Annotated in this window: 50 protein-coding genes and 1 pseudogene (2 of these 51 only partly in view); 31 read left to right on the top strand and 20 right to left on the bottom strand. The window is 53.7% G+C overall.

The genetic code is table 11. From position 1 onward, the window contains the following. Positions 1–1,106 carry the 3' portion of a sodium-translocating pyrophosphatase gene (locus BN3911_RS06460; RefSeq protein ID WP_066862985.1) on the top strand. The gene continues 1,012 nt to the left of window position 1, outside the view, so 1,106 of the gene's 2,118 nt are visible here — the last part of the coding sequence; the start codon falls outside the window, past its left edge; it ends in the stop codon at positions 1,104–1,106. An 80-nt stretch (positions 1,107–1,186) separates the two neighbouring features. On the opposite strand, the gene BN3911_RS06455 is transcribed toward BN3911_RS06460, so the two are convergent. The 4 genes from BN3911_RS06455 to BN3911_RS06440 all read right to left on the bottom strand — a co-directional run bounded on the left by BN3911_RS06455 (position 1,187) and on the right by BN3911_RS06440 (position 5,365). Then, on the bottom strand, positions 1,187–2,725 hold the full coding sequence (locus tag BN3911_RS06455; protein ID WP_066862982.1) for an ABC transporter substrate-binding protein: 1,539 nt from the start codon (positions 2,723–2,725) through the stop codon (positions 1,187–1,189). A gap of 67 nt (positions 2,726–2,792) precedes the next feature. Further along, complete coding sequence (locus BN3911_RS06450; protein WP_066862979.1) at positions 2,793–3,770, bottom strand: amidohydrolase family protein; 978 nt, start codon at positions 3,768–3,770, stop codon at positions 2,793–2,795. Further along, positions 3,760–4,617, bottom strand: a complete 858-nt coding sequence (locus tag BN3911_RS06445) for an alpha/beta hydrolase (protein WP_066862976.1) — start codon at positions 4,615–4,617, stop codon at positions 3,760–3,762. Before BN3911_RS06445 ends, BN3911_RS06450 begins: the two co-directional genes overlap by 11 nt. A gap of 1 nt (position 4,618) precedes the next feature. Further along, positions 4,619–5,365 (bottom strand): alpha/beta hydrolase, encoded by a 747-nt coding sequence (locus BN3911_RS06440; RefSeq protein WP_066862973.1) that lies wholly within the window; start codon positions 5,363–5,365, stop codon positions 4,619–4,621. Positions 5,366–5,496: 131 nt separating this feature from the next. Here BN3911_RS06440 and BN3911_RS06435 point away from each other — a divergent pair, with 131 nt between their 5' ends. Then, positions 5,497–6,366 (top strand): LysR family transcriptional regulator, encoded by an 870-nt coding sequence (locus BN3911_RS06435; RefSeq protein ID WP_066862971.1) that lies wholly within the window; start codon positions 5,497–5,499, stop codon positions 6,364–6,366. A 93-nt stretch (positions 6,367–6,459) separates the two neighbouring features. Here the strand turns inward: BN3911_RS06435 and BN3911_RS06430 are convergent, their stop codons facing one another. From BN3911_RS06430 to BN3911_RS06405, 6 genes are all read right to left on the bottom strand, one after another. Further along, positions 6,460–7,086: a hypothetical protein gene (locus BN3911_RS06430; protein ID WP_066862968.1), complete on the bottom strand. Its 627-nt coding sequence runs from the start codon at positions 7,084–7,086 to the stop codon at positions 6,460–6,462. After that, positions 7,034–8,323 carry a hypothetical protein gene (locus BN3911_RS06425; protein ID WP_066862965.1) on the bottom strand — a complete coding sequence of 430 codons (1,290 nt, stop codon included), beginning with the start codon at positions 8,321–8,323 and terminating at the stop codon, positions 7,034–7,036. Before BN3911_RS06425 ends, BN3911_RS06430 begins: the two co-directional genes overlap by 53 nt. Before the next feature lie 2 nt (positions 8,324–8,325). Beyond that, positions 8,326–9,054 (bottom strand): ATP-binding cassette domain-containing protein, encoded by a 729-nt coding sequence (locus tag BN3911_RS06420; protein WP_082942195.1) that lies wholly within the window; start codon positions 9,052–9,054, stop codon positions 8,326–8,328. Positions 9,055–9,197: 143 nt separating this feature from the next. Continuing rightward, complete coding sequence (locus tag BN3911_RS06415; RefSeq protein ID WP_066862959.1) at positions 9,198–10,529, bottom strand: sensor histidine kinase; 1,332 nt, start codon at positions 10,527–10,529, stop codon at positions 9,198–9,200. After that, positions 10,517–11,191 carry a response regulator transcription factor gene (locus BN3911_RS06410; protein ID WP_074039119.1) on the bottom strand — a complete coding sequence of 225 codons (675 nt, stop codon included), beginning with the start codon at positions 11,189–11,191 and terminating at the stop codon, positions 10,517–10,519. The genes BN3911_RS06415 and BN3911_RS06410 overlap by 13 nt, the downstream gene beginning before the upstream one ends. An 88-nt stretch (positions 11,192–11,279) precedes the next feature. Then, the gene (locus tag BN3911_RS06405) at positions 11,280–12,125 is read right to left on the bottom strand and encodes a putative manganese transporter (RefSeq protein ID WP_066862955.1); all 846 of its coding nucleotides are present in this window, start codon (positions 12,123–12,125) and stop codon (positions 11,280–11,282) included. A 298-nt stretch (positions 12,126–12,423) separates the two neighbouring features. On the opposite strand from BN3911_RS06405, the gene spoIIR reads away from it, so the two are divergent. The 24 genes and pseudogenes from spoIIR to leuS all read left to right on the top strand — a co-directional run bounded on the left by spoIIR (position 12,424) and on the right by leuS (position 43,578). Beyond that, on the top strand, positions 12,424–13,041 hold the full coding sequence (gene spoIIR, locus BN3911_RS06400) for a stage II sporulation protein R (RefSeq protein WP_066862952.1): 618 nt from the start codon (positions 12,424–12,426) through the stop codon (positions 13,039–13,041). A 229-nt stretch (positions 13,042–13,270) separates the two neighbouring features. Next, positions 13,271–16,636, top strand: a complete 3,366-nt coding sequence (locus BN3911_RS06395) for a PD-(D/E)XK nuclease family protein (protein ID WP_066862949.1) — start codon at positions 13,271–13,273, stop codon at positions 16,634–16,636. Then, entirely contained in the window at positions 16,617–20,135 is a 3,519-nt protein-coding gene (addA, locus tag BN3911_RS06390) for a helicase-exonuclease AddAB subunit AddA (RefSeq protein WP_066862946.1), read from the top strand. The genes BN3911_RS06395 and addA overlap by 20 nt, the downstream gene beginning before the upstream one ends. A 197-nt stretch (positions 20,136–20,332) precedes the next feature. Further along, positions 20,333–22,762: a beta-mannosidase gene (locus BN3911_RS06385; RefSeq protein ID WP_066862942.1), complete on the top strand. Its 2,430-nt coding sequence runs from the start codon at positions 20,333–20,335 to the stop codon at positions 22,760–22,762. Between the two features lie 40 nt (positions 22,763–22,802). Beyond that, positions 22,803–23,285: an NUDIX domain-containing protein gene (locus BN3911_RS06380; protein WP_187127694.1), complete on the top strand. Its 483-nt coding sequence runs from the start codon at positions 22,803–22,805 to the stop codon at positions 23,283–23,285. Between the two features lie 333 nt (positions 23,286–23,618). After that, positions 23,619–24,083 (top strand): translation initiation factor IF-3, encoded by a 465-nt coding sequence (gene infC / locus BN3911_RS06375; RefSeq protein ID WP_242871085.1) that lies wholly within the window; start codon positions 23,619–23,621, stop codon positions 24,081–24,083. 27 nt (positions 24,084–24,110) lie between these two features. After that, positions 24,111–24,314 (top strand): 50S ribosomal protein L35, encoded by a 204-nt coding sequence (gene rpmI / locus BN3911_RS06370; RefSeq protein WP_066862935.1) that lies wholly within the window; start codon positions 24,111–24,113, stop codon positions 24,312–24,314. Positions 24,315–24,370: 56 nt separating this feature from the next. Next, a complete protein-coding gene (rplT, locus tag BN3911_RS06365) occupies positions 24,371–24,724 on the top strand; it encodes a 50S ribosomal protein L20 (protein ID WP_066862932.1) in 354 nt (117 codons plus the stop codon). Positions 24,725–24,797: 73 nt separating this feature from the next. Next, on the top strand, positions 24,798–25,604 hold the full coding sequence (locus BN3911_RS06360; RefSeq protein WP_066862929.1) for a TrmH family RNA methyltransferase: 807 nt from the start codon (positions 24,798–24,800) through the stop codon (positions 25,602–25,604). Between the two features lie 94 nt (positions 25,605–25,698). Beyond that, complete coding sequence (gene dprA, locus BN3911_RS06355; RefSeq protein ID WP_066862926.1) at positions 25,699–26,874, top strand: DNA-processing protein DprA; 1,176 nt, start codon at positions 25,699–25,701, stop codon at positions 26,872–26,874. Positions 26,875–27,023: 149 nt separating this feature from the next. Continuing rightward, a complete protein-coding gene (topA, locus tag BN3911_RS06350; protein WP_066862924.1) occupies positions 27,024–29,117 on the top strand; it encodes a type I DNA topoisomerase in 2,094 nt (697 codons plus the stop codon). Positions 29,118–29,179: 62 nt separating this feature from the next. Next, positions 29,180–30,517, top strand: a complete 1,338-nt coding sequence (gene trmFO, locus BN3911_RS06345) for a methylenetetrahydrofolate--tRNA-(uracil(54)-C(5))-methyltransferase (FADH(2)-oxidizing) TrmFO (RefSeq protein WP_066864232.1) — start codon at positions 29,180–29,182, stop codon at positions 30,515–30,517. A 42-nt stretch (positions 30,518–30,559) separates the two neighbouring features. Continuing rightward, a complete protein-coding gene (gene plsX, locus BN3911_RS06340) occupies positions 30,560–31,570 on the top strand; it encodes a phosphate acyltransferase PlsX (protein ID WP_066862922.1) in 1,011 nt (336 codons plus the stop codon). Then, on the top strand, positions 31,567–32,247 hold the full coding sequence (rnc, locus tag BN3911_RS06335) for a ribonuclease III (RefSeq protein ID WP_066862919.1): 681 nt from the start codon (positions 31,567–31,569) through the stop codon (positions 32,245–32,247). Before plsX ends, rnc begins: the two co-directional genes overlap by 4 nt. Beyond that, a complete protein-coding gene (locus BN3911_RS06330; protein ID WP_066862916.1) occupies positions 32,243–33,247 on the top strand; it encodes an elongator complex protein 3 in 1,005 nt (334 codons plus the stop codon). Before rnc ends, BN3911_RS06330 begins: the two co-directional genes overlap by 5 nt. 64 nt (positions 33,248–33,311) lie before the next feature. Next, positions 33,312–36,875, top strand: a complete 3,564-nt coding sequence (gene smc / locus BN3911_RS06325; RefSeq protein WP_066862913.1) for a chromosome segregation protein SMC — start codon at positions 33,312–33,314, stop codon at positions 36,873–36,875. Between the two features lie 44 nt (positions 36,876–36,919). Then, positions 36,920–37,822, top strand: a pseudogene (gene ftsY / locus BN3911_RS06320) (signal recognition particle-docking protein FtsY); the annotation flags it as partial. A gap of 263 nt (positions 37,823–38,085) precedes the next feature. Beyond that, a complete protein-coding gene (gene rdgB, locus BN3911_RS06315) occupies positions 38,086–38,670 on the top strand; it encodes an RdgB/HAM1 family non-canonical purine NTP pyrophosphatase (protein ID WP_066862910.1) in 585 nt (194 codons plus the stop codon). Next, positions 38,667–39,140, top strand: a complete 474-nt coding sequence (locus tag BN3911_RS06310) for a GNAT family N-acetyltransferase (RefSeq protein ID WP_066862907.1) — start codon at positions 38,667–38,669, stop codon at positions 39,138–39,140. Before rdgB ends, BN3911_RS06310 begins: the two co-directional genes overlap by 4 nt. A gap of 70 nt (positions 39,141–39,210) precedes the next feature. Beyond that, on the top strand, positions 39,211–39,507 hold the full coding sequence (locus BN3911_RS06305) for a YhbY family RNA-binding protein (protein ID WP_066862904.1): 297 nt from the start codon (positions 39,211–39,213) through the stop codon (positions 39,505–39,507). A gap of 18 nt (positions 39,508–39,525) precedes the next feature. Beyond that, on the top strand, positions 39,526–40,149 hold the full coding sequence (gene nadD, locus BN3911_RS06300) for a nicotinate (nicotinamide) nucleotide adenylyltransferase (RefSeq protein WP_066862900.1): 624 nt from the start codon (positions 39,526–39,528) through the stop codon (positions 40,147–40,149). After that, complete coding sequence (yqeK, locus tag BN3911_RS06295) at positions 40,146–40,724, top strand: bis(5'-nucleosyl)-tetraphosphatase (symmetrical) YqeK (RefSeq protein WP_066862897.1); 579 nt, start codon at positions 40,146–40,148, stop codon at positions 40,722–40,724. Before nadD ends, yqeK begins: the two co-directional genes overlap by 4 nt. Positions 40,725–40,726: 2 nt before the next feature. Continuing rightward, entirely contained in the window at positions 40,727–41,077 is a 351-nt protein-coding gene (gene rsfS, locus BN3911_RS06290) for a ribosome silencing factor (RefSeq protein ID WP_066862895.1), read from the top strand. Between the two features lie 92 nt (positions 41,078–41,169). Further along, entirely contained in the window at positions 41,170–43,578 is a 2,409-nt protein-coding gene (gene leuS / locus BN3911_RS06285; RefSeq protein WP_066862892.1) for a leucine--tRNA ligase, read from the top strand. 146 nt (positions 43,579–43,724) lie between these two features. Here leuS and BN3911_RS06280 read toward each other — a convergent pair whose 3' ends face one another. The 4 genes from BN3911_RS06280 to BN3911_RS06265 all read right to left on the bottom strand — a co-directional run bounded on the left by BN3911_RS06280 (position 43,725) and on the right by BN3911_RS06265 (position 46,433). After that, positions 43,725–44,441: an ABC transporter permease gene (locus tag BN3911_RS06280; RefSeq protein WP_066862889.1), complete on the bottom strand. Its 717-nt coding sequence runs from the start codon at positions 44,439–44,441 to the stop codon at positions 43,725–43,727. Next, positions 44,438–45,253: an ABC transporter ATP-binding protein gene (locus BN3911_RS06275; RefSeq protein WP_066862886.1), complete on the bottom strand. Its 816-nt coding sequence runs from the start codon at positions 45,251–45,253 to the stop codon at positions 44,438–44,440. The genes BN3911_RS06280 and BN3911_RS06275 overlap by 4 nt, the downstream gene beginning before the upstream one ends. Then, positions 45,250–46,050, bottom strand: coding sequence for a MerR family transcriptional regulator (locus BN3911_RS06270; protein ID WP_066862884.1), 801 nt, complete (start codon positions 46,048–46,050; stop codon positions 45,250–45,252). The genes BN3911_RS06275 and BN3911_RS06270 overlap by 4 nt, the downstream gene beginning before the upstream one ends. A 134-nt stretch (positions 46,051–46,184) precedes the next feature. After that, entirely contained in the window at positions 46,185–46,433 is a 249-nt protein-coding gene (locus BN3911_RS06265; RefSeq protein ID WP_066862881.1) for a helix-turn-helix domain-containing protein, read from the bottom strand. A gap of 167 nt (positions 46,434–46,600) precedes the next feature. Here BN3911_RS06265 and BN3911_RS06260 point away from each other — a divergent pair, with 167 nt between their 5' ends. Continuing rightward, positions 46,601–46,975: a hypothetical protein gene (locus tag BN3911_RS06260; protein ID WP_066862878.1), complete on the top strand. Its 375-nt coding sequence runs from the start codon at positions 46,601–46,603 to the stop codon at positions 46,973–46,975. Positions 46,976–47,032: 57 nt separating this feature from the next. On the opposite strand, the gene BN3911_RS06255 is transcribed toward BN3911_RS06260, so the two are convergent. From BN3911_RS06255 to BN3911_RS06245, 3 genes are read right to left on the bottom strand one after another with little or no spacing between them, the layout of a single operon-like run. After that, positions 47,033–47,308 carry a hypothetical protein gene (locus tag BN3911_RS06255; RefSeq protein WP_147578538.1) on the bottom strand — a complete coding sequence of 92 codons (276 nt, stop codon included), beginning with the start codon at positions 47,306–47,308 and terminating at the stop codon, positions 47,033–47,035. A 60-nt stretch (positions 47,309–47,368) separates the two neighbouring features. Continuing rightward, positions 47,369–49,381: an ABC transporter permease gene (locus tag BN3911_RS06250; protein ID WP_066862872.1), complete on the bottom strand. Its 2,013-nt coding sequence runs from the start codon at positions 49,379–49,381 to the stop codon at positions 47,369–47,371. After that, positions 49,374–50,156 carry an ABC transporter ATP-binding protein gene (locus BN3911_RS06245; RefSeq protein ID WP_066862870.1) on the bottom strand — a complete coding sequence of 261 codons (783 nt, stop codon included), beginning with the start codon at positions 50,154–50,156 and terminating at the stop codon, positions 49,374–49,376. The genes BN3911_RS06250 and BN3911_RS06245 overlap by 8 nt, the downstream gene beginning before the upstream one ends. Before the next feature lie 287 nt (positions 50,157–50,443). Between BN3911_RS06245 and BN3911_RS06240 the strand changes: the two genes are divergently transcribed. The 4 genes from BN3911_RS06240 (at position 50,444) to BN3911_RS06225 (ending at position 55,428) form a co-directional block, all read left to right on the top strand. Next, on the top strand, positions 50,444–51,730 hold the full coding sequence (locus BN3911_RS06240) for a hypothetical protein (RefSeq protein ID WP_066862867.1): 1,287 nt from the start codon (positions 50,444–50,446) through the stop codon (positions 51,728–51,730). A 13-nt stretch (positions 51,731–51,743) separates the two neighbouring features. Beyond that, positions 51,744–52,412 carry a hypothetical protein gene (locus BN3911_RS06235; protein WP_066862865.1) on the top strand — a complete coding sequence of 223 codons (669 nt, stop codon included), beginning with the start codon at positions 51,744–51,746 and terminating at the stop codon, positions 52,410–52,412. A 45-nt stretch (positions 52,413–52,457) separates the two neighbouring features. Beyond that, positions 52,458–54,908 (top strand): transglutaminase domain-containing protein, encoded by a 2,451-nt coding sequence (locus BN3911_RS06230; RefSeq protein ID WP_066862860.1) that lies wholly within the window; start codon positions 52,458–52,460, stop codon positions 54,906–54,908. 73 nt (positions 54,909–54,981) lie between these two features. After that, positions 54,982–55,428 (top strand): DUF4190 domain-containing protein, encoded by a 447-nt coding sequence (locus BN3911_RS06225; protein ID WP_147578537.1) that lies wholly within the window; start codon positions 54,982–54,984, stop codon positions 55,426–55,428. Positions 55,429–55,473: 45 nt separating this feature from the next. On the opposite strand, the gene BN3911_RS06220 is transcribed toward BN3911_RS06225, so the two are convergent. The 3 genes from BN3911_RS06220 to BN3911_RS06210 all read right to left on the bottom strand — a co-directional run. After that, a complete protein-coding gene (locus BN3911_RS06220; RefSeq protein WP_066862854.1) occupies positions 55,474–55,959 on the bottom strand; it encodes an RNA polymerase sigma factor in 486 nt (161 codons plus the stop codon). A gap of 80 nt (positions 55,960–56,039) precedes the next feature. Continuing rightward, complete coding sequence (locus BN3911_RS06215; RefSeq protein ID WP_066862851.1) at positions 56,040–57,032, bottom strand: sensor histidine kinase; 993 nt, start codon at positions 57,030–57,032, stop codon at positions 56,040–56,042. A 12-nt stretch (positions 57,033–57,044) separates the two neighbouring features. Then, a protein-coding gene (locus BN3911_RS06210; RefSeq protein WP_066862848.1) for a response regulator transcription factor crosses the window boundary here: on the bottom strand, positions 57,045–57,671 show its 3' portion. The gene runs 45 nt beyond the window's last position; the window shows 627 of its 672 coding nt (coding positions 46–672); its start codon lies beyond the right edge, outside the window; the stop codon is at positions 57,045–57,047.

Below are 57,671 nucleotides of genomic sequence, written 5' to 3'. Positions count from 1 at the left end.
TGGGGTTCTACTTTGCCGTACTCTCTGGTCTGCTGGCAGGTATTCTAATCGGATTTTTTACCGAGTACTACACTTCCGCCTCCTACCGTCCCACCAAAAATCTGGCTGGGTCTTCAGAGACGGGGGCCGGCACCGTTATCATCAGCGGGCTCTCCCTGGGTATGCTTTCCACAGTGCTGCCGGTGGTGATTGTGGGCGTTTCCGTATTGGTGAGTTACTTCGTGTCGGGCGGCGCTCAATCCTTTGATGAAGGGCTATATGGAGTGGGGATATCAGCAGTGGGCATGCTTTCCACTTTGGGTATCACCCTGGCAACAGATGCTTACGGCCCGGTGGCGGATAATGCCGGCGGAATTGCGGAGATGGCCGGTCTGGGCGAGGAAGTGCGTGAGCGCACCGACGCGTTGGACTCCCTGGGAAATACCACAGCCGCCACGGGAAAAGGGTTCGCCATTGCCTCAGCAGCCTTGACGGCTCTGGCGCTGATTGCTTCCTTTATCGTGCAGGTGAAATTTATCGCGCCGGACTTTGCTTTCAATCTGGATATCACAAATCCTCCTGTGCTGGTAGGCCTGTTTCTCGGCGGAGTGCTGCCGTTCCTGTTTGCGGCGATGACTATGAGCGCGGTGGGACGTTCCGCCCAAAGCATTGTACAAGAGGTCCGCCGGCAGTTCCGGGAAATCACGGGCCTGATGGACGGCAGGGCAGAGCCTGACTATGAAACTTGTGTGGATATCTGTACGCGCTCCGCCCAGAAAGAAATGCTGCCTCCTGCTGTTATCGCTGTGGCGGCCCCTATCCTGGTGGGAATTGTGCTGGGAGTCAACGGCGTGGCCGGCATGCTGGCCGGAGCCACCGTCAGCGGCTTTATCCTGGCGGTCATGATGGCAAATGCCGGCGGGGCCTGGGACAACGCCAAGAAGTATATCGAGGGCGGCGAACACGGCGGAAAAGGAAGCGATCAGCACAAGGCCGCCGTGGTGGGCGACACGGTTGGGGATCCCTTCAAGGATACGTCCGGTCCCTCGATCAACATCCTGATCAAACTGCTCTCTATGGTGGCAATAGTCTTTGCAGCAGTGATCGTGCGGTTTTCTATGTTATAACGGTCAGGTAGTTAAGATGAAAAGAACCGAAGCAGCATATAAAAATTGCTTCGGTTCTTTTCTTGTATTTTTTATTTTAGTTAGTTGTTTTCAGCCAACCAAGCATCCAGCTGCTGTTGTTTTTCTTCTATCACAGTCTGCAACCCGGCTGCGTACAGAGCTTCGTTGAAGTCTTTCAGGGCTTCGTCAGTTTCAACAGCCCCGAAAGCGAGATCCTTCTTATACTGATCTTCCACAGAATTGAGCTGTGCCTCCTCTGTGGCTACAGGCGTGGAATTAAAGGTGAATCCATAGGCCTTTGAGACCATCAGACCGGAGTTGTATTGCTGATATTGTTTCCAGATGTCAGGAGGATTCCCCTGCCAGGCGTGCCCTGCAAACTGGTTGGGATAGACGAATCCAAAATCGTTGTGGTAGCCTACGCTGGAAGCGGTTACGCCTTCAGGATAAGCTGCCATCCCGTCTTCTGTTTCAATCCAGTCTTCCCCTTTGATCCCCCAATTGATCAAATCGTTGAATTCGCCGCTTTGGTAAGTCCAATTTAAAAATCGCGCCGCCTTCGCCGGGTCTTTGGAGGCATTGGCGATACAGAGCAGAGAGGCGTTTACCGCGTTGGTGTTTTTCATAATATCACTGAGATAGAGAACTTCCACCTCATAGCCGGTTTGCGCCAGTTTTTCAACGGCAGTGTTGGGTTTGACATTTGTGATAAAGGAAAAGCAGTTTCCAGCTTTCATTTTGATCTCGCCGGAATCTTGATTGACTGCGATATCCTGAGAGGAATAGCCCTTTGTAAACCATTCTCTGCCCAGTGTGCAAAAAAACTTAAACTGTTCAGACTCATACCAGTTGGTGACCACAGTGGACTGCCCGTAATTCTCCAATACGCCGAAATTGCTTCCCATGTTGTCCATATAGGAGTACTGCTGCAGTCCCATAATGGAGGTGCCGTCCAGGCAGACCATACTGGGGTACGCCTCTTTAACCTTGGCAAACAGCTCAGTGATCTGGTCAAAGCTGGAATAATCCTCGGTGGTAACGCTGAAATCATCCGTCCTGTAGCCCAGCCCGTCAAAAATGTCCTTTCGCACGACCAGACCGGCTGGGTAGGCGCGTTCCTTCATGACGGAAAACCCTACAAGAAAGTCACCGAGATATCCGGCATAGGCGTCCTCTCCCAAAACCGCAAGCGCGTCCGGCAAATATGTCAAGTAGTCGGCACAGTTGACCAGATACTGGGAGTCAATGTAGGTTGAGAACTGGTTGGAGGCAGCCAAAAAGATATCTAGAGGTTCGTTGGCGGCCAGCATCATGGAAATTTGACTGTTGTAAGTGCCAAATGTCATGGGAATCAGCTTTACGGTCATGTTGAGTTCCTTCATGGCCAGGTCGTTGACCGCTTGGGCCACTTTGCTTTGGTTGGAGCCTTCCTGGGCGACCAGATAAAGATAATTGATCTCATAGGGGGCTTCATCGAAATTGACCTTTTCAGAGGAACCGGAAACTTCGCTGGAAGAGGATAATTCATTTTTTCGATTTTCTGTGAGACCTCCATTTTGGCTGACGCAGCCTGAAAGAAGCATCAGGGACAAAACAGCAGCTAATACTCTTGTTTTCATAGGACACCTCCTATTGATAACGGGATTGTTTTAGCGGATAAGCAAGGAAGACGGCTGGAGTTGAACTTTAAGAAAGAAGAGAAAGTAAATTTTCTCCCAATATTTTTTGAGTGTCTTCTGACGAAAAGCCTGCCGATTTGACGAAGTCTACCGGGTTTTCCATTCCCATATCGAAGCCGTGATCAGTGCCCAGCACCACATGGCCGGCGCCAGCGAATTCCACGAGAAAGCGGAGCTGTTCACGACGGAAAATCATTGTATCAAAATAGAAATGCTTCAGGTAAAATTCTGGCGAACGGAGACAGCACGATTTTGGTTCGTTCCGCATCTGATAGCCGTGGCAAAACCGGCCGAAAAGATAGGGGAAAGCCCCTCCACCATGACAGGCAATAATCCGTAAGTTAGGCGCATGGTCGAATACTCCGCCAAAGATCATGGAGATACATCCGAAAGTTGTCTCCATTGGGTACCCGCAGAGATTGGAAAGATAGTAGCGGGAAGCCCATTCTCCGCGGCCGGAGTAATAGGGATGCAGCAGGAGGACCGCTTTCCGTCGACTACATTCCTGAAAGAAAGGTAAAAATCTTTCTTCATCATATAGGTGTCCCTCCATGGAACTGCCGATCTGAAAAAAACGCATTCCCTGCTCGCTGCAGCGCTGCAGTTCTTCCATAGCGGCTTCAGTATCCTGCATGGGGAGATTTCCCATGGGGAGCAGCCTGTCCGGAAATTGGGCGGATAGATTCAGAATCCACTGATTCAGCGTTTGGGATAGGAGAATCCCTTCCGGCACGGAGCGCTCATATCCAAATAAGAACGGAGGGACGGAAAGGAAAGCCTTGTCCAATTTCATGGAATCCATATGTCTTAAAACGGCGTCTGGGTGGGTAAAGGTGTCAGGAACAGGAAAGGAACCGGCAGCTGTTTGAATGCGGCGTTCTGCACCGTTTTCAATCAGAGTCTCCCGAAATAGGGAGCGTCCGCTGTTTCGCAGGCAGGATAGGTACTCGGGAGGAATGCAGTGAAAATGGGCGTCAATATTCATGAGGCGATTCCTCCCCTTTCATTGGCAGCCAGTCTAGAAATACCTGTATCCATTTGTCCCAGAATTCCCACGTATGGCCGCCGTGTTCCTCCTGATATTGATAGCGGTAGGGATTCCCTGGGAGGCCTTCGAAATATTTTCTTACATCGGATGCCATGGAGTAATTATGATCCTCTTTTCCGCAGGCAGCGAAGATATCCGGAAGCTTTCTTTTTTCATCCAGATTTTTTTGGGCCAGCCAAAAGATATCCTGGTCTGTCCCGACGACGGGAACAGGGTGTTCGGGAGTCCATCCCCAGCAAAGCTGGAAGCGGTTGCGCATGGCTTCTCCCAAAGGGCTTTGGAAGAGCTTCTCCATATCCGACCCCACTTTTCCGGCGGCCATATAAGCGTGGTTTCCGTTGGAAAGCGTGCCGATTGCGGCGTAATTCTCCGGAAGGGTCAGCCCGATTTTCAAGGCGCCGTATCCTCCCATGGAAAGTCCACAAAGATATGTATCTTCACGGCAGCAGGAGATTGGCAGCAGCTTGCTGATTTTTTCTGGAAGTTCGTAAGCGATATAGTCAAAATAACGTTCTCCATGAACCATGTTGGTATAGGCCGAAAGCTGTGCCGCAGGCATCACCACAGCCAGGCCTTTTTTTGCGGCATAGCGCTCAATAGAGGTCCAACGTTCCCAATCTGTATGGTCACCGGAGGTACCGTGCAGAAGATACAGCACTGGGAAATTCCCGTACCGAATTGCCGGGGCAGACCCCACCCCCTGTACCTTTTCAGGAAGAATCAGGGAAACCTGTACGTCCATTTGCAGCGATTTGGAATAAAAATTGAATTCTGCAAAAGCCAAATCAATTACCTCCTTTCAAAAGAAGCCTCAGAGCGTGTTCAAGCTCATGATCCCAAAATTCCCAACCATTTCCGGGAAGCGTCAAGTATGCCGAAAGAGGAGGGGGAAGGTGATTTTGTATTTTGGCTGTTTCTTCCTGTTCGGTGGAAAAAAAATAAAATTTTCCGGAGAAACCGGACGGAAGGCAGACTGCTAATTCCAATAGGTCATCGTCATCTGAAAAAGACTTGCCGGGCATACCAAACACACGCAGCAGGCGTTCGGAATCAAGACTTGAAGAGGCGGTAGCATTTAGTATATAACTTTTAATATCCAGAATTCCGGAGAAAGAGGCGACACCCGCATATTTGCCCGCCTGCTTCAGCATCGTTTTTACCGCGCCATACCCGCCCATTCCCGCTCCGATTAAATAAGTGGAGTTTGGGCGAGAGGAGATAGATGGAAAATAGGTGTGTACAATCTGAGGGAGTTCTTCTGCCCAGGCATCATAAAAATGGTATCCCAGTTTCATGTTGGTATAACATCCCTGTGCACAGCCTGGCATTACTGCAGCAAATTTATATTTTTGACTGAGACGTTCGATTCCCGTTTCCCGAATCCACCTGGTATGGTCCTCCCCTTCGTCTGGAAGAAGATAAACCAATGGGAGACACATTTGTGCTTCTGTATTTTCTTCCGGGAAAACAAGGGATACTGCGGTATTCATCCCAAGTGCCTGCGAGTAGTAACGCAGGGTGAGCGATGACATAAGAATCCTCTCCTTTTGACTGAAAATATTATATTTCTCTTGATGTTATTATTATAAGTGATATACTTATAAACAACAAAGACATAAAACCGTATATAATGATAACTAATTGATTATAACAAGGAGCAAGTATGAACTTGTTAGCATTACGGTATTTCTGCCATGTGGCAGAGACGGAATCTGTCACAGCCAGCGCCTCGCAGCTTTATATTTCTCAGCCGGCTTTGAGCAAAATGATTCTTCAGTTGGAGCGGGAGCTGGGAACTTCATTGTTTGACAGAAACGGAAGGCAGCTTACATTGAATCGGACTGGAAAAGCATTTTATCAAAAGGTGCAGTCTGCGCTTCTTCAAATTGACGATGCGGTAGCTGAGGCAGAAGAGAATGGGAAAAACGGACATACCAGAATTGCAATAGCGGTACATGCCGCATCCTACTTGTTCCCTCAAATAGCAGCGGGGTTTCGTGAAGAGTATCCTGATGTACATTTTGAGGCGTTGCTGCCAAACTCCCCCACAGAAATGACCATGTTTTCCAATCGGGAGGAGCTCTGCCTTTTTTCTTCCCCTTTGGAACCGGAAAATGTAGATAGAATATCATTGCTGGAGGAACGAATGTGCCTGGCTGTGTCACAGCAGGAAGAGTTTTCAGAATTCCCGGTGCCGGTATCAGCGCTGTGGAACCGCCCTTTTGTTGCAATGAAGACGGGGACGGTAAGGGAAATCCTGGAAGGAGCCTGTAGAAAGGCTGGTTTTGAGCCAATTATAGCTTTTGAGGCGTCTGATATTTACACTTTAAAGATGCTGGTGGAGTATGGAATGGGGATTGCCATGATTCCAGAGACGTCCTGGAAGGCGTTGCTATCCTCAAAAGTACAGAAGATCCCTTTAAAGGAAAGCATCACCCGTACATTATACCTTGGGACTCACCCACGGCGATATCTTTCAGAGTATAGCCGGGCGTTCATCGAGTATTGCAAAAACTTCTGCTGTACGTTATAGAAGAGAAAAGCCACAGGGAACACATTGTCAGACGAATAAAAGCAGCATCCCTCCCCACCGGGAGGGATGCTGCTTTTATTCGTCTGGCTTTTTTTATGCCTTCTCATGCACTCTGAACGGAATAGAGACTGCAAGGAGTAGAAGGCCCAGAAACAGTTGGGGCAGTTTGCTGGCGGAGGAGCCGGACATAGCTGAGAAAAGCCAGAAGGTGCCCAGCTTGGAACCCAGGCCGAAATTGACCACATAATAGAGGACAGGGACCATATAGGCCGCGGCAATGTTGTCTGTCAGTGTATAGGAGAGCGCTCCAAGACCTCCCAGGAGCAGGGAAGAGGAGACTGCGTCGAGCCATAGGTCAGGCGTGACCTGGCTGCGCAGAAAGCCCATGCAGAGAATCAGGAGCGCAGGAAGCAAACAGAGGAATAGTAAGGAATAAAGAGCTCTGGCACTGTAAGTCTGCCACAGTGGGACAGAGCGTACGGCTACTACATCCCGTACAGCGGGATCCTGTTCGGGCAGGAAAATCGGCGTCAGCAGAAGGATGCCGGTCAGCGGCATCATAAGCTCCAGCGGAACGGCGGAACCCTGTGTGTCCAGATCGTTGAGGCCGAACAGTACGGGAGTCAGCAGCACAAGGAGCAGGGCAAGACACAGATGAGGGAGAAAATTACGCTTCAGATCCAGCCTTGCGGCTGTTAAAACGCGCTTTGAAGCTGTCATAAGAGAACCACCTGCCTTTCCTCTTTGCTTCCAGTATCAGGGCGGAAGCACCCAATAAAATCAGGCTGAGGGCGGCCAACAGGATCCGGTTTGCGGCCAGCGCCCAGAAGTGATCGGCGAAAACCTGTGCTCCCAGAATGGAATTGTGCCTGGGACAGAGGGAAAAGCCTGCATACCCACCGCCCATCTGAAAAATGTTTCCGTTGAGATCCAGAAACCACCAGAGAAGCATCACGGCCAGGCCGATTGGGGTGTCGGTGGCTTCGGTCAAAAACATACCGGTAGCTGCGGAGATCATGACAGTGGGCAGAATCCACCCTCCCGTATATTTGAAATAGGCGAAAAGATCCACTGTCTGGCCTGTATAAAGGAAGACGGACCGGACGGTATCCACAGCTGCCAGAAGCAGAATCGGGAGCATGGAAAGAAGGACTGTCGAGAAATACCGGACGGCGGCAATCCGCAGGGAGGAAACTCTTCTGGCCCAGATCAAATCCCGCATTTTGGCACGGCGGTCGCGCAGGCATTCGGAAACCATCAGAAATGCGGGCAGCAGGGCGGAAAACAACGTCATATAATCTGAAAACAGGCGTGCGTGCGCCCCGGAAAAGTGGTCTATCCCCTTGGCGGCACGATAATCTGCCAAGGCCTCTTCGTAGGTTTTGGCCCGGCGTCCAAAGCCGCTGAGAGAGTTGGGGGCATAGTCGGACCCACCGCCCAGCAGAGAATCGACTTGAGCCATCAGCTCTTCAAACCTGTCATAGGCGGGCCCCGGAACCGGGGAAACGCTGTTTTGTGCGTTTTTTTGAGGTGCAGTGGGGATGATTTCCCCGTCCTCTCCGATGACGGCCAGCACGGAATTCGGCTCGTAGGCGTCCGTATCCAGCCTTGCCAAAAGCTCTTCCGGGGTTTTTCCGGTCAGTTCTGAAAGCAGTCCTGCCATTTTTTCAGTATCTTTTCCGCTGAGTTTGACAGTGTGGTAGAATCCGATGGGGTAGGTGGTATAAGAGTTTGCGGTGAATTCCGCATAGAGAGAGTCCAGAGCTGCGGGCATCACCAGTTCCGGGTCATTGCTTTCGGTGGTTCCATAGTTTTCACCCGGCTGCGGCTCGGTCAGCTTCTTACTCTGCGAAAGGTAATCCGGGCCGATCTGGCTCCAGTACATGAGAAAGGTTACAAGGACAAGCAGCAGAAACGGGATGCTGAACGCTGCTTTTTTACACTCTTTTCCAAACATAGTCACACCTCCTTTGTACCGTGGATACAGGCGAGATAGGCCTGTTCCATGCTCTGCGTACCAGTCTGGTCCAACAGGCCTTTGCTGCTGCCTGCATACCGCAGCTTGCCTTGATCCAAAATGGCCAGATTTTCACAGGATTCCTCAATGTCGCTGACAATGTGAGTGGAGAGGAGTACCGTCTTTTCCCGAGCAAGTTCCCGGAACAGCTCCCGGAACCGGACCCGTTCCTCTGGATCCAGCCCCGCGGTGGGCTCGTCGGCTATGATGACCTGAGGGTCGTGAAGCAGGGCCTGGGCGATTCCCAGCCTCCGCTTCATGCCGCCGGACAGGGCTTTGACCTTGGTACCGCCCCGGTCAGATAGGTTTACCTTCAGTAAGAGTTCTGGAATTCTCTTCTGCCGGAGCTGCTTCGGCATCCCGGAAAGCACAGACAAATAGTCCAGCGCTTCATACACGGTCATGGATGGGTACATGGAAAACTCCTGGGGGAGATAGCCTGTCATTTCCCTGACCCGCAGACTCTGCGATACGGGGACTCCGCATACCGTGACAGAACCGCCTTTCGGCGCCAGCAGTGTAGTGAGCGTTTTCATCAATGTGGTTTTTCCGGCGCCATTGCGTCCGAGCAGGCCAAACATCCCCTGGGGAATTGTAAAGCTGACGTCTGCCAAGACCTCTTTTCGACCATAGCTTTGGCAAAGGTGAGAAATCACGATTTCGGTATTCATGGAATGATCTCCTTTGATTTTGTTGCCTTCAGGATACCGCACAAATTTCAACTTTCTCACAACCGAAACCCGATTTATTCCATGGGCCAGAAACAAAAGACACGGTAATTCCCCTTTTTCGGAGAATTGCCGTGTCTTTAGTTTCAGGTTCGGAAGACTGCAGTGACGGAGGCTCCGCCTTCTTCGCTGTTTTTGACGCTCAGCCATCCGCCATGCTTCTCACAGAGGATGCGGCAGATGTAAAGTCCCAGCCCAAAATGCTGGCTCCCCTGCGGAGTACCGTCCAGCTTTTTGTCGGCCCGATAATAGGGTTCGACAGCTCGTTTGAGCGCTTCCTGGGGAAAACCCGGCCCGTCGTCTGTCACGGACAGTTGGAAGAACCCTTCCCGTTGTCCGACGCAGACCTGTATCCGCTTTTGGGCATAACGACAGGCGTTGGACATTAGGTTTTCAAACACCTGGAAAATCAGTTCGGTATCCAACTGCAGGCTGCCCTTTCCGTCGGCGGAAAAGACTAGATTGTCCGGACCGCACAAAATAGAGGCTGTTTCCCGAAGCTGGGAGGCGAGACTGCAGAAATTGGCCTTTTTTCTTATGGGAGCCACGTCTTCCATCTTCTGCAGGGAGTTCATTCCTTCCACATAGCGCTGCAGCCTGATAAGGCTGCGCTTCATGGTCTCAACAGTCTCCTCAGCCTTTTCCGCAGTGATGTCCCCGGAGGGCAGGCCGTCCAGCAGATAATCGCTATAGCCCTGCAAGACGGTAAGCGGTGTGCGGAGGTCGTGGGCAAAGGCTGCGTTTAAGCGTCGGCGCTCCTCCATGGCGTTCCACATGGCCTTGTTGTTTTCTTCCAGTGACAGCCGCATCTTTTCAAAGGAGCCGCAGAGCTTTCCCAGTTCATCCGTGCTGGGCTGGGGAATGGTGAAATCCAAATCGTTCTCTGAAATTTTCTGAGAGGCAAGGTTCAAAACCCCCAACGGCTTCCGGATTTTCCAGCGGTAAAACCAGGCGGCATCCAGCACAAAAAACAGAATGGCGGTCAGAAAACAGAGAATGATGGCGACCAAATCGCTGCTTTGGTAGAGAAAACGAAAAAATCCGGCGGGTATAAAGGTGTAGGAAGGCGTCTGTTCCATGGGATAGAGTTCACCTGTTTCGGGGTCTACATAGGCGTTTGGGGAACGCTGTACCATATCTCTTGTAGTGCCGTCAGGAGATATACTTTCTATTTTGATGGAATAATACCCGTCTGCATACTCCTCCGGCAGATAGGGCTGTACATAGGTTTCGTAAATGTCATTGTGGACGGTGGAGAGCGTGTAAACCTCTGCCATACAGGTGAAAAAACCCAGCACAATGGAACAGAGCGTGGTGCAGACCAACGCCCCCTTGATGGAAATCCTCCTATACCAGGGAGTGTTCTTTTTTCTATCCCGGGTTCGCTTTGTTTTTTTCCCCTTTTCTACTTTTTCCATTTATATCCGACTCCCCAGACGGTTTCAATTCGTTCGCCGCAGCTTGCAGCGGTGAGCTTGGCCCGGATCCGCCGGATGTGTTCCGCCACCACGGCACTGTCGCCCTCTCCCTCATAGCCCCAAATGGCCTCATAGATCCGTTCCCTGTCAAATACTTGCGAGGGATGAGTGGAGAGAAGCTCCACAATTTCGAACTCCTTTTTTGCAAGCTTGACAGGCTCTCCGTCCTGAAAGACACAGCGCTGGGTATAATCGATTACCAGCCCCCGATCGAATTTTACCTTTACTTCACTTTGGCGGCGTTCTTCCCTGCGCAGGTGGGCGGCTACCCGGGCCAGCAGTTCGGCGCTGCTGAAGGGTTTCAAAATATAGTCGTCCCCGCCCGAAGCGAAGCCCTTCACTTTATCGGCATCCTCAATTTTTGCCGTGAGGAACAGGATGGGGCAGGAGACAAAGTCCCGAATCCGCCGGCAGAGGGAAAATCCATCGATGTCTGGCATGTTGACATCCAGCAGGATTAAATCTGGGGATTGCTCCGAGAGCTTCAGTGCCTCTTCTCCTCCGTAAGCCGCCAGCACTTCGTAGCCCTTCATAGAGAAGAGATCGCGGAGCATATGAACAATGTCAGCCTCGTCGTCTGCCACTAAGATTCGATAGGGCACGGAAACCGCCTCCAAATTGTCAGTTATAAGAGTCAGTTTACACCGAAATTTTCAAGTTTTCTTCTACGGAATAAAGCCCCTGCTGTCATCAGCCGGGGAAAAACAGGTTGCAGGCCACACCGGTAATTACGGCGAACACATACAGCGCTCCCAGAATGCAGAGGTTCTCCCGGGGGCGCTTGTTGGCGCGGAAGAGCACAGCCAGACCCAGGCCTGCCCCCATGCAGAGCCCTGCTACCGCAGAGCCGAAGGAGAGGGAGCCGGAGAGGAACAGCTCCGTCAGAATAACAGAGGCGCCGCAGTTTGGAATCAGCCCGATCAGCGCGGCCAGCAGAGGCTGAAAAATGCTGCCGGAAAGCAGGAAACGGGAAATGTTCGCTTCTCCGATGAAGTATATGGCATATCCTAAAATCAGGTTGATCAACAGCAGGAAAACGGCGATTTTAACCGTATGCCGCAGGGCGGATTTGAAAATCCCCTCGTGCTCACAGTCGCAATCTTCGCACAGGTCGTGGAAGGGCTCCTGCCGGTCCGGCTTGAGAAACCGCTTCAGCACCAGGTCGGTCAGCATGCCGAAAACTGCGGCAGCCACAAATTTTACCGCCAGTAATCTCAGGAGAACAGGGAAAGCCTCAGGCCGGGAGAGCATGATGGGCAGGGCCTCGTCGCTGGTGGCCAGGAACACTGCAACCAGCGTGCCTGCTGAAATCAGCCTGCCCGCATAAAAATTGGCGGCCGCCACGGAAAAACCGCATTGCGGCACCAAGCCCAGCGCCGCGCCGCCCAGCGGTCCGAGAGGTCCCATGCGGGAGAGTGCGCCGGTGAGCTTATCGCTTGCTTTATGTTCCAGAAATTCGATGAGCAGGTAGGCCCCAAACAGGAAGGGGAGGGTTTTCAGCGTATCCAAAAAGGCGTCCAGAAGAACATCCAACATACAAAATACCTTTCTTAACAACTATATTTTCAGGAAAACCAGAAGACTCAGACACCGGATAGCGGCGCTGCCCAATTGAGGGGGAGACCGGTGAAAAATGGAAACCTGAGACGGAGGGTTTCGAGGGAGAAACCTCATGATTTCTTCATTCTAACCTCCCGGGAAGATTCTGTCAAATACGGAATAGGAGGTTGCTGTGAAAAAGGAAATTTTTAAAAAACCGTATGCACCAGTATAAGCGGGAAAGAAGCCGTTCATACTTTGGTCAGCTTAAAAAACAGAAAGGATTTTTGTACTTATGAAAGATTTGACGCGCCGCACTTTGGCCAAATCCCTTGTCTGTGGATTTTTACTTACCATAGCCGCTGTCTTTTTCCCTTTTGCAGCCTCCTGCGAGGAACTTCCCCAAAATGTGCTGCGCCTGCATGTGATTGCCAATTCTGATTCTCCGGAGGATCAGGCGGTCAAACTCAAGGTACGGGACGCTGTGCTCAGGGAAGCGTCCAGATGGTACGAGGATGCACGGACAATGGAGGAGGCAAACTCCGCCGTGTGCACACATCTGGAATCCATCACGGCGGCGGCACGGGAAGTCCTGCTGGAAAACGGAGTACGGCAGACTGCAGCAGCAGAGGTGACCGAGATGTATTTTACTACCAGAGAGTATGAAAACTTTTCCCTGCCGGCCGGGAAATACCGGACACTGCGGGTGACAATCGGCAGCGGAGAGGGGAAAAACTGGTGGTGCGTTGTATTTCCGGCTCTCTGTCTGCCGGCGGCGGAACAGAGGCAGGATGATGTGCTGGCCGAATTGCCGGACAGCCAGCAGGAGCTGGTAAAGCATCCGGGAAAATACCGGGTGAAATTTAAGGCAGTGGAATGGTATCAGGAACTGTGCAGTTTTTTTGATCGCTGATATTCCCCGACAATGTTTTTCCGTCCGCTGATTTGAAGGAATATGCAGTTGAAAACCTTTGATTCAGAAATGGGGATTTCTGTGAAGCCCCCGGCAACGCCTGCGCCGCAGGTGGGAGGCCGAAGCGCCGTGGAAACTGAATTGCGTGACATGCCAGCCGCAGGTGTGATATAATGGCCTCAAAGCAAATTTGCTTTGAGGCCATTCTTTATTTATGGAGGCGTTCCCTTTGCTGCAATTTGTCCTGGGCCGTGCCGGAAGCGGAAAAACCGAATATCTCAGAGAACTGCTGGCAGAAAAAAACCGGCAGGGCGGGGAAAAGCTGATGATGCTGGTGCCGGAGCAGTATTCCTTCGAAACGGAGAAGGCCATACTGCATAAGGCGGGGCCTGTTCGGGCAGCGACCATTCAGGTATACAGCTTTACCCGTCTGGCGGAGGCCGTATTCCGGGAAGAGGGAGGCTTTGCGGGACGCAGGCTGACAGACGGCGGCAGGCGCATTCTCATGTCTTCGGCCATCGCCGCCAGCGAGGACCATCTGGAGGTCTATGCGGGCGCGGCCAGGAGCGGAAGGATTACCGACCTGATGCTCACGGCGGTCAATGAGATGAAGCTGTGCGCCATTTCCCCGAAGCAGCTGGCTGAAACGGCAGAGATGATTGGCGGCAGAGGGCTTGGGAAAAAGCTTTCGGAGCTTGCTCTGATCTATGGGGCCTATGAGGCGCTGGTGGAGGCTTCCTATCTCGACTCCAGAGACGATCTGACCCGTCTGGCGGACAGGCTGGAGACCAGTGATTTTTTTGAAGGCGCTACGGTGGCGGTGGACTCCTTTGAGGGCTTTACCGCCCAGGAAATTCGGGTATTGGAACAGATCCTGCGCAGGGCGGAGACGGTGCTGTTTTCCCTCTGCACCGACGGTTTGCCGGAAGACGGAACAGGCCTGTTTGCACTGGTAAACCGTACCAGATACCGCCTGCAGCGGCTGGCGGAAGAGCATGGGGTGCGCGAGCTGCCGCCGGTGCTGCTTACCGGCGCCCCCCGGTTCCGGAATGAAAATTTGAAGCTGCTGGAGGCCCAGCTGTTCTGCGCTTCTGAGATGCTGATGAGCGAGGACGCGCAGGGAATACATGTATTTTCCGCTAAAGATGTGTTTGAAGAGTCGGAATATGTGGCCGCAACAATCCGCAGGCTGGTGGAAAGCGGCGGGTACCGTTATCGGGATTTTTCCGTGATCTGCCGTATGCCGGAACGTTATTTCGGCTACCTTGATGTGGCTCTGCAGAAGCGGGAGATCCCCTGTTTTGTCTCTGAGCCGGCGCGTGTGGATGCAGAGCCGGTGATGCGCTTTGTGCTGGGTGCGTTTGAGGCGGTGCAGTCCGGATTTGCAACAGACCCCCTGCTGGAGATGCTGAAAACCGGAGTTTCCGGCTTTTCTGCAGAGGAGATTTCTCAGCTGGAAAACTACGCCTTTCTCTGGAAAGTAAAGGGCGGCGCTTGGCGGGAGGAATTTGTGCGTCATCCCCGGGGATTTGGACAGGAATTTACAGAGGAGGATCAGGAAACGCTGAACCGGCTGAACCAGCTGCGTCTCCGGCTGATTCAGCCTCTTTCCCGCTTTGCCGCGAGGATAAGAGACGCTTCCGGGGAAGAAATTTCCGAGGCGGTTTTCTCCATGTTGGAGGCGTTCCAGATGGAGAAGAATCTTCCAGCCTATTGTGCGGAGTTGGAGGCGGCGGGGGAAAACTCCCTTGCAGCCAAGCAGCTGCGGGTATGGGAACTGCTGATGGAAGTGCTCGATCAAATGCACAGTATTCTGGGCCGGAGGAAGGTGGCCAGAGAGCGGTACTATTCCCTGCTCAAAGAGGTGATTGCAGGAGAGGATGTTTCGGAGATCCCCCAGACGGTGGACGAGGTGATTTTCGGTACGCCGGAGCAGGTACGGCAGTCCGCGCCCAAGATAGTTTTCCTGATCGGGGCGGTGCAGGGGGAATTTCCCCTGGTTCCCAAATCTACAGGCGTATTTTCTGATGCGGAGCGCAAGGAACTCATTGCCATGGAACTTCCGTTGGGGGACCCTCTGGAGCAGAAGACGATCGAAGAGAGGTATTTGGCCTATTCGGTGTCCTGTGCAGCTTCGGAACGGCTCTATGTCAGCTATCCCAGAAGTGCCGACGGGGAGGATCGGGAGCAGAGCGAACTGGTGTCGGCTGTGCTGAGTATATTTCCCGCCCTGCAGGTGGAAAGAGGCCTGCCGGACGAATATTTTGTCAATTCCAAAGAGGCGGCGTTCACCCGGATGGCGGCAAGGTTCCGGGAAAATACGCCGGAAGCCGCAGCGCTGAGACAGCTTTTTGCCGGAGATCCTCAATACCAGGGCAGGCTGGAGGCTCTGCGCAGGGCGGCTGCAGGACGGCCTGCGCGCCTGGAGGACAGCGCTTTGGCTGCCGGGCTGTTCAGCTCTGCCCCTTATCTTTCAGCCACGCAGATTGAAACCTATTACGACTGCAAATTTAAATATTTCTGCCGGTATGGAATCAATGCCAAGGAACGCAGGCCTGCTGAAGTGGATGTGATGCAGTACGGCACGCTGATGCACTATCTCTTCGAAAAGGTGTTCTCCGAGCCGGTTGAGATTCGGGAATCCCGTTCGGAGAAGGAACTGCGCCAGTTGGTGGACAGTCTGATCCAGGAGTATGCAGATATCAGCCTGGGCGGTTTTTCCATGCTTGCCGGCCGGGAAAAATACAGGCTCAGAAGGATGGGCAGGTCCGCGGTGCTGTTGATTCTTCATGTGGAAGAGGAACTGAAACAGTGCCGGTTCCGTCCGGAGCATTTCGAATTGGGACTGGGACATGGCAGCGGATATCCGGCGCTGAAGGTGGAAACGGAGAGCGGCCGAACGGTGACGGTGGGCGGCACCATCGACCGGGTGGACGCTTACCACCGTTCGGAGGGAACCTATGTGAGGGTTGTGGATTATAAAACCGGAAAAAAAGAATTCCGGCTTTCTGACGTGCTCCATGGCCTCAACATGCAGATGCTGGTATATTTGGCCGCCCTGGTGGAAAACGGTCAGGTTCTGCCGGCTGGCATTCTCTATATGCCGGCTGCAGAGCCCTCTGTTTCCGCCCAAAAAGGGATGGATGAAGCAGCCGTCAAAAAGGAGGCGGATAAACAGCTGCGTATGAGTGGCATGGTGCTCAGCGACGCTGAAATTATCACCGCCATGGAGGATGGCGCAAAGGGGAAATTCATTCCAGCCGCGCTCAACAAGGACGGGGCGCCCACCCGCACCAGCATGGTGCTGACGAAGGAAGAACTGACCCGGGTACTGGAATATTCCAAACGGCTGATCGCCGCTATGGCGGAAGAGCTGTGGCAGGGGAACGTGGAGGCGCTCCCCAACCTGAAAAATAAAAGCGCCTGCCGCTACTGTCCCTATGGGGCGGTTTGCGCCAAGGAATATGGAGAGCAGGATGTGCAGAAAGAAAAGCTTTCCAAAGACGAGGTTCTCACTGAGATGACAAGGGTTCTGCAGGCTTCTGTGCCGCAAGATGGGGAGGGGGATGAAAACGATGGCAGTCAGTTGGACTGAAGCCCAGGCAGACGCTATTTCTGCCAGAAAGGGCTCTGTGCTGGTAGCTGCCGCAGCGGGTTCCGGCAAAACGGCGGTTCTGGTGCAGCGGGCGATTGAACGGCTGACGGATCCGGAGCGTCCGACCCGGGCGGACCGGATGCTCATTGTCACCTTCACCAAAGCGGCCGCAGCGGAAATGCGGGCCCGGCTGGAACGAAGGCTCTATGAAATGCTGCGGGAACACCCGGAAAACGGGCTGCTCCGCCGCCAGAGCATTTTGCTCTCCCAGGCGCATATCGGAACGGTAGACAGCTTTTGCGCGGAAATGGTGCGGGAATTTTTTCATGTGCTGGAGATTGCGCCGGAATTTAAAATTGTCTCGGACAAGCAGAGGGAGGACCTGACGCAGGAGGCCTTAAATGAGACGCTCTCCGATGCCTTTGAAACTTCAGCCTTTGAAAGGCTGGCCGATGCGTTTACCGGAGAGCGGGACGACCGGCGGCTTTCGGCGATGATCCTGCAGCTTTATGAATTTATGCAGTCTCACCCGTTTCCGGAGAGTTGGCTGGAGGAAAAGACAGAGATGTTCGCCGAACCGGGGCCAATTGAGACCACACCATGGGGCAGGGTGCTGCTGCGTTATGCAGCGGAGACGGCGGAGCACTGTATCCGTGTGCTTTCAGCCGCTGTCCGGGAAGCGGAACACTGTGCGGATGAGAAGCTTTCCGGAGCTTTTCTGCCGGCCCTGCAGGGGGATCTGGCGCTTGCCGAAAGGGTGCGCAGTCTGGCGCAGGCGGATAGTTGGGACGAGCTTTCCCAATTTTTGCAGACACTTACCTTCCCGCGCAGAGGCACACTGCGCGGATACGAGGAGGACCGGCTTAAGGAACGGCTTGAGCTGCTGCGCGGCGAGGCCAAGGGGGCATTGCAGGAGTTGGGAGAACTCTTTTCTTCAGACGGCGAGGCATGCGAGGAGGAACTGCGCTGCACCTATCCGCTGCTCTGTGACCTGAAGAGGCTGACGCTGGACTTTTCTCAAAGATATGAGGAGAAAAAACGGGAGAAGGGCTTCCTTGACTACAGTGATCTGGAGCACCTGGCAATCCGTCTGTTCCTGCAGGAGGACGGAGAGCGGACGTCTGCAGCGCGGGAGGTTTCCCAGCGCTTCGATGAGATCATGATTGATGAATACCAGGACATCAATGAAGTGCAGGATTCCCTGTTCCGGGCAATCTCCCAAAACGGGGAAAACCTTTTTATGGTGGGCGATGTAAAACAGAGCATTTATGGGTTCCGCAGGGCGATGCCTGAAATTTTCCTGCGCTGCAGAAGAAGCTTTCCCTCCTATGACAGGACGCAGGACCGATACCCCGCCGCCATTGTCCTGGACCGGAACTTCCGTTCCAGAAACTCTGTGACGGACAGTGTGAATTTCGTCTTTTCCCGGCTTATGTCCCGAGATATGGGAGACATCGATTATACAGGGGAGGAACAGTTGGTCTGCGGCGCTGCCTATCCGGAAAAGGATGACTGTGAAACCGAGCTGCTTCTTCTGGAGCGTGAAGCGGGCATGCCAGCTGAGGAGGCTGAGGCTTCAGCAATAGCCAGGCGGATTCGGGAAATGCTCGCTGATGGCTTTACCGTCTGCGAGGGAGGAGAGGAAAGACCGGCTCATTACGGTGACTTCTGTATTTTGTTGCGCAGTGCAAACAAGTATGCCCACAGGTATGCACAGGAGCTCGTGAAACGGGGCATTCCTGCGAAGGCTTCCATCACCGGAGGCTTTTTTGCCGCCCCCGAGGTTGCGGTGATGCTCTCCCTGCTGCGTGTGGTGGATAATCCCAATCAGGATATTCCACTGCTTGCCGTATTGATGAGCCCTATCTACGGTTTTACAGCGGATGATATGGCAGCCCTTCGCCTGGAAAACCGGGATATTCCGCTGTATCTTTCTCTGCTGCGGGCTGCTGGGGAAGAAAAGCGCTGCGCGCAGGTGGTTTCCGATATCGCCCGGTACAGGGCGGTTGCCGCCACCATGCCTTCGGATGCCTTTGTCAGCTTTTTATATGGCAAGACTGGGTACGCAGATCTGGTTCTTGCTATGGAGGACGGTGAAGGAAGGCTGTCCAATCTGCATCTCTTGCAGCGTTACGCCAGGGAATATGAGGCCTCCGGCTACAACGGTATCTCTGGTTTTGTCAGATTTCTGGACCGACTCCGGCAGAGCGATTCCGATCTGCAGGCGGCGGAAGCGCCGGCTGGGGAGGAACATATGGTGCGGATCATGAGCATCCACAAGTCAAAGGGACTGGAATTTCCGGTATGCATTGTGGCGGGGTGCGGACGAAACTTTATAACAGATCATTCCGATGTGCTGCTGCATCCTGAACTGGGTTTGGGCGTTAAGCTGCGGGATCCTATTCTGCCGGCCAGATTTACGACGGCGGCAAGAGAGGCCATCCGTTTGGAAACGGCACGCAACGAAGCCTCGGAGGAACTGCGGGTGCTCTATGTCGCCATGACCAGGGCAAAGGAAAAACTGATTCTCGTAGGCTCCGGTTCCGGGCTGCAGCGCGCTCTGCCCAAGCTTGCTGCTCAGGTGACGGAACAGGGAATCTCTCCCTATGCGGTGCGCAGCGTGCGCAATGCAGGGCATTGGCTCATGCTCTGCGCCCTCAATCATCCCGATGGAGCTGTGCTGAGACAAATGGCGGGCGCAGAGGAGACGCCGGTGTGCCGGGAGGGTTATACTCCCTGGAAGATCAGCCTGGAAACCTGTATGCCGGAGGAGCTTCCTTCCGAAGCTGCCGCTGCGGAACTCCCAGCCGATCCTGAGCCGGAGCTTTTGGAGCGTCTGAAACAACAAGTAAACTACTGTTATCCTTATGAGAATCAGCAGGGAATTCCCGCCAAGGTGTCCGCCTCCAAGCTGACGGCCGGTCAGGCGGAAGAACAATGGAGAAGCCTGCCGCGGCCAGCCTGGCTGGGGGAAAAGGGACTGACTCCGGCTGAAAGGGGAATTGCCCTGCACGATTACATGCAGTATGCCGACTTCCGTGCAGCGGCGGAGGATGCGGCAAAGGAGCTCATGCGGCTCCGGGAAAAGCATTACCTGACGCCGGAACAGGCGGAGGCGGTGGATCTTGCCCGGGTGAGAAAATTTTTTTCCGGCAGCTTGGGAAAGCGCGTGCTGGCGTCGCAGGAACTGCAGAAGGAACGACGCTTTACGGCGGAGATCCCGGCCTCCATGGCGGGAGCCGTGGGCGCGGAAGACGTCTCGGTGATCCTTCAGGGCGCAGTGGACTGTACCTTTACGGAGAATGAAAGCCTCCACATCATCGACTTCAAAACAGACAAAATCAACACGGTTTCAGAGCTCTGGGAACGGTATGAAACACAAATCCGGCTGTATGCCTGTGCAATGGAACAGGTGACGGGGCTCCGGGTGGGAGAGCTGTTTCTCTATTCCACTTATCTCAGCGAAGGGTCTTCCAGGTCATACCATGAGGAGAGATAACCTGAAACGGCATAGCTTGTAAGCTTCAAGGTAAAAAACAGCTGGTTTGTCTCAAGAAAAACGTTGACGGATTTCTCCTCAAAAGGTAAGATGAAGATAGGTGAAAGGGAAAATTTTTTGAAGGGATCAGGCTGTTGTGCCCGGTGTGGAAGCCGGAAAACCCTATCCCGTGTTCCTGGAAAAGGAGGGTCATATCCATGATCAGACAGATGCTGCAGGAAAACTGGACGGTGAATCCGGTGGGATCCCGGGAAAGGCTTCCGGCAACGGTTCCGGGGTCTGTATATGCCGATTTGCTGAACAACGGGAAGCTGGAGGATCCTTATTGGCGGGATAATGAGCTTGCCGCCCTGAAGGTGATGGAGCAGGATTACGAATACAGGCTGCGTTTTACACCTGCGGCAGGAGTCTGGAGCTGCAGGCGCCAGATGCTCCGGTTTGAGGGTATTGATACCGTGGCCGATCTGTTCTTAAACGGCAGCCCTTTGGGGCATACCGAGAATATGCACCGCATATTTGAATTTGAAGTGACTGGAAAGCTGTTGAAGGGGGAAAATGAACTGCTGGCAGTTCTGCGTTCTCCTACAAGGTTTATCCGGGAACAGTATGAAAAATCGCCGGCAGACGGCAGCAGCGACGCAATGAAGGGCTTTCCGAGCCTGCGCAAGGCCCACTGCATGTTCGGCTGGGATTGGGGGCCCCGTCTGCCTGACGCGGGGTTGTGGCGTCCGGTAAGCCTGCTGGGCATCGACGGCGGAAGAATTGAGTCTGTGCAGGTGAGGCAGAAGCATCGGGAGGGCAGCGTGGAGCTTTTCCTTACTCCCCAGTTTGACTACGTGGGAGAAGAGCCGCTTACCTATACGGCGGAGCTGTTCTCTCCGGATGGAACGGTGGAAACAGCGGAAGATTCTTCCGGGATAATCGAGGTGGCAAACCCGAAGCTCTGGTGGCCTCATGGTTATGGAGAGCAGCCGCTTTATACCCTTAAGGTGACCGCCTATGCGGGGGACCGGGAGGCAGACTGCTGGCAGCGGCGCATCGGACTGCGTACCGTGACGGTGCGCAGGGAGCCGGACGAGTATGGGGAAAGCTTCGCCCATGAGGTAAACGGTGTGCAGATTTTTGCCATGGGGGCAGATTATATTCCGGAGGACAATCTGCTGTCCAGAGTGACGCCGGAACGCACCAGAAAGCTGTTGGAACAGTGCACAGCCGCCAATTTCAACTGTATCCGCGTTTGGGGTGGCGGTTATTATCCGGACGATGCTTTCTATGATGCTTGTGACGAGCTGGGCCTGCTAGTGTGGCAGGACTGCATGTTCGCCTGCGCTGTGTATAATCTGAGTCCGGAATTTGCGGAGAATGTCCGAATGGAGATCGAGGACAACGCAAAACGCCTGCGCCACCATGCCTCTCTGGCCCTGTGGTGCGGGAACAATGAGATGGAGATGTTCGTGGATGAGGGAATGTGGGTGAGAACGCCCCGCCAGAAGGCAGATTATATCCGCATGTACGAGTATCTGATTCCCAAAGCCATCCGCCGGCAGGATCCCGATACCTTCTACTGGCCCGCCAGTCCTTCTTCAGGCGGCGCATTCGACAAGCCCAACGACCCTGCCCGGGGAGACGTGCACAATTGGGATGTCTGGCATGGCTTTGCCCCTTTCAGCGAGTACCGGAAACACAGCTTCCGGTATCTTTCAGAGTTTGGTTTCGAATCCTTCCCGTGCCTGAAAACGGTGGAAACCTATACGCTGCCGGAAGACAGGAATCTCTTTTCCTATGTGATGGAAAAGCATCAGCGCTGCGAACGGGGCAACGCCCTGACTATGGCCTATCTGCAGCAGATGTTCCGTTACCCCACTTCCTTTGAGACCGCGCTGTATGCCTCCCAGCTGCTGCAGGGAGAGGCGATCCGCTATGGGGTGGAGCATTTCCGGCGCATCAGGGGGATTTGTATGGGGGCCATTTACTGGCAGCTGAACGATTGCTGGCCGGTAGCTTCCTGGGCTTCCATCGATTATACCGGGCGCTGGAAGGCGCTTCACTATTATGCCAAGCGCTTTTTCGCGCCGGTGTTGCTCTCCTGCTGTGAAGAGGGGATGCTCACCCAAAATACCAATGTGAACGCCGAGCCTTACAAAATGGAAAAGAGCGTGCGTTTTTCAGTTTCCAATGAGACAATGGAGGACCATGCCTGCACGGTGCGGTGGTCGCTGCGTGACCGCAGCGGGCACATTCTGCGGGAGGAGACTGTATCTCTTGTGGCGCCGAAGCTGCAGAGTGTATGGCTTGACAAGGTGGAGCTTCCCGAGGCGGATCCTTTCCGCAGTTATGTGAGCTATGAGCTGTTGATTTCCGGTGTCCGGACGTCCGGGGGCACGGTGATTTTCTCTCTGCCTAAGTATTTCGATTACCCGGATCCCATACTTTGCTGCCGGGTAGAGGGAGAGGAGATTGTCGTAACTGCAAAGGCCTACGCCAAAAGTGTGGAGATTCAAAACGAAGAGGAGGATCTCCTGCTTTCCGACAACTACTTTGACATGGATCCGGGGGAGAATCGGGTAAAAGTACTCTCTGGAAAAACGGACGGTATCCGCCTGCGCAGCGTGTATGATATCCGATAGGACAGGCGCTGGCGCAGGCCTGTCGGGGAGGGAATTGGATTTGACGGATTTCGTGCAGAAAAGTTTTGGGGAAAGACAGAGGGGGCTTCGCTATCTGGATCGGGAAGGAGCCTATCTCTTTGCTGTGGAAGATGGCTGTCTGGCGGTGGTCCGCACTCCCAAAGGGCTCTTTTTGCCTGGGGGAGGGTTGGAACAGGGAGAGACCTGTGAGGAGGCGGTCCACAGGGAATGCCTGGAGGAGACGGGACGGCTTGCTGCGATAAAAGGGTATCTGGGGACAGCGGAACAGTATTTGCTGCATGAGGCCCTGGGCCCCTTGCGCCTATTGCAGCATTATTATGTTGGAAATCTCGGGGAGCGGGTTCGGGCGCCGGTAGAACAGGATCATACCTTGCTATGGATTTCCTTGGAAAATGCGGCGGAAAGTCTGTATGTGGCTGCCCAACGGTGGGCTGCTGAGCAGTATGGCAAGCGGTATTCTGCGGAAGGAATATCCCGGAAGCAGAAACTGGGGGAATTTTGAATTGCTTGCCGGCTGAAAAAATCAGTTGAAAAAATACTTGACAGAGTATGAAATTGATACTATAATTCTTAAGGTAAAACAAAGCAGAGTCGGCGGCTCTCACCCGTGCAGTACTGTCTGACACAGGTCAATAGTTCGATCCGGCGGAACCGGTTTGTGCAAGCGGGTTCCAAGCGAGCGAAAAGTTGATTTGCGGGCAGAGGTATTCTGTCCGTTTTTTGCGTCGCCGGCGCTTTGAAACAATGATAAAGTGAACACGTGTGATGGAGGTGCTTACCCATTAGCAACAAGGAACTGCAGATCAATGAACAAATCCGGGACAGAGAGCTTCGTGTGATTGATTCCGACGGCTCACAGCTGGGCGTTATGCCCCTGCGGCAGGCCATGGATCTCGCCGAACAGAAGAATCTGGATCTTGTAAAGATCGCACCGCAGGCGACCCCGCCGGTCTGTAAGATTATCGATTACGGCAAGTTCCGCTTTGAACAGGCAAAGCGGGAAAAGGAAGCAAAGAAAAATCAGCGGGTCGTTGAGATCAAGGAGATTCGCCTCTCCCTCAACATCGATACGCACGACTTTGAAACAAAGAAGAATCATGCCGTGCGTTTTCTCGAGGAAGGGAATAAGGTGAAGGTTTCCATCCGGTTCCGCGGAAGAGAGATGGGACATCCCGAGCACGGTTTGGAGATTATGCGCCGCTTTGCCGAAACCATGGCAGAGGTGGCGAATGTGGAAAAGCCTGCAAAGCTCGAGGGTAGAACCATGCTTATGTTCCTTGCCCCCAAGCCCGTTAAGTAACCGTAAACAATCAAGGAGGACTGCAAAATGCCGAAACTTAAAACACACAGCGGCGCGAAAAAGCGCTTCAAACTTTCCAAGAACGGAAAAGTGATTCGCAGCCATGCATACATGACCCATCTTGCCAACGGTCATGGAAAAACCCCTAAGACCAAGCGCCATGCACGTGGTACCACTGTCACCGACAAGACCAACACCGCGGCGATCAAAAGACTGCTCCCTTATAAATAATGGTGCGGGGACGTTTTCAGATTTATTTTTCGATGACAAGAAAGGATTGAGTATAAATGGCTAGAGTCAAAGGCGCGCTTATGACGCGTAAAAGAAGGAAAAAGGTACTGAAGCTTGCCAAGGGGTATTGGGGTTCCAAGAGCCGCCACTTTAAAATGGCCAAACAGGCCGTGATGAAGTCCGGCAATTATGCCTATATCGGCCGCAAACAGCGCAAGAGAGATTTCCGCCGTCTGTGGATCACGAGAATTTCCGCAGCATGCCGGATGAATGATATCAACTATTCCACCTTCATGAACGGCCTCAAGAAAGCTGGCGTTACGCTGAACCGCAAAATGCTTTCTGAAATTGCCATTGCAGATGAGGCGGCGTTTACCGCTCTTGTCGAGAAGGCCAAGGCTGCTTTATAAAAATCTGAGAGTGCGCCTAAGGCAGATTTTGCCTTGGGCGTTCCGTTTATTTTAGTATGAAAGAAGGGCGGATATGGGGTTCGAGCATATTTCCAGCCGCCGGAATAAATTGATTCGTGAGGCGGCGGCTCTGGCTGCTTCGGCAGAAAGACGGCGGGGGGAAGCGCGCTTTCTCTGCGAGGGGGCCCGGCTCTGTGAGGATGCTGCGCGTTCCGGGGTACAGATTGACCGCTGTTTTTTTACAGAACAGGCGCAGCGGCGGTATGGAGAATATTTGAATCGGATTCTTCCTGCAGCCCAGGAACAGTTTTTGGTGGAAGAACATGTAGCAGATCTTCTCTCCTCCACCAGAAATTCGCAGGGGATATTCTGTGTCTGTGAAACGCCAGAGAATCTGAAACAGGGAAAACAGGCTTTTTCAGGCGCCTGTGCGGTGCTTGAAAATCTTCAGGATCCGGGAAATTTGGGAACGGTGCTGCGTACAGCCGAAGCCTTGGGAATAGGCTGCGTGTTTTTGCTTGGAGATTGCTGCGACCCGCTGTCGCCCAAAGTGTTGCGGGCGTCAATGGGGGCGGTATTCCGGATATCAGTAGTTGCTGAGACGTCACCAGTCCGGCTAAGAGACCTGCTGAAGCGCAGGGGATACACCCTGTATGCGGCTGTTCCGGATGCTGCTGCAAGTCCTGTAACGGCAATTGATTTTTCTGAAGGCCTGCATGCCGTGCTGATTGGCAATGAGGGCAACGGGCTGACGAAAGAAGCGGTTGCTCTTTGTGATATACGGTTGACCATTCCAATGGCCGGCCGTGCAGAATCGCTCAACGCGTCGGCTGCCGCTACCATTCTGCTATGGGAAATGAACCGTGGAGCCGGTTATTAAAAGTATAATTGAGAACGGCGTTAAGCCGCATATCGGTTCTGTTGCATAAGACAGACAGGAAGCGGCAGCCCGGAGAAGGAGTGTGGTCGTGAAGATGAAGGAAGGAATGGATCCTCGTGTGTATTGGATTTGGGCGCAGCGTGCCTTCGGAGCGGGCAGTCCGAAGCCCTGGCAGCTGTTTCGGCGTTTTCCCGGCGGCCTTTGTGAGTTTTATGCGGGCGGACCTTCTTTATGGAACAGGATGGAGCTTGTTTCGGAACGGGAAGCAGGGATGCTCTACTCCTACGGAATTTCTCAGGCGCAGGCCCTGCTGGAGTACTGTTATAAATGCGGGCAAGAGGTCATCACGCCGGAGTGTGAAAAATATCCCGAGGCACTGAGGAATATTTTTGACCCTCCTGCGGTACTGTATCTAAAAGGTAAGCTGCCTGACGTGGACCGTATTCCCACTGTGGCCATAGTGGGGGCCAGAAAAGCGGCCGAGGCTTCCGTCAGGGCTGCCGAAGCGTTCGGTTATCAGCTGGCCTCCGGCGGGGCGGTGGTAGTGAGCGGGTGTGCGCTGGGAATTGACGCCGCCTCACTGATGGGTGCTCTGAGCGCTGCGGGAACGCCGGTAAGCGTGCTTCCTACGTCGCTTGACAGCAATTATGTGGTCAGAAACGCGGCTTTGCGCAGTTCTATCCTGGAGCGTGGCGGCTGCCTGCTGACAGAGCAGGCTACGGAACAAAACATCCATCAGGGAACCTTCCAGGTGCGCAACCGAATCATTTCCGGTCTCAGCTGGGGCGCCCTTATCATTCAGGCAGCCCGGCGCAGCGGTACTCTCATTACAGCCCACCATGCCCAAGAACAGAACCGGGATGTCTTTGTTTATCCAGGAAAACCAGGGGATGAGTCATATGAGGGCAGCAGGCTGCTTCTGGAGGATGGGGCCAAGGCGGTTTCCTGTGGTGAGGAAATTTTGGAGGAATATCAACATCGTATTCAGGCAGCGAGAAGTTCCGAGCCGGTCGATCTAACCGGCCTGTTTGACGAACTGGAAGTTCCCGCTTCCTCGGGATTGGAAGAATTGGCTGATTCCGGTACGGGGAGAACCCTCTCGGAAAATGCGGAAAAGGTATTGGGCGTCTTGGAGAAAACGCCTGTTCATGTCTCCATGCTGGAAGAAAAAACGGGTCTGCCCGCCTCCTCTGTGCTGGCTGTCTTGACGGAGTTGGAATTGGAAGGGATCATCCGGTCCTACCCTGGCCGGCGATATAGCCGCGCTTGAATTTCCATAATAAATAGTGTAAAATAATAAAGTTTACTCGCACCGCTGAAACTCAGGCGGCGAAGCAATGTTTGGAAGCGTTTTCTAACTGGGGCCATATTGTCAGACCGCACAATATGGGAATCCCGAAGAAAGGATTGGTCATTTTCATGTCAAAATTGGTGATTGTGGAGTCGCCTTCCAAGGCGAAAACCATTCAAAAATATTTGGGCGATGGGTATGAAGTTATCGCCTCTATGGGCCATGTGAGGGACCTGCCCAAAGCCAGGCTCTGCGTGGACGTCAAAGATAATTTTAAGCCCAAGTACAGCATTATCAAAGGAAAAGAGAAGCTGGTTAAGGAGCTGAAAGAAGCCGCCGCTCATTCGGACGGCGTGCTCCTGGCCACTGACCCTGATAGAGAGGGGGAGGCAATCTCCTGGCATCTGGCTTATATTTTGGGCCTTGACGAGCATGCGCAGGATCGTGTGACCTTCAATGAGATCACAAAGACCGGCGTAAAAGAGGGAATGTCGAATCCCCGGGAAATTGATTTGGATTTGGTAAATGCCCAGCAGGCCCGCCGGATTCTGGACCGTCTGGTGGGCTATACTCTCAGCCCCTTCCTGGCCAAAACCATTCGCCGCGGGCTTTCTGCGGGCCGTGTGCAGTCTGTAGCTGTGCGGATGGTAGTGGACCGTGAAGAGGAAATCCGGGCCTTTGTGCCTCAGGAATATTGGAGCATTGATGCAAAATTGACTGCTCCCCCTTCGAAAGCTGTCTTTGCCGCCGCTTTCTATGGGGATGAAAACGGAGAAATCAAAATCGGCTCCAAGGAGGAATCCGATAAACTGTTCGCTGAGCTGGAGCAGGAAGAATTCCTTGTCAGCGCTGTGAAAAAGGGGAAGAAGAACCGTTCTCCCGCCCCGCCGTTTATCACGTCGACTCTGCAGCAGGAGGCTTCCAGAAAGCTGGGCTTTCAGGCCCGCCGCACGATGAAAGCGGCCCAGGAGCTGTATGAGGGCGTGGAGATCAAGGGCCAGGGCTCTATGGGTCTCATTACCTACATGAGGACTGACTCACTGCGCATTTCCGAAGATGCCATCCGGGAAGCCACGGAATATATTGAAACCAGATGGGGCGGAAAATATCTGCCTTCCAAGCCCAGACACTTCAAATCCAGGGCAAATGCCCAGGACGGTCATGAGGCCATCCGCCCCGCCTCCATTGCCATTACGCCGGAGGCGGTGAAGGATTCCCTTACTGCGGACCAGTATAAGCTCTACAAACTTATCTGGGAAAGGTTCATTGCCTGCCAAATGGCCAACTGTGTCCTGAATACCACACAGGCAACCATAAGCGCCGGAAAATATATCTTCAAGGCGTCCGGTTTCAATGTGGCGTTTGAGGGTTTTACCGCTCTCTATGAGGAGAGCAAGGATGAGGAAGAAAAGGCTGGCAAGGATCTGCCGCCCCTGGAAGAAGGCATGAAGCTGAAGGTGAAGGATCTGAAGGGAAACCAGCATTTCACACAGCCGCCTCCCCGTTTTACGGAAGCCTCCCTGATCAAGACGCTGGAAGAAAACGGGATTGGCCGCCCCTCCACTTACGCCGCCACAATCTCCACCATCACCAGCCGGGAATATGTGATCCGTGAGGGAAAGGCGTTTAAGCCGACGGAGCTTGGAGAAGTGATCACCAAGCTGATGAAGGAACGCTTCCCAAAGATTGTCAACGTGAAATTTACAGCTCAGGTGGAGGATGAACTGGACTCGGTGCAGCGGGGCGATGAAGAGTGGGTGGAAACTCTCCGCCGCTTCTACGATGATTTTGACAAGACTGTGCAAGCCGCGAAGAAAGACATGGATGGCGTCAAGATCCGTCTGAAAGAGGATGAGACGGACGTTATCTGCGAAAAATGCGGCAGGAACATGGTGGTAAAGGTTGGCCGGTACGGGAAATTTCTGGCCTGCCCAGGATATCCGGAGTGCAAGAACATCAAAAAGATTGTCAATGACACCGGAGCGGCGTGTCCCAAATGCGGTGGGAAAATCATCGAGCGGAAATCGAAAAAAGGCCGCGTGTTCTATGGCTGCAGCGAATATCCCAAATGTGATTTTGTCTCCTGGGATCCGCCTTCGAAGGAGAAATGCCCTGTTTGCGGGAAGACGCTGCTGCAGAAAAAGAGCAAGGATAAGACCCTGTATTGCGTGACGCCGGACTGCTCTTTCGAGGGGAAGAAACCGGCTGACACCGAGGAATGAACCCTGGGCACGGGAAGGAATGCGGGCCCGATGTAAAGCTGGATCGGAAAGGAGCGGCGGAGATGCCTGATCAGAAGGTAAAGGTGCTGGGGGCGGGCCTGGCCGGCTGTGAGGCCGCCTGGCAGATTGCGAACCATGGCATACTGGTGGAACTGTGGGAAATGAAGCCTGCAAAGTACTCTCCCGCCCATCGGAGCGAGGGCTTCGCGGAGCTGATCTGTTCCAACTCCCTGAAGGCAGCCCGGCTGGACAGCGCAGCTGGGCTGCTGAAGGAAGAGATGCGTCGCTTCGGCTCTCTGCTGACCGAGTGCGCCCGCAAAAGCCAGGTGCCCGCCGGAGGGGCCCTGGCGGTGGACCGGGAAGAATTTTCCCGGCTGGCGACCATGGAAATGGAACGGCACCCTCTCATCGAAATTCATCGGGGAGAGGTGACGGAAATCCCCCGGGGACCGGCGGTAATTGCCACCGGCCCTCTCACTTCAGAGGCCCTTTCGGAACAGATTCAGAGGCTCTGCGGCGGCAGTCTGAGTTTCTTTGATGCTGCGGCCCCCATAGTGACGCGGGAAAGCCTTGACATGGAACAATGCTTTGCAGCGTCCAGGTACGGTAAAGGGGACAGCGACTATATCAACTGTCCGATGAATAAAGAACAGTATGACCTCTTTGCCGATGAACTGGTGCGTGCGGAGCGTGCGCCGGTACACAGCTTTGATGCGGGGAACCCCAAGGTATATGAGGGATGCATGCCCATCGAGGTACTGGCGGCCAGGGGGCACGATGCCATCCGGTTCGGCCCCATGAAACCGGTAGGGCTCAGGGACCCAAAAACCGGGCACCGGCCCTGGGCAGTGCTTCAGCTGCGCACAGAAAATCTGGAGAACACGCTTTATAACCTGGTTGGGTTTCAGACCAATTTGAAGTTTGGCGAGCAGAAGCGGGTCTTCCGCATGATACCCGGACTTGCCCATGCTGAGTTCGTCCGGTACGGCGTCATGCACCGGAATACCTTTCTCAACTCTCCTCAGGTTCTGCAGGGAGATTTTTCCCTGCGGCCGCGGCCTGAATTGTTTTTTGCAGGCCAGATCACTGGGGTGGAGGGCTATATGGAATCCGCCTCCTCCGGGATTTTAGCGGGGCTCAATTTGGTACGCAGGATCAGGGGACAGGAACCGCTGATCCTGCCGGAAACCTCTATGATGGGTGCTTTGAGCCGCTATGTGGCCGGATATACGGGAAAGGATTTTCAGCCTATGGGGGCAAATTTCGGCGTGCTGCCGCCTCTAAGGGAACAGATAAGAGATAAGCGGGAACGCTATATGGCTCTGTCTGTCCGGGCGCTGACGGATTTGGAAGAGTACTGTAAAATGGCAGGCGTTGTATTGCAAAAGGAACCGGATTGAGAGCCGGACGGATTTTCCATTGGAAGGGAGCATGTGTGAAATATGAAGATCATAGTCGATGCCTTTGGCGGGGACCATGCGCCGGAGGAAATTTTGCTGGGGTGCGCCCAGGCGATGGAAGAGCTTGGGGTGGAAATCCTGCTTTCCGGCGATCAGAAGAGGCTGGAATCCGCAGCGGCTAAGCTGAATTTGTCAGAGCAGCTTGCCCATATGGAAATCCTCCACTGCTCTGAGGTGCTGACCATGGAGGACGAGCCTGCCAGCGTGGTGAAGGAAAAGGCGGGAAGTTCCATGGCCGTAGGCCTGAAAGCATTGGCAGAAGGAAAAGGAGATGCCTTCGCCAGCGCTGGAAACAGCGGGGCCCTGGTGGTGGGGGCCACCACCATCGTCAAACGGATCCGCGGTGTAAGAAGAGTGTCCTTTGCTCCGATTCTGCCAAAATTTGAGGGCTTTTTTATGCTCAACGACGGAGGCGCCAACGTGGATTGCCGTCCGGAAATGCTGCTGCAGTTCGGCATCATGGGCTCGGCGTATATGAAGAAGGTGATGGGGATAGAAAATCCCCGGGTAGGCCTTGCTAACGTGGGTTCTGAAGACCATAAGGGGGACGAGCTGAGGCAGGAAGCGCTGGCGCTGCTGCGAGCTTGTCCGTCCATCCGATTCGTGGGAAATGTGGAGGCACGGGATATCCCCTATGACGCGGCCGACGTAGTGGTTGCCGACGGCTTCACCGGCAATATGATGCTGAAGCTCTATGAAGGCGTGGCTATGGCTGTGATGGATAAAATGAAGGGTGTCTTTCAAAAGAGCCTCCTTAACAAGCTGGCGGCATCCGTGGTGTACGGCGACATGAAAGCCTTGAAAAAGTCCATGGATTACAATGAATACGGCGGAGCGCCCATTATGGGAGCGTCAAAACCTGTGTTCAAAATTCATGGCAGTGCAAAAGCGTCTACCGTCAAAAATGCGCTGCGGCTGACCAGAGACTACGCACAGTCCGGCATTATCGAAGAGATTGCCAGGGCAGTGGGCAAAAAGGAAGAAACATTATGAGACCACTGGAAGAATACGAAAAGCTGATTGGCTACAGGTTCCGGGACAGAAAACTTTTGGAGACGGCCCTCACCCATTCTTCCTATGCCAACGAACACAAGTGCAAAAGCTATGAGAGATTGGAATTTTTAGGAGACTCTGTGCTGGGGTTTGTGGCGGCGGAGTATCTGTTTCATCATTTTCCCGAGCTGCCTGAGGGACAGCTAACCAAAAACCGTGCCGCCCTGGTCTGCGAAAAATCCCTGTGCGGCTTTTCAAAATCTCTGCAGGCAGGTGATTTCCTGCGGCTGAGCCATGGTGAGCTGCATTCCGGAGGAAAAGAGAGGCCCAGTATTCTGGCGGATGTTTTCGAGTCCACCACCGCAGCAATCTATCTGGACAGCGGAGATTTGGAACAGGCGAAGAAATTTATTCTCACCTTTCTTGCCCCTGCTGCCAAAGCCCAGAATGTAAAACCGTTTAAGGACTATAAAACCACCCTTCAGGAGATCATCCAGCAGAACCCGGAGGAAAAGCTCAACTATGTGGTGATTGGGGAAAGCGGCCCCGACCACGACAAGCATTTTACCGTAGAGGTTCATCTGAACAGCAATGTGATCGGCAAGGGCGGCGGACGCAGCAAGAAAGAGGCTGAGCAACAGGCTGCAAGGGAAGCATTGGAGCTGATGGGTTATTAAACACGCCAATATCTCAATTTTTGTTCCTCATGTCGGCTGTCCCCGCCAATGCAGTTTCTGCAATCAGCATGCCATCACAGGAGAGGCTGAAGCGCCTGCTGCAGCGGATGTGAGAGAGACTGCCGCACAATCGGCTGCCCAGTTGGGGGAGCGGGTGCATTCCGCGGAAATCGCCTTTTTCGGCGGCAGTTTTACCGCTGTCCCCCGGGATTACATGGTTTCGCTGCTGGAGGCGGCGCATGAGTCTGTAAAGGAATTTGGCTTTGCAGGAATCCGATGTTCAACCCGTCCGGACGCTGTAGGGGAAGAAGTACTGTACCTTCTGAAAAAATATGGTGTTACCGCAGTGGAGCTGGGAGCGCAGTCCATGGATGACGAGGTGCTCTCTCTCAACCGGCGGGGGCATACGTCGGGGCAAACAGAGGCTGCTGCTCAGCGGGTTAAGGCGTTCGGGTTTCAGCTGGGCCTGCAGATGATGACCGGCCTGTACGGCGACACAGACGGCCGCGCCTTGGAAACGGCGGAACGGATGATAGCCCTGAAGCCGTCGACAGTGCGGATTTATCCCACTGTTGTCCTGCAGGGGACTTATCTTGCCGAGCTTTATGCACGGGGGGAATACACCCCGCAAACATTGGAAGAGGCGGTGACGCTTTGCGCTCTCCTGCTGCCCTTGTTTGAAGATGCCGGAATTAAGGTGATCCGAATGGGGCTTCATGCCCAGACGGCTGTGGAAGCACAGAAATTGGCGGGTCCGTATCATCCTGCGTTTCGGGAATTAGTGCAGAGCCGTGTATTCCTGGAAAAGCTTCTCTCCTGCCTTGAGAAGCCGGGCAGATATGTGGTCCGCGTCCATCCTCAAAGCATATCCGTTGCTCTGGGACAAGGGAAGAAGAATAGGGAGATACTGAGGCAAGAGGGCTTACTTGTCACCTTCCTGCAGGATGAGGCCGTGCCCAGAGGCTTGTTTTCAGTGGATGGATCTGGAAACTCGGTTTAAGCTGAGATCAATTCTGACCTGGAAGGGCAGCACGTCCCTTCCGTCTTGAGAGGAATTTGCGTACATGATTTTAAAATCTTTGGAACTGCAGGGGTTTAAAACCTTTCCGGACAAGACGACGCTGACCTTTGAGCGGGGCATCACTTCTGTGGTGGGACCGAATGGCAGCGGCAAGAGCAACATCAGCGACGCTATGCGTTGGGTGCTTGGCGAACAATCGGTCCGCACCCTGCGTTGTTCCAAAATGGAAGACGTCATCTTCGGCGGGACGCCCCAGCGGAAAGCGCAGGGCTTTGCGGAGGTCACCCTGACCATTGACAACACAGACCGCCGTCTGCCTTTTGACAATGATACTGTAGCTGTGAGCCGCCGGTATTACCGGTCCGGGGAAAGCGAATATCTGATCAATAAGGCAACTGTGCGGTTGAAGGATATCAATGAGCTGTTTATGGATACAGGCCTCGGCAGGGATGGTTATTCCATCATTGGACAGGGAAAAATCGACAGTATTGTGGCCGCACGTTCCGAGGACAGGCGAGAGATTTTTGAAGAGGCGGCAGGAATTTCACGTTACCGCTACCGAAAAGAGGAATCGGAACGCAGGCTTTCCAGAGCTGAGGAAAATCTGGTACGCCTGCGGGATATTCTTTCTGAGCTTGAGGACCGAGTGGAGCCTCTGCGGGTTCAGGCAGAAAAAGCGGAGCAGTTTATTGCCTTTGACGCGGAAAAGAAGGAATTGGAAATCGGTATTTGGCTGGAAACTTTGGAGAGATCCGGCAAGGTTTTGCGGGAGCATGAGGAAAAAATTTCCCTTGCCCGCGCCCAACATGAGGAGATCGAAGAAGAACTGGAGCAGATTGCTGTCAGAATAGAGCAAAACTATCGTGAGACCAATGACTGCACGGCGCAGATGGATGTTGCCAGGAACGAGGCGGCTGATTTGGACGGACAGGCCGTCCGCACGGAAGGAGAAATCGGACTGCTGCGCAACGAAATCTCCCACAATTCCCAGGATGTCCGCCGTTTGCAGGAGCAGATCGAGGCCGCGGCAGCTTCCGGGGAGGATATCGACCGGGAAATTGCCGGGAAGCAGGCGGAGATTACCGGGAAAGAACGCAGTATTGAGGAGAGCAGAGACAAGCTGTTGACCTTTACACAGCGGCTGGAAGAATTGCGCCAGGGCGCAGATGAAGCCACGCGCCAAATCGAGCAGGCCGCTCTTGTTCTGGCAGAGCGAAATGCAGCGCTGGCTGAAGAACGGATTCGGCTTTCCTCTGCAAGGTCGTCGGCTGCAGAGCTTCAGCTGCGCGCAGGTTCCATCGGGGAAAGCGTGCTGCGCAGCGAGGCAAGAAAAAAGGCGCTGGAAGAGGAAATATCGGAGCTGGAAGAGATGCGCTCCGATATCGAACATACCATCGAAGCGCAGGAAAATGCGGTAAAGGGGTATGAGCTTCGGCTGGATGGCCGCAGAAAAAAAGCGCAGGCAGCCGGGGAAGAGCTCAACAGGGCTACGCTCGACGCCAACGAACAGCTGCGGCGGGCAAAACTGTTGGAGGATCTGGAGCGGAACTTGGAAGGTTTTGCCCAAAGCGTCAAAGCGGTCATGAAGGAGGCCGGCCGGGGAATGCTGACCGGCGTCTGCGGACCTGTGACAAAGCTGCTGAGCGTTCCCAGGGAATACGCTGTGGCTCTGGAGACTGCGCTGGGCGCCGCCATGCAGAATGTGGTGGTGGAATCAGAGCAGGATGCGAAAAAGGCGATCAGTCTGTTGAAGCAACGGGATCTGGGCAGGGCCACTTTTCTGCCTCTGACTACCATTCGCGGCACTGTGTTGGATAAGCGGGAGATGGAGGAACTTCCCGGTTTTGTGGGAATCGCTTCCGAGCTGTGCCGTTGTGACCCAAAATACAGCGGTATCCGGGATTCCCTGCTGGGCAGGGTAGCGGTGGCCGAGGATCTGGACAGCGCTGTAAGCATTGCCAAGCGCATGAAATACCGTTTTCGCATCGTCAGCCTGGACGGTCAGGTGGTCAATGCGGGTGGGTCTCTGACCGGCGGCTCCCGAGCACGCAATTCCGGCCTGCTGAGCAGGGCGTCCGAGATTGAACGAATCCGGGAAAAAGCCGCTGTACTCCAGAAGAAAGCCGAGCAGGCTGCAGCTGAATTGAAGGCGCGGCAGACAGAGCTTTCTTCCTGCGAAGCGGAGCTGGACGCTGCGAAGGGAGAGCTCTCTTCCAGCCAGGAGGACCGGATTAAGCTGGTTTCTGAATACGCCCGCGCAGTCCGGGAGCTGGAAAGCGTCCGGCTGGAGGCAGAAAACCTTTCCAGGGAACAGCAGGATTCCAGCGCAAGGCTTGAAGAGCTGGAAGCGGCGGGTCGACTCTCTGCGGAGAAGATTGCTGAGCTGGAAAGCCAGGTGCAGGAGGCGGACGAAACTGCCAAAACCCTGACTGGAAGCAGAGAAGAGCAGATTTCCCGGTGCGACGATATTTCCCAGACAATCCAGGAAATTCGTTTGGGAGAATTTGCCGCTCAGAAGGACAGGGATGCACTGCTGGCTGCTGTGGCGGAGCTTCAAGCCAGAAAACTGCACAGCAGCGGAACGGTACAAAAGCTGAGAGAGGAAATAGAGGCTCTGGAAGCGGAGACACACAGGCTTGAAGAGGAAATCCGCCTGCAGGCAGAAAAAGCCGCCCACTTGAAGGCAGAGGCGGAGGAAAAGCGGACCGGAGCAAAAAGAACGGCAGAAAAACGCACTTCGCTGGAGCAGGAGGCAGGTGAACTGCGCGTCAGGGAACGGGAGACCGGAGCCCGGCGGGAAAATGTCGGCCATGAGCTGGCAAGGCTGCAGGAGCGCAGCGAGAACCTGCAGCGGGAATACGATACCATCATTTCCAGGCTTTGGGAGGAGTATGAGCTTACCCGCAGAGAGGCCGAAGAGATCGGCAAAAAAATTGAAGACCTGCCTGCAGCCCAAAAACGTCTCAACGAGCTGAAGAACCGGATTAAGGCGCTGGGCGCTGTGAATGTGGGCGCTGTGGTGGAATATAAGGAGGTTTCTGAACGCTATCAATTTCTCAAAGGACAGATTGAAGATGTGGAGAAATCGAAGGAAGAGCTGCTCAAGCTGATCGGCGAGCTCACCAAGCAGATGCGGGAACAGTTTGTAGAGCGGTTCGGAGAGATCAATCGGAATTTCGGCACAATTTTCCGGGAACTGTTTGGAGGCGGCGCGGCAGAGCTCTCCTTTACAGATGAGAGCGATGTGCTCAATTCCGGCATTGAAATCAAGGTGCATCCTCCCGGCAAGATCGTCACCCATATTGAATCCCTGTCAGGCGGGGAAAAGGCGCTGGTAGCCATTTCCATCTACTTTGCCATCATGCGGGTCAATCCGCCGCCCTTCTGTGTGCTGGATGAGATTGAGGCCGCCTTGGATGATGTGAATGTGGCGCGGTATGCGCAGTATCTGCGGCGTATGAGCGGAAATTCCCAGTTTATCACCATCACCCACCGGCGGGGTACTATGGAAGGGTCCGATATGCTCTACGGCGTCACGATGCAGGATCAGGGCATTTCCAAGCTGTTGGCCCTGAAGACGGAAGAGGCGGTAGAGCAGCTGGGCTGACTGGGACGGGGTAGAAATTTACAGGAGAAAAGGGAGAACATGACATGGGCTTTTTTGACAAAATCAGAGATGGGCTGAAAAAGACCCGGGAGAGTATCAGCGGGCAGATTACCCAAATGGTCAACTCCTTCACAAAAATTGACGAAGAGCTCTTTGAGGAGCTGGAAGAGCTGCTGGTGATGGGAGATGTGGGAGTAACTACCTCGCAATTTGTCACCGGGGAGCTTCGCAAAAAGATCAAGGAGAAGGGGATTACGGATCCGTCTCTCATTATGGATGAGCTGAAGGCGATTGTGGCGGAGCTGCTCGTCGGAGACGACAGCCTCCACATTTCCACCAAGCCGTCCGTCATTTTGGTGATCGGCGTCAACGGCGTGGGCAAGACCACCACAATCGGAAAGCTTGCTTCCCGGCTGAAGTCAGAAGGAAAATCGGTAATCTTGGGGGCGGCGGACACCTTTCGCGCTGCGGCGATCGAGCAGTTGGAGATTTGGGCGGAGCGGGCAGGCGTGCCGCTGATTAAGCACGGAGAAGGCGCAGACCCGGCGGCTGTGGTATTCGACACCATTGCGGCGGCCAAGGCGCGGGACTGCGATGTTATCATCTGCGATACGGCGGGAAGGCTGCACAATAAGAAAAACCTGATGGACGAGCTCTCAAAAATATCCCGCATCATCGACCGGGAGCTGCCTGGCTGTGACCGTGAAACCCTGCTGGTACTGGATGCGGCCACGGGACAGAATGCGGTGAACCAGGCCCGGGAGTTCCAAAGCGCGGCGGGCATCACCGGAATCGTGCTCACCAAGCTGGACGGAACGCCAAAGGGAGGCGTTGTGCTGCCCATCAAGCAGGATCTGGGCCTGCCGGTGAAATTCATCGGCGTGGGGGAACAGGTGGACGACCTGCAGCCGTTTGACGCGGCTTCCTTTGCAGACGCTCTGTTCGATACCGAAAGGGATGACGATAGACCTATTCTGGAGCAGGATGCTGGTGTTGAGCCGAAGCCCTGGGAGGAAGAACAGCCCCTGTCGGAAACGGAGGAGGAAGCTGCGGCTTTTGAAACAGCCGAAGAAGAGGAACAGGAGGGATTAGAGCCAGAAGCCGAAGAACCCGGACGGGCGGCTGCCGAAGAGGAAGTCCGTCCGGAGAAGAAGAAAAAGCGTTTCTGGCCCTTTGGACGGAAAAAGGACGAAAGCGGGGAGGAATCGGAATGAAATTTGTAATCGCGACCCATAATCAGGGTAAAATCGTTGAGTTCAGGCGTATGCTGGAACCCATGGGAATCGAAGTGGTAATGGCTGAACTTTCCGAGCCGGAGGAGACGGGAAAAACCTTTGGGGAAAACGCCTATATCAAGGCGGAATCCGCCTGCCGGGAAACCGGGCTGCCCGCCGTGGCGGATGATTCCGGTCTGTGTGTGGACTATCTGGACGGCGCGCCGGGAATCTATTCCGCCCGCTTTGCGGAACCGGGCAAGCGCAGGCTCACCGTGCTGGAAAAACTGCACGGCGTGCCGGAAGAACAGCGGGGCGCCCATTTTGTCAGCGCCGTATGCTGTGTGTTTCCCAACGGCGACCGGATTGATGCCGAGGGGAAGTGCTTCGGCGCCATCGCTCAGGAGTCCCGGGGTGAGAACGGCTTTGGCTATGATTCTATCTTTGTTCAGGATGGCAGGACCTTTGGTGAGATGTCCGATCAGGAAAAAGATGCCCGCAGCCACAGAGGCAAGGCTTTTGAGGAATTTGAGAGGAAGCTGAAAGAATACTTGGAGGGCCTGGAAAAGGAAAACGTATGATGGAATTGAAAAAAGTGGATAGGGGCAATTTGGAGGCTATGCTCTCCCTAGAAGTGGATAAAGGGCAGGAAAGCTTTGTGGCTCCCAATGTGGTAAGCCTTGCCGAAGCCTACGTAGCCGTTACCTCAGGATTTGCTGCTCTCCCCTTTGGCATCTACGAAGACGGCGTACCGGTGGGATTTGTGATGTTTGGATACGGCCAGGACCCTGAATCTCCCCCTGTTGCCAAGAATAACTACTGTATCTGGCGGTTTATGATCGACAAGGCTTACCAGCACCGTGGGTTAGGTCGTAAGGCTTTAGATATCTTTCTGGAGTATCTCAGAACCTATCCCTGCGGAAGAGCAGAGTATTGCTGGCTTTCGTATGAACCGGAAAACGAGAAGGCGAGAAGCTTATATAGAAGCGCAGGATTCCGGGAAAACGGTGAGGTTTGTGGGGGAGAATTTGTAAGCGTACGAAAGCTGTGATGGAGAAGTGCCTTTGGCTGTGCCGAACGCAGCCGAAAGTAAATTTGTAGGATAGAAAAAAGGAGAAATTATGTTAACTAGTAAACAACGGGCGTATCTGCGCTCTTTGGCAGTCAATGAAGACACCATTTTGATGGTGGGAAAATCCGGCATGGGACCGGAAGTGGTCAAGCAGGCGGACGACGCCCTGGAAAAGCGGGAGCTGATCAAAGGACGCGTGCTGCCGGAAACCTCGCCGATCTCCCCCAGAGAAGCAGCGGAGGAGCTTGCCGGAAAGACAGACAGCGAAGTCGTGCAGGTGATCGGTTCGAAATTCGTGCTGTACCGTAGAAAGAAAAAAGATCCGAAAATTGTATTGCCCCGCTGAATCCGGGAGGCGTGTGTTTTGAAAACAGGTATCTACGGGGGGACCTTCAACCCCATCCATCTGGGCCACCTCCATATTTTGCAGGAATTTATCCGAAGGCTGTCGCTAGATCGGGTGCTGCTGATCCCTACCCGTATTCCGCCCCACAAGCAGGCAGAGTCCTTGGCGGAGGCGGAGGACCGTTTGGAAATGTGCAGGCTTGCGGCGGAGGAAATCACAGAGGCGCCTGTTCTGCTCTCCCGATTGGAGCTGTCCCGGGAAGGAAAAAGCTATACGGCAGAGACCCTGGAAGAGTTAAAGCGGGAATTTCCTGGAGATGAGTTTTATTTGCTGATGGGGGAAGACATGTTTTTGACGGTGGACCGCTGGTATCGCCCGGAAACGATCTTTGCCCTGGCGAAAATCTGTGCCTCTCCGCGCAGCGCAGATGGATTCAGACAGCTGAAGGAGAAAAAGCGGGAACTGGAAGACCGCTTTGGCGCTCGCTGCTGTGTGGAGGACATCCCTTACTGGAAGATTTCTTCCACAGAAATTCGGAAAATGGCGGCAGCCGGAGAAGAGCTGAACGGCATGACGCCCGTTTCAGTTGCAAAGTATATCCGGGAGCACAAGCTCTACGAAAAAGGAGGCCGGCGGGAATGACCTATGAACAGTGCGAGTGTGAAGTGCGTCAGCGGCTGTCGGAGAAGCGCTTTTACCACTCCCAGTGTGTGGCGGAGGAAGCGGTCCGTTTGGCCGTACTCTACGGCGCGGACCCGGAAAAGGCCAGGCTGGCGGGGCTTCTGCACGATATTCTGAAAGACACGCCCGCGGAGGAGCAGTTGAAAATCCTTCAGGGCTTTGGTATAATGATGAACGATACCGAACTGGCCAACCAAAAGCTGTGGCACGCAATCAGCGGCGCCGCCTTTCTCGAGTTTGGGCTGGGAATCCGGGACCGGGAGCTGCTTTCCGCAGTGAGGTGCCATACCAGCGGTAGAAAGAATATGACGCTGCTGGAAAAGGTGCTTTTCGTGGCGGATTATATCTCCGCCGACCGGGACTATCCCGGTGTGGAAGAGTTGCGGGCCGTGGCTCGGGAAAGTCTGGAAGAGGCCATAATCGAGGGTGTTGCCTTTACTGTGCAGGAATTGATGAGCCGTCGGGAACCGGTGGCTTCTGCTTCCATTGACGCCTATAACGACGCAGTTGCCGTCCTGAAGGAAAAGGAGAAATGAGAATGAATTCTTTGGAATTGGCTGGGCGTGCCGCCCGGCTTTTAGATGACAAAAAAGCGCAGAGAATCAATGTGATCAAAATAGAGGATATTTCCAGCATTGCAGATTATTTTGTCATTGCCACCGGTACCAGCAGCACCCATGTGAGATCTCTCGCGGATGAGGTGGAGGAAAAGCTGAAAGCGGAAGAGGCATTGCAGCCCCGGGTGGAGGGTTACCGCTCTAATTCCTGGATTCTGCTGGACTATGGCAATGTGGTGGTTCACGTGTTTACCCAGGAAGCCCGCGACTTTTATGATCTGGACAGATTGTGGGCGGACGGAGCCAAGGTGGATTGGCAGTCAGAGGAATGACAGAATGCGGCTGTGCGTTTGTATACGCTGCCGCCCGGACAGGCGCAGGATCGGATAAAAACTAGGATAAATCATGGAAAGGTCGAATGGATATGAAATATGAACACAAGGCCGTGGAGCCGAAGTGGCAGGAAAAGTGGGAGGAGGCCGGCGTTTTCCATGCGGTAAACGGTTCGGACAAGCCCAAATATTACGCTCTCATTGAGTTCCCCTATCCCTCGGGACAGGGACTGCATGTGGGCCATCCCCGCCCCTATACCGCGCTGGACGTGGTGGCGAGAAAGCGCAGGCTCCAGGGATACAATGTGTTGTATCCCATAGGCTGGGATGCCTTTGGCCTGCCCACGGAAAATTACGCCATCAAGAACCATGTCCATCCGGCAGAGGTCACAAAGCAGAACATAGCCCGTTTCAAAAAACAGATTCAGTCCCTGGGCATTTCTTTCGACTGGAGCAGGGAGTTCAGCACCACGGATCCCGACTATTACAAGTGGACCCAGTGGATCTTCCTGCAGCTGTTTAAAAAGGGTCTTGCCTATAAGAAAGAGATGAACGTCAACTGGTGTACTTCCTGCAAATGCGTTCTTGCCAATGAGGAAGTGGTCAACGGCGTGTGTGAGCGCTGCGGCAGCGAGGTGGTTCACAAGGTAAAGAGCCAGTGGATGATGAAGATTACCGAATACGCGCAGCGGCTCATCGACGACCTGGACCTGGTGGATTATCCGGAGCGGGTGAAAGCCCAGCAGAAAAACTGGATTGGCCGTTCCACCGGCGCGGAGGTGGATTTTACCACTAGCACAGGGGACAAGCTCACTGTGTACACCACCCGTCCCGACACGCTGTACGGCGCCACTTATATGGTGGTTTCTCCGGAGCATCCCTATCTTGAAAAATGGGAGGATAAGCTGCAGAACCTGGATGCAGTGCGTGCGTATCAGGAGCAGGCGGCAAAGAAATCCGATTTTGAACGCACGGAGCTTGCCAAGGAAAAAACCGGCGTAAAGCTTGAAGGGGTTTCCGCAGTCAACCCTCTGACCGGGAAGGAAATTCCGATCTTTATCTCTGACTATGTGCTGGTTTCCTACGGGACCGGCGCCATCATGGCGGTGCCTGCCCACGATACCAGAGACTGGGAATTCGCCAGGAAGTTTGACCTGCCCATCATCGAAGTGGTGCAGGGAGGCAATGTGCAGGAGGAGGCTTTCACAGACTGCGATACAGGCGTGATGGTCAATTCCGGCATTTTCGACGGCCTGACCGTGGAGGACGCCAAAAAGAAAATCACCGAATATCTGGAGCAGTCCGGCATCGGCCGCTCCAAGGTGAATTATAAGCTGCGCGATTGGGTCTTCTCCCGCCAGCGCTATTGGGGCGAACCCATCCCCGTGGTCTATTGTGAGAAATGCGGCTGGGTCCCGCTGCCGGAAAGTGAGCTCCCCTTGAAGCTGCCTGAAGTAGAATCCTACGAGCCCACGGATAACGGCGAATCCCCGCTGGCCCATATGACAGATTGGGTGAATACCACCTGCCCCCACTGCGGCGGCCCCGCCAAGCGGGAAACGGACACCATGCCCCAATGGGCGGGTTCCTCCTGGTATTTCCTGCGCTATATGGATCCCCACAACAGCGGCGCTTTTGCCTCCAAGGAGGCGCTGGATTACTGGTCCCCGGTGGACTGGTACAACGGCGGTATGGAGCACACCACCCTGCACCTGCTGTACAGCCGTTTCTGGCATAAATTCCTGTTTGACCAGGGCCTGGTGCCCACACCGGAGCCCTATCAGAAGCGTACCAGCCACGGGATGATCCTGGGTGAAAACGGCGAGAAGATGAGCAAATCCAGGGGGAACGTGGTGAATCCTGACGAAATCGTCAGCGAATACGGCGCGGACACCCTCCGCCTGTACGAGATGTTCATTGGGGATTTTGAAAAGGCCGCCCCCTGGAGCAACGCGGGTATCAAGGGCTGCCGCCGCTTTGTGGAGCGTTACTGGAACCTGCAGAATATCATTTCCCGGGAAAAGGGCGTCCGCAAAGAGTTGGAAGGCGTGTTCCATAAGACGATCAAAAAGGTCAGTGAGGACACGGAAATTCTGAAATTCAACACTGCCATCGCCGCTCTGATGACCCTGATGAATGCGGTCAGCGAGAAGGGCGATATCACAAAAGAAGAGCTCCGGCTTTTCACCATCCTGCTCAATCCTTTTGCCCCTCATATCACTGAGGAAATGTGGGCGCTCTGCGGCTTGGGCGAGGGCCTGGTAGCCCAGCAGACATGGCCGGAGTACGATGAAGAGAAGTGCAAGGATGATACGGTGGAAATCGTGGTACAGGTGTGTGGAAAGGTGCGGTCCCGCCTGAATGTATCCGCTGACATTCAGAAAGATGAGGCCATAGCTGCAGCCAAGGCTGACCCGAAAATTTCCGCGGAAATTGCGGGAAAGACCGTGGTCAAGGAGATCTATGTCCCCGGCAAGCTGGTGAACATTGTGGCAAAATAACCTGTTCCTGCAGGTTGGAACGGATTCGGACCAGAGTTTGGAAGGCATAAGGCGTTTTCTGAATTCATAAGAAGAAGCAGAGGCTGCAAAGCAAATTGCAGCCTCTGCTTCTTCTTTCAACCTTTCTTTCCATCGGAAAAAGCGCTCTATTCTTTTTGCAGTCTTTTCAGCAAAAGAGTACAGAGTAATACGGCGGCCGACAAAAGAACCGCCAGCGGCAGCAGGTTCTGCCAATAAACGCCTTCCTCCGTCATCAGACGGTATCCCCAGGCTGCAGGAAATATTTTTCCTGCAGATGCGAGAAAACGAGGAAGCAGGCTGATGGGAAACAGAATCCCGGACAGCATGATGGAGGGCAGAAACAGCAGCTGTGAAATCATGGTGAGCTTGGCCTGGCTTTTTACGCACAGTCCCAGGGCGCATCCCGCACTCAGAGACACTGCAAGGAAAACCGCAAGCGAACCGAAGTATAGAGGCAGGTTTCTGGGAAGTGAAGCGTCGAAAACAAAGGGAGCGGTAAGCGTGATCACCCCGCACATGATCAGCAGATGGAGAAATGCAGAGAGAGACATAGAGAGGATTCCCAGATACAGAGGTACCCCGTTGGCACTGTACATTTTCTTGACGTCACTGCCGTAATGCTCCACAAGCGAGGGCGGGAGGCCGATCAACGCTCCCATCGACACACCCATCACAGTCATGGATTGTATCAAGGTGGCTTTGGATTCCGGATTGATAGAGGTGAAAATTCCGCCCATCAGGGCATAGAACAAAAGCGGGACCACATAGCAGGTGATCAAAAGTGATTTGCTGCGGAGATCCAGTCTCCACTGCAGCGCAGTCCCATAGAGAAAAGCCTTCATTGCTGTTCCCTCCCTGTCAGCTCCATGAAATGCTGTTCCAGCGTTCCGCGGTCTGTTTTAATATCCAGTACGGCGATGCCCTTCTGCCGGTACCCCTCCAGCAGGTCCAGCATTGCGTCTGCAATGTTGTCGGCGAAGAAGCTTTCGTCACCCTGCTCGGTTTTAATGGAGATGGTGTAGCGGCTGCCGGATTTTGCCGTCAGCTCTGCGGCGGTGCCGCAAAAAACAAGGCTTCCGTCTTTTAAAATGGCCAGACGGTCGCACAAGCTCTCCACCTCCGCCATGTCGTGGCTTGCAAGCAGAATGGTTTTTCCCTCTGCTTTCAGGCGGCGGATCTGACTGTGCAGGGAAACCCTGCCCTCCACATCCAGCCCGGCGGTCGGCTCATCCAGAAAGAGGAGCTCCGGATCGCCAAGAAGTGCCAGGGCAAGGTGGAGGCGGCGTTTTTGTCCGGTAGACAGCTCCAGATACTGCTTTTTTGCAAAGCTGTTGATCCCAAGGGCGGCAAGGGTGGCGGTATCGGCCTTTACACGGTTCCATTCTGCAAACAGCCGTACGGCCTCCAGCGGCCGGATGTGGGCTGGAAGGGACGACGACTGCAGCTGAATTCCCACCCTGCCGTTGACGGCGATGGCGCCGCTGTCATACCGGCGAAGGCCCTCCACACATTCCAGGGCGGTGGTTTTTCCGGCGCCGTTTCCTCCAAGCAGTGCGAAGACTTCGCCTTTTTTCACGTGAAAGCTCAGGCCCTTCAGCACGGTATGATCTCCATAGCTCTTTTTGAGGTTTTCAACCTTCACGGCATAGCTCATTCCCGATCCTCCTCAAAGGGGTTGATTCCCAGTTCTGTAAGATAGGCGTCCAGGGCCGGGCCGAGATAGGCGTTGGCAGAGGTCTGCCTGGCCTTCCATTCATCATCCAGCCCATCGAAGCTGCCGATCTCCATCAGGTTTTCCAGAAGGCTCTCATCCCCGGCGGTAAACTCCTGAATCATATTCCAAAATTCTTCGGCAAGCGCCCGGCCTTTATCGCTTTCAGGCGGTATGCCCTCCGCCTGAAGCTCAATTGCCCGGTCATTGAGCCGGGTAAAGGTGGCGATCATCCTGAGGCCGCTGTCCTTGTCAAAGTGGTTCCGGATATGGTCCAGCGTTTTGTCGTCGAAATACTTGATCAGCCAGTAGGATTCGTTTTTCATCTGCAAATTCACGATGATATCGGCATACTTTTTAAAATCTACTGACTGCATCTGCAGCACTTCGGTCTTCAAAGCCTCTATAGCCTGCAGGGATTCGGACAGCGTCTCGATTTTTCTCCGCAGAACGGATGCCTGTTCGGTAAGCGCTGCGGCTACGTCGGCCGGTGTTTCCAGCGCGGTCAGATGGTTTTTGATGGCGTCCAGGGAAAAGCCCAGATGCTTCAAGGAGAGAATCTGATGCAGAAGGATCATATCCCTGTCGGTGTATAGCCTGCGGCCTCCCTCGCTTTCTGCTGAGGGGGAGAGCAGCCCCTGTTGGTCATAGTACTGCAGTGTGCGGACCGTCACACCCATTTTCTTTGCCATCTCTCCCACGGTCATATAGTCCTGCGGCAATTTCTTATCATATTCCATACGATACCTCCTGTTCATCATTATACTTGATGACGCTGCGTCACATGCAAGGGGAAAAGGAATGTATTCAGGCGTTTAATTGGGACAAAAAAGAGGAGAAAGCGCATGCTTCCTCCTCTTTTTTGTCGGCCGATTTAGTTTTTCTGTTCCGAATCCTCCTGCGGGGAAAACGGAACGAAAGTCAGGATGTCTCCGGGCTGGCAATTCAGCACGGTACACATTCTGGCAAGAACGTCTGCATCAAATCGTGTCAAACGGTTTTTACAGTAATTGTTGATCTGGGTCCTCTGCATGTGCGCCAGCTCGCTGAATTTTTTCTTACTTATTTTTCTGTCAGCAAGCAGTTCTTCCAAGTGAATTGCAATCTTTCCGTATGCTTCCATACTACACTGCCTTTATTAAAAAATGTGCGAATTAATTTGACATATTAAGTGTAACCGATTACAATAAAAGCGTAAGTTCTAAGAAGTTACACATGTGTTATTAGTAACACATCCTAGAATATGCATGTAATTGGAACTTAATATTCCAAGAGAGGCAGAGAAAAGAAATGGAAGACAAAATATTGGAACAAGTCGCGCAACGGTACGATACCAATGAAGCTACCGTTTGTGCGGAGATAGAATATACTTGGGAGGATATTCAAAACATTGCGGACCCGCTCCTCCGGCGCTACTGGGGGCTGATTGACCAGCCGCTGCGGCGTCCCACGGCGGCGGAGATTGTGCAGCATGTTGCCTATGCCGTATCCCTTTGCCGGCTGGTCACAGAGGAACGCGCCAGAAGTACCGGGAACCGCCTGCTCAAAGCGCCCAGCCCCCATGCGGTGCTGGCTATGCTGTACGGACGGAAAAAAACGGGGAAGGTGATGCGCGCTGCCATGCAGGCGGCCATTACGATTCGGGAAGAAAAGGAAAGACGTTAAAGGGAGAGCGCAGGCAATGGCCCGCGCTCTCCCTTTAACGTCTTTCTTATTTCGATTTCATCGCCGTCCTTTCCGGCGGTTTGCAGCCGCGGCCCAAAAGGCCAGCGCCAATAGGAGCAATATCAGGATGCCGCCGCCGATGAGGTACAGCGGGGTCCACTGGGTGGGAACGCCCCACCAATTGCTCAGGGTGGAAAGCGCTGTCTTGATGGGCCATGCCACCAAAGAGGCAATGCCAGACAGTACGTTCAGCCCTGTGTGCACCAGAAAGCTCAGAACGTCTGCCGCAATGTGCACGAAGGAACTCAATAGGTCAAAGAGAAATGACAACACGATGGAGCGCTCCTTTCTGTCCCTGTGTGGACCTCACCGGGGGACGGTTTTTCCGGTGAGTCAATCTGCCGCAGATTCAACGATTTTGTAGTAGGTTTTTGCGGTGATGGCGTAGATAATGGCATAGGCAATGGCAAATACGATAACGCAGCCCAAAGTGGAAAGCAGGATAAGCTGTACGTTCACCAGATTCAGTACTGCCAGGATCTTCTGCAGCATGGGGAATGCAAAGGCCAGATGCAGCACTGCAGTGAGCAGGGGCAGGAAAAACACCAGCAGAATCTGGCTGTGGATGCTCTTTTTCACTTCCTTATGGCTCATACCCACCTTCTGCATGATGGAGAAGCGCCTAGCGTCTTCATAGCCTTCGGAAACCTGTTTGTAGTAGATGATCAGCGCGGTGCCCAGCAGGAACAGGAAGCCCAGGAACAGCCCCAGGAAGAACAGGCCGCCGTAAAGGGAGAAAAAGTCTTCATAGGAGCTGGCGGAGTCCTCCGCTTGCAACGAGTCGAATTCCACGCCTTCCATGGGGAACGCCTCGCTGAAACGATACCGAATGGCGGAACCCAGCGCGGCGATGTCTTCCTGTTCGCCGTCGATGTCAAAATCATAGGAATAAAGGGGATCCAGCACGTTCCCTGTGGGTTCCAGGATGAATTCCACCGTTTCCATATTGGGAACCACCACGTAGTAGATGTCGTAAATCATGGCGGATCCCTCGCCGTCGTCCATATTGTAGTCTGTGCGGCGGATGGAGAATTCCCTTCCGCTGATTGTGATGGAATTGTCTGCGGGGAAGGTGCCTCGGGGGTCGGAGAGCAGCAGCTCATTGTCCCCCAGGGTCTCGTTCTGTCCGGAGAAACGGTTGAATTCCTCCAGGGTAAAGAGCGTAAATGTGCTGTAGCTGCCGGAACTATCGTACATGTACGCGCCTTCCAGGGGCGTAAAATCGTTACCGATCCGGTTCATGGAGCAGTTCCAATAGGAACGCTCCAAAAGCTGAAGGGGTTCCTTACCCACCTTTTCGCACTCTTCCTCTGCGATAGTCTGAATGGCCTCCTTGGCTGCGTCGTTGGCGCCGCGGGAGAGGATGAGGATGTTGCGGGGGTAGCGGGTGCGGATGAGGTCGTCCATGCTGGTATACAGGGAAAAGGTGGTGGAAACTGTCACCAACAGAGCGGTAAAGAGGATACAGATGGACGCCAGGCCGGCCGCGTTCTGCTTCATGCGGTAAAGCATGCCTGACACGGTGGTGAAGTGGGTGGCTTTATAGTAGAATTTCTTGTTTTTCTTCAGGATTTTCAGCATGGCTGTGATACCGGTCATAAACAACAGATAAGTGCCTAAAATGACAAGAATGACCGCTATGAAGAAGAACATCAGGGCGTCAAGGGGCGAAGTGATGGTGACGGCGATGTAGTAACCGCTACCCAACAGGAGCGCGCCCAGGACTGCCAGCAGCCAGTGGGCTTTGGGTTCCTTTTCACCAGTCTCGCCGCCGTGGAGCAGCTCGATGGGCTTTGCAAGCCGGACCTGAAGAATATTGTAGAGCATGGTGGCAAAGAAGATGCAGAAGAACAGCGCCACCGTGGAGATAACAGCGGAGGAGGGAACGATAAAGGCGATGGGAAGCTCCAGACCCAGTACTTTGCCCAGCACCAGGAACATCAATTTGGAAAACAAAATTCCCAGGCCGAGTCCCAGAACGATACAGAGCACGGCCACCATCAAAGTCTCCCGCAGGATCACCTTGGCGATATGGCGCTTTTCCATGCCCAGAATGTTGTATAACCCCAATTCTTTTTTGCGCCGTTTCATAATAAAGCTGTTGGTATAAAAGAGAAACAGCACGGAGAATATTCCGATGACGATGGAACCCAGGAACATCATGCTGGAGACGCTTGCTCCGCCGTACATGTTTTCCTGGTCGATTCCGGGACCCAGGGCGCACATGATGTAGAACATCATGGCGATGCCGATGGAGGATAAAATGTAGGGAAGGTAGACGCGGCGGTTATTGCGCAGGTTCGTCAGCGCCAGCTTCCAGTAAAAGCCTCTGCTTCTGTTAGCCATTTGCTGTAACGCCCCTTTCCGCATTCCCGGTGGCCAGTACGGTGAGCGTGTCGGAAATCTTCTGGTACATCTCATCCTGGCTCTGGCCGCCACGGTAAATCTGGTGGAAGACCTCGCCGTCCTTGATAAACAGCACACGGCTGGCACAGCTTGCGGCGCGTGTGGAATGGGTGACCATCAGAACGGTCTGGCCGTCCTGGTTAATTTCGGAGAAAATATTCATGATCTGGTCGGAGGAGCGGGAATCCAGCGCGCCGGTGGGCTCGTCGGCCAGGATGAGCTGGGGCTGTGTGATGATAGCCCGGGCGATGGCCGTGCGCTGCTTCTGGCCGCCGGAAATTTCGTAAGGGTATTTCTGCAGGATGTCCGTGATGCCCAGCTTTTGGGCGATGGGATCCAGGCGGTTCTTCATTTCGCCGTATTTTTTCCCTGCCAGCACCAGCGGCAGAAAAATGTTGTCCTGTGCAGAGAAGGTGTCCAGCAGATTGAAGTCCTGGAACACGAAGCCCAGGTTGTCGCGGCGGAAGGCGGACATCTCCTTTTCCCCCAGCGTGACGATGTTGCGCATGTTCAGAAACACTTCGCCGCCTGTGGGTTTATCCAGCCCCGCAAGGATGTTCAGCAGGGTGGTCTTGCCGGAGCCGGATTCGCCCATGATTGCCACGAATTCTCCCTTTTCCACTGTGAAGCTTACGCTGGAAAGTGCCTTTACCTGAGTCCCGCCAAGCCGGGAGGTATACACCTTTTTCAGATTGTTTACGCTCAAAAGCGCCATCTTTTTCTCTCTCCTTTGACGACTGGAATTGTTTTTTTGTTTCTGTCAAAAGTATAGGCTCTGTTTCTTACAAAATCCATAAGCCCGCCTTACAAAACTTCTTTTAACCTTACATTTTTGTAAGCTGCAGCTCTCCGGTTTTCCGAAGTTTCAGGAGAGGAAGACAGGGCTTTTTAGAAGGATTAGAAAATTATTTTATTTTTTTGCAACCGATTTCGCCTTCATGGAGTGTTATCTGTAGAAGCACCCGTCAAGGGTAAAAAACAACATACAAAAGGAGAATGGGTATGAACAGTATGATAAGAAAGACAGCGGGCATGGTTTTGGCAGCCGCTCTGGCTTTCAGTGTTACGGCATGTAAGGATGCGGGGCAAAAGCCCTCCTCGTCTACTTCCTCTGCTGCTTCTGTGGCGAGCGAAGTCGTCAAAACGCCAGAGACTCCCACATTGGGCAATGCGGATACAGAATATGACGGGTTCCAGTATCTTTACCCGGAAACTCTGGCGACAGAATCCAAGAAAAATGAAGAAACCCAGAAGATGGAGAACGAAAGCGTCGTGGTATACCTTCCCAAGAGTGATTACGCCTCGGTTCAGAGGACCAGGGCCTATGTGGAAAAAATGGGAATGGAATTTACAGTGGATATTCAGCCCTATTTCCAGTATGAGGAAGACGATTACACCTTGGCAGAAAATCTGGATTATTATCTGGAGTTGGAATACAACCCGGACTATATGGACTTTGCGGGGCTTGAGGTGGGAAAGGCTGTGGAAGATAAGGCATCGAACAGCGCTCAGGCAGTCGTAAGCTATTGCAAGTATGATATCGTGGAGGAAAAACCTGCCGCCTATTTCTGTACGTATTTTGTCAAGCAGCTGGAAAGCGGATTGAAGGTGCTGGTTTCTGCGGAGATCAGTTCTATTGAGGCTACCGGAAAGCTGCCGGAACTTCTGGACGAAATCGAGAGTTTTTACGGATTCCGCCCTGAATGGGATTCTGCCGCAGCAGAAAAGAAACTGAGCGAAACCAAAGTATCCAATGAAAAGGAGGAGGGAATCGAATCTTCATCGTCCGCTCCCGCTTCTGCCGGACTGGAAGCGGATACTTCGGCAGTTAAAAATGCCGACGGTACCTTTACCGTCTCCAACATCACCTTCAGTCTGCCTGCCGGCTGGGAAATGCAGGAAGAGGGAGAAGCTGTCTTCGCGCCGGATGGGGATTCCGTTTTTTCCGGCTGCGCAATCATGGTCATGCAGCAGTATAACGGAGCGACCTCCTCTGATCTCAGCATGTTTTCAGAAAACCCTGAGATTTTGGAAGCCCTTCTTCAAAGCTATATGGAGTCCTCTGTTGGAGAAGATTTCTCCGGAGATATGGAATTTAAGGTCTGTGAAAAATCTCCCTTTGGAATGGCGATCAAGATGAGCATGGGAAGCGACGGTACTAAAATCAATGCTTACTTTATTTTTGACGAAGAGGGTTATATGTCGGTCATGATGTCTTTGGACACAGAAGCGGATCTTCCCGCTGCGCAGGCGCTGGAAACCTTATTTGCCTCCGTGAAGCGGTCTTAAAACATAGAGCGGTATGAATAAAAAATACCAGAGAGAAATGGAACAGATCCATGCCCCCCGGGAACTGATTGACCGCACCAAACGGGAGGTCCGGGAAGCCGGGGGGCAGACTCAGAAGGCCGGAAGAAAAACGTTGGTTTTCTTTCCTCTCCGGCAGGCCGCTGCTCTTGCCGCCGCTTTGGTGCTGATTGTGCTGGTATCGATGTTCTGGCTCAGGGGAAAAGAACCGGCCTTCGCCGTAATTTCAGAGGAACTGGATCAGAACAGCCTGTCTCCCCAGTTCGGGCTTCTGGATCCCCAGCATAGAAATGTGAGCGCGGAAGAATTTGACCAGGCGTTTGAAACGGCTGCAGCTTCCCTGGAGGGAGAGGATTTTTCCGCTTATCTTGTCCGTTCCCTAAACGGGGAGGTGGAGTCGGGACGGGCTACTTTCCTGTATGAAAACTGCCGTGTGGCGGTAGCCAGGGGGGAGGAGCTCCTGCCGCAGGAGCTCACTGCTACAGCGCCGCAGCAGTTGGCGGGACTCCGGGTTTATCTGGCCCGTGAGGGGACTGGTGAATGTCTGCTGGCCGGATTCGAACTTGCAGGAAACCAGTGGCTCCTGGAAACAGACCAGTTGAAGGAGCAAGCATTTGCAGAGGTTGTGGCACGTCTGGCGGAAAGCCAGCAGAAGAATGGGTGAATGTTTGGAGGGCTTGTGGCCCTGGGAACATAGAAAGGAATTAAAATGGGAAAGAAACACACAAGGGGTATTTCCTGCCTGGCATTGCTTCTGACGGCGGCCCTGCTGCTCAGCGGATGCGCCGGAACGCCGGAACGCAGCCCACAGGAGGGGAGCTCCTCCGGCGGAACAGCGGTGTCAAGCGCTGCTGCGGCAGACGGCGTCAAAGCAAATGGCAGCTATATCACACAGGAGGAACTCCTGACAGAGCTGGAAAAGAAATATGGCGGCCAGGAAGGTAAGGTGGAGTACGGAGAGCCAATTTCCGGACTTGCGCGGAATGGAACGCTGGATCTGAAATTGGGGTTTGACCTGAAGAAGTCCGGCATGGAGAAGTACAGTGAGGTGGCAAACCTGTTCTGGGACGCTGAACTCACACAGGCTGTGGATTTTCGGTATGACTATGATGAAGCGGCCGGGAAACTGACTCTGAAGCCTGGGCCGTACAGCGTGGGCGGCATTTATGTCAGCTCATTGACCACGGAAGAGGTCAGGGAATACCCTCATGACACGATCTCTCTTTTCTCAAAAGGCGCCTATGAGGACTGGGGCAATGTGGGTAAATTTTATCTGGTTCAGTATGTGGATGATCAAACCGGGAAGAAGCTGGAGAAGCCTGTGGTGAGGATCGTCACCACGCAGGGAGAACTGGAAGCGCCCAGAATTGTGTTTCAGCCGACAGAAACAGGGCTGGCAGGTTTTCGCTGGAATGCGGTGAAGGGGGCCCAGGCTTATGTGGTGTTTAAAATATCCAGGGACGCAGATGGAGGATATTCCGGCGGAGTGACCCCTATTGCCATGACAGGGGAGACCTTCTGGAGATCGGAGGCGCCTACTTTTTCCAGCTACTCTCAGGTGAACAGCGATTTCCGCCAGTTCCGTTATTCTGAGGATGACTGGGCGGCTGACCGCGTTTATGAAAAGGAAGGGCTCACCGAAGGAAAAGCGGTTGCCGACAGTTCAAACAATTACAGCTTTGGTGTGATTGCTCTGGGCCAGGACGGTACGTCTGTGTTCAGCAATCTGTATGAGGCGGAGGAACTTGCCCCCAATCTGCCCTATGCGGAGGCAGCTGCCATTTCCAAAAAGAATGGCTTTACCAATGATTGTGCGGATATCGGCCTGGCGCCCAGCCATGTATGGGTGACCATGTGTGATGGTACTACTGCCCGGAAACTGATCAATTATGAGGTGGACAGCGCCAGGGTGGAGACCAACCGCTATTTGAATATCGATGAGGAAACCGGCGAATATGTCAGCGGGGAGGATCTTGATGTACTTCAGATTCCCTATACGGTGGAGGGCGCTCCGTTCGAATATGTGCTCGAAGTAGTGGATTACGACAAAAGTACGATAGAGCAGGATATGAAGACGCTGCGGGAGCGTCAGGAAAGCCTGCGCCAGCGTTCCGGCAGTACAGAGGTTACGGGAGAAGCCGGAGACCTGGAGGGGGCCGCAGAACAGGTTCGGGAATTTTCCGGTGAAACCGTTACGGCCAACAGTACGCTCAGCGAATACTTGGCGCGCTGCATGCTGGGTCGGACCGGGCTTATCGATCTGACAGGGGTCCCGGGCAGCGGTGATGCGGACCTGGTGGCAGACGCTCTGCTGGAGGCATATTACCAGAACCCGCTGATCCTGGGCCTGCAGGGATACCGGATCAATAAGGATGCCACCAAGCTGAAGATCACCTATGAGGAGGATGCTGCCGAAGCAGCGAAAAAGCAGCAGGAGATCAAGGCAAAGGTAAGCGAGGTCACGGCGGAGATCATCACTCCCGGAATGACAGACCTGGAAAGGGAACTGGCAATCAACAGCTATCTATGCGATACCATTGAATACGATATGGCTGCATTGGAGAATGCGGAGCAGTACAATTATGCGAAGACCGACCCGGAGTTCAACGATTCCTTTACCGCCTATGGAGCCCTGCTCAAAGGAAAATGCGTCTGTGCCGGCTATGCAGCGGCCTTTAAGCTGCTGGCTGATTCTGCCGGGCTGGAGAGCATTGTGGTTACCGGCATGCTGGAAGGCACCATGTCTCATGCCTGGAATAAGGTGAAGCTCGACGGGACATGGGAGGTGGTGGATTCCACCAACAACGACAACGAAGAACTTTTCAACGCCCTGTTGAATATCCCCGGAACAGCCAGCCGCCTGACCCTGGTGGAGGATAAGCAGTATGTGCTGGACAGTGTGATTCCCAATTATGCTCTGGGGAGTGAGGACAGCAGGGAATACTATCATATCAGCGACAAATTTTTCCCGGTGAATGCCATTGCCCAGGAGCTGGCCTCCGAATTGAAGGCGGAAGGCAAAGCTACGCTGCGCACGGAATATGATTTGACGGACGGAAGCTTTCAGCAGATCGCCCAGGAGGTTTATCGGCTGATGGAGGATGATGTAAGCCTGAGCGGATACTTTTGGATGGGGGTAATCTACCTGGAGCAAGTTTGAACAGTTTATCCAAATGCAGGGCGGTCCGCTGCTGAACTGCCCCGTCTATCCTCTTGGAAAGGAGAGATTCAGATTGAAACAATGTTATCGATGCGGAACCTGTTGGCAGGAGGAGGGACCAGTCTGCCGGATCTGTGGAGCGGATCTTACCAGAACGCCGTCCACACCCGGGCCTCAGCCGGAACAGCCGTCAATGCCGTCTGTTCCCCCTGCTCCGCAGATGATGCCTGTGCAGCGGTATCCCGGTCCCTTATCCTTCCGCAAGCAGAAGCCCTTTACCCAGGCTGACCTCTGCACGGTGCTGGGTTTTACTTCAGCCGTCATGGGCTGTTTTTGGGGCAGTGTGCTGCTGCTTCCTCTGGGGCTTGTCACCTCCGTCCTTGGGTACCGGAGGGACAGAACCAAGGGGCTTGCCGTGGCCGGGATTGTCATCTCTGTAATCGGCCTGCTGATTAAGGTAGTGAATATCCTGTCCCAGGCGGTTTATCTGCCCCCATGGTTCACCAATGGGATCTGGTGACAATAAAGCAGGAAGCGGAGGACGTTAAGTCCTCCGCTTCCTGCTTTATTCCTGCAGAAAATCCTTCAACTGCCCCCGGGCGCGGGAGAGCAGGGATTTAACTGTACCTTCCGGCCTCCCCAAAATAGAGGCGGTTTCCCTGACAGTATACTGTTCAAAATAATAGAGCTGCACCACGTCCCTGTACGCCTGGGGAAGAGCCTGAACTGCTTGGAAAACAGGACTTTCGGAAGGGAATGCCTGCAGCTGTTCAGGCTCTTCCCGGCCATAAGTCTCCATGGAGAAAACCTTCCGGCGCCAGGCGCTGCTTTGATGCCTGTGACAGCAATTGATTGTGACCCGCAGCAGCCAGGCTTTCAGATGTTCGGCTGATTTGATTTTGTGCCGATATTTGACCAACCGCAGGAACACTTCGCTGAATACATCGTCTGCATCGGCAGGCTGGCCTGTTTTCAGCAGGGCCAGACGGTATACCATATCGGCATGCTCCTCCACAGCCTGTTCCACATCAATACTGTAAGGTTCTTCCATTGTTCCACTGCCTTTAAAATTGCTGATAATGTTAAAAGTATAACATGTAGAAGAAACGGCGTCAACGTGTGGCAAGGATGCTATTCCCTGCCCAGTTTCGGCCTGTGCAGGTAGAGCCGTACTTCTGTGCCGTTTCCGGGTTCAGAGTCGATTTCGATGCGATTCTGCAGTTTATCCAGGATAACTTTAGAGAGGTACAACCCCAGGCCGGTAGATGTCTTTTCCCTTCTGCCGTTATAACCGGTAAAGCCCCGTTCAAACACACGGGGCAGGTCTTCCGGAGAGATACCGGCTCCGGTGTCCCGCAGATAGAGCACGTCGTCCTGATCCATCCATATGGTCACGCCGCCCTGTTTGGTATATTTCAGGGCGTTGGAGAGAAGCTGCTCCAACACGAAAAGAAGCCATTTTTCGTCGGTGATCACCCGGTTTTCAAACTCCTTCAGATCCAGAGAGAGTTTTTGGTAGATAAACAGAGGAGCGAATTTTTTGACCGCCTGCTTCACAACCTCCCGAACGGGGAGAAGCTCCAGCCTCAAGTCAGAGCTCATAGTTTCCAGGCGGAGATAGCCCAGCACCATTTCCACATACCGTTCCACTTTGAATAATTCTTGCTTCAGAACTTCACCGGTCTCCACGGGATGGGACTGCAGAATCAGCCGCATGGCTGCCAGAGGAGTTTTGATCTGGTGTACCCAAAGGGTATAATATTCCAGCATATCGTTCTGCTTTGTGTCCCACTGTGTCTCAACCTCCCTCAGCTTTCGGCAAAGTTCCGAACAGAGTTCAACCAGCTGTTCTTCCGAAAGGGTTCCCTCAAAGCTGGGGACTTCCCAGGCAGTGAGCAGGTTTTCTTTCCATTCCTCCAGTATGCGGTACCGGCGCAGATAGGCGAGAAAGTCAGGCAGTATAAAGAAGATCAGCGCCAGGACAAGAGAAACGGCGGCGGTGTAAAGCACAGCCTCCAGCGGGAGGGAATAAAGATAAAACACCAGCGCTGCCACGGCAAACAGCATGCAGAGGGCAAACAGCAGTTTCCGGTGATCCTTCACATAACGTTTCACAATTTTCATAGGATTTCTCCGTCAGGGAATCAGGTAGCCGAGTCCCTTTTTTGTCACAACAAAATCGCGCATCCCAGCTTCCTCCAGCTTCTTTCGTAACCTCGTCATATTTACTGTCAGCGTATTGTCATCGATAAAACTGTCGCTTTCCCAAAGCCGGGTCATAATGTCGCTGCGGCTGACGACGTGGCCCGCGTTTTCCATCAGAATCTGAAGTATTTTAAAGTCGTTTTTTGTCAGATCCAGCTTTCTGTCCTGAAAGGTGAGGGAGGCGTCGCTTAAATTCAGCATGACGCCGCCGTGTTCAATAAAATTAATGCTGTTCTGGAAGGAATAGGCCCGACGAAGCACAGCCTGCACCTTGGCGGTCAGTACCGACAGATCAAAAGGTTTGGCAATAAAGTCATCCCCGCCCAGATTCATAGCGGTGATGATATTCATATTGTCCGAGGCGGAGGAGAGAAATACCACCGGCACCTTGGAACGCCTGCGAATTTCCTCGCACCAGTGATATCCGTTGTAATGTGGAAGCCCGATATCCAGCAGGACCAGCTGAGGATCAAAGGCCAGAAATTCCTCCAGCACCCGGCCAAAGTCCACGGCGGCCTTTATTTCGTAACCCCACATAGTGAGATGGTTTACAACCGC

The sequence above is a fragment of the Neglectibacter timonensis genome, from assembly GCF_900048895.1.
GTDB classification, from domain to species: domain Bacteria; phylum Bacillota; class Clostridia; order Oscillospirales; family Acutalibacteraceae; genus Acutalibacter; species Acutalibacter timonensis.
This window is presented reverse-complemented; position numbering and strand designations above follow the sequence as displayed.

Bases quoted from the DNA above. Each gene is read 5' to 3' on its own strand.
- topA (WP_066862924.1), top strand. From the start codon at position 27,024: ATGTCAAAATTGGTGATTGTGGAGTCGCCTTCCAAGGCGAAAACCATT.
- BN3911_RS06415 (WP_066862959.1), bottom strand. From the start codon at position 10,529: ATGGAAAAAGTAGAAAAGGGGAAAAAAACAAAGCGAACCCGGGATAGA.
- BN3911_RS06430 (WP_066862968.1), bottom strand. From the start codon at position 7,086: ATGACAGCTTCAAAGCGCGTTTTAACAGCCGCAAGGCTGGATCTGAAG.
- BN3911_RS06310 (WP_066862907.1), top strand. From the start codon at position 38,667: ATGATGGAATTGAAAAAAGTGGATAGGGGCAATTTGGAGGCTATGCTC.
- yqeK (WP_066862897.1), top strand. From the start codon at position 40,146: ATGACCTATGAACAGTGCGAGTGTGAAGTGCGTCAGCGGCTGTCGGAG.
- rpmI (WP_066862935.1), top strand. From the start codon at position 24,111: ATGCCGAAACTTAAAACACACAGCGGCGCGAAAAAGCGCTTCAAACTT.
- BN3911_RS06425 (WP_066862965.1), bottom strand. From the start codon at position 8,323: ATGTTTGGAAAAGAGTGTAAAAAAGCAGCGTTCAGCATCCCGTTTCTG.
- BN3911_RS06275 (WP_066862886.1), bottom strand. From the start codon at position 45,253: ATGAGCTATGCCGTGAAGGTTGAAAACCTCAAAAAGAGCTATGGAGAT.
- spoIIR (WP_066862952.1), top strand. From the start codon at position 12,424: ATGAAAGATTTGACGCGCCGCACTTTGGCCAAATCCCTTGTCTGTGGA.
- BN3911_RS06230 (WP_066862860.1), top strand. From the start codon at position 52,458: ATGGGAAAGAAACACACAAGGGGTATTTCCTGCCTGGCATTGCTTCTG.
- BN3911_RS06270 (WP_066862884.1), bottom strand. From the start codon at position 46,050: ATGGAATATGATAAGAAATTGCCGCAGGACTATATGACCGTGGGAGAG.
- rnc (WP_066862919.1), top strand. From the start codon at position 31,567: ATGAGACCACTGGAAGAATACGAAAAGCTGATTGGCTACAGGTTCCGG.
- addA (WP_066862946.1), top strand. From the start codon at position 16,617: ATGGCAGTCAGTTGGACTGAAGCCCAGGCAGACGCTATTTCTGCCAGA.
- BN3911_RS06260 (WP_066862878.1), top strand. From the start codon at position 46,601: ATGGAAGACAAAATATTGGAACAAGTCGCGCAACGGTACGATACCAAT.
- BN3911_RS06435 (WP_066862971.1), top strand. From the start codon at position 5,497: ATGAACTTGTTAGCATTACGGTATTTCTGCCATGTGGCAGAGACGGAA.
- plsX (WP_066862922.1), top strand. From the start codon at position 30,560: ATGAAGATCATAGTCGATGCCTTTGGCGGGGACCATGCGCCGGAGGAA.
- smc (WP_066862913.1), top strand. From the start codon at position 33,312: ATGATTTTAAAATCTTTGGAACTGCAGGGGTTTAAAACCTTTCCGGAC.
- BN3911_RS06440 (WP_066862973.1), bottom strand. From the start codon at position 5,365: ATGTCATCGCTCACCCTGCGTTACTACTCGCAGGCACTTGGGATGAAT.
- rsfS (WP_066862895.1), top strand. From the start codon at position 40,727: ATGAATTCTTTGGAATTGGCTGGGCGTGCCGCCCGGCTTTTAGATGAC.
- BN3911_RS06240 (WP_066862867.1), top strand. From the start codon at position 50,444: ATGAACAGTATGATAAGAAAGACAGCGGGCATGGTTTTGGCAGCCGCT.
- BN3911_RS06455 (WP_066862982.1), bottom strand. From the start codon at position 2,725: ATGAAAACAAGAGTATTAGCTGCTGTTTTGTCCCTGATGCTTCTTTCA.
- dprA (WP_066862926.1), top strand. From the start codon at position 25,699: ATGAAGGAAGGAATGGATCCTCGTGTGTATTGGATTTGGGCGCAGCGT.
- BN3911_RS06360 (WP_066862929.1), top strand. From the start codon at position 24,798: ATGGGGTTCGAGCATATTTCCAGCCGCCGGAATAAATTGATTCGTGAG.
- BN3911_RS06385 (WP_066862942.1), top strand. From the start codon at position 20,333: ATGATCAGACAGATGCTGCAGGAAAACTGGACGGTGAATCCGGTGGGA.
- BN3911_RS06280 (WP_066862889.1), bottom strand. From the start codon at position 44,441: ATGAAGGCTTTTCTCTATGGGACTGCGCTGCAGTGGAGACTGGATCTC.
- BN3911_RS06420 (WP_082942195.1), bottom strand. From the start codon at position 9,054: ATGAATACCGAAATCGTGATTTCTCACCTTTGCCAAAGCTATGGTCGA.
- trmFO (WP_066864232.1), top strand. From the start codon at position 29,180: ATGCCTGATCAGAAGGTAAAGGTGCTGGGGGCGGGCCTGGCCGGCTGT.
- BN3911_RS06450 (WP_066862979.1), bottom strand. From the start codon at position 3,770: ATGAATATTGACGCCCATTTTCACTGCATTCCTCCCGAGTACCTATCC.
- BN3911_RS06235 (WP_066862865.1), top strand. From the start codon at position 51,744: ATGAATAAAAAATACCAGAGAGAAATGGAACAGATCCATGCCCCCCGG.
- BN3911_RS06215 (WP_066862851.1), bottom strand. From the start codon at position 57,032: ATGAAAATTGTGAAACGTTATGTGAAGGATCACCGGAAACTGCTGTTT.
- BN3911_RS06250 (WP_066862872.1), bottom strand. From the start codon at position 49,381: ATGGCTAACAGAAGCAGAGGCTTTTACTGGAAGCTGGCGCTGACGAAC.
- BN3911_RS06245 (WP_066862870.1), bottom strand. From the start codon at position 50,156: ATGGCGCTTTTGAGCGTAAACAATCTGAAAAAGGTGTATACCTCCCGG.
- rplT (WP_066862932.1), top strand. From the start codon at position 24,371: ATGGCTAGAGTCAAAGGCGCGCTTATGACGCGTAAAAGAAGGAAAAAG.
- BN3911_RS06405 (WP_066862955.1), bottom strand. From the start codon at position 12,125: ATGTTGGATGTTCTTCTGGACGCCTTTTTGGATACGCTGAAAACCCTC.
- BN3911_RS06305 (WP_066862904.1), top strand. From the start codon at position 39,211: ATGTTAACTAGTAAACAACGGGCGTATCTGCGCTCTTTGGCAGTCAAT.
- leuS (WP_066862892.1), top strand. From the start codon at position 41,170: ATGAAATATGAACACAAGGCCGTGGAGCCGAAGTGGCAGGAAAAGTGG.
- BN3911_RS06265 (WP_066862881.1), bottom strand. From the start codon at position 46,433: ATGGAAGCATACGGAAAGATTGCAATTCACTTGGAAGAACTGCTTGCT.
- rdgB (WP_066862910.1), top strand. From the start codon at position 38,086: ATGAAATTTGTAATCGCGACCCATAATCAGGGTAAAATCGTTGAGTTC.
- BN3911_RS06220 (WP_066862854.1), bottom strand. From the start codon at position 55,959: ATGGAAGAACCTTACAGTATTGATGTGGAACAGGCTGTGGAGGAGCAT.